Annotated in this window: 45 protein-coding genes (2 of these 45 running past the window's edge); 16 read left to right on the forward strand and 29 right to left on the reverse strand. The window is 69.2% G+C overall.

The features are described from left to right. On the reverse strand, positions 1 to 434 hold the 5' end (the start) of the coding sequence (locus tag ACWZHB_RS14650) for a LysR family transcriptional regulator (protein ID WP_427908491.1). Its footprint begins 469 nt before the window's first position; 434 of the gene's 903 nt are visible here — the first part of the coding sequence; its start codon is at positions 432 to 434; its stop codon lies off the left edge, out of view. 89 nt (positions 435 to 523) lie between these two features. Here ACWZHB_RS14650 and mqo point away from each other — a divergent pair, with 89 nt between their 5' ends. After that, positions 524 to 1,966: a malate dehydrogenase (quinone) gene (gene mqo, locus ACWZHB_RS14655; protein ID WP_427908492.1), complete on the forward strand. Its 1,443-nt coding sequence runs from the start codon at positions 524 to 526 to the stop codon at positions 1,964 to 1,966. A gap of 56 nt (positions 1,967 to 2,022) precedes the next feature. Here mqo and ACWZHB_RS14660 read toward each other — a convergent pair whose 3' ends face one another. Then, the gene (locus tag ACWZHB_RS14660; RefSeq protein ID WP_427908493.1) at positions 2,023 to 2,625 is read right to left on the reverse strand and encodes a TetR/AcrR family transcriptional regulator; all 603 of its coding nucleotides are present in this window, start codon (positions 2,623 to 2,625) and stop codon (positions 2,023 to 2,025) included. Positions 2,626 to 2,738: 113 nt separating this feature from the next. On the opposite strand from ACWZHB_RS14660, the gene ACWZHB_RS14665 reads away from it, so the two are divergent. Both ACWZHB_RS14665 and ACWZHB_RS14670 read left to right on the forward strand, forming a co-directional pair. Continuing rightward, positions 2,739 to 3,590 carry an SDR family oxidoreductase gene (locus ACWZHB_RS14665; protein ID WP_427908494.1) on the forward strand — a complete coding sequence of 284 codons (852 nt, stop codon included), beginning with the start codon at positions 2,739 to 2,741 and terminating at the stop codon, positions 3,588 to 3,590. 104 nt (positions 3,591 to 3,694) lie between these two features. Next, on the forward strand, positions 3,695 to 4,705 hold the full coding sequence (locus ACWZHB_RS14670; RefSeq protein ID WP_427908495.1) for a hypothetical protein: 1,011 nt from the start codon (positions 3,695 to 3,697) through the stop codon (positions 4,703 to 4,705). 15 nt (positions 4,706 to 4,720) lie between these two features. On the opposite strand, the gene ACWZHB_RS14675 is transcribed toward ACWZHB_RS14670, so the two are convergent. Then, positions 4,721 to 5,047 carry a hypothetical protein gene (locus ACWZHB_RS14675; RefSeq protein ID WP_266289836.1) on the reverse strand — a complete coding sequence of 109 codons (327 nt, stop codon included), beginning with the start codon at positions 5,045 to 5,047 and terminating at the stop codon, positions 4,721 to 4,723. Positions 5,048 to 5,253: 206 nt separating this feature from the next. Here ACWZHB_RS14675 and ACWZHB_RS14680 point away from each other — a divergent pair, with 206 nt between their 5' ends. Beyond that, a complete protein-coding gene (locus tag ACWZHB_RS14680; protein WP_067453486.1) occupies positions 5,254 to 5,589 on the forward strand; it encodes an RNA polymerase-binding protein RbpA in 336 nt (111 codons plus the stop codon). A gap of 182 nt (positions 5,590 to 5,771) precedes the next feature. On the opposite strand, the gene ACWZHB_RS14685 is transcribed toward ACWZHB_RS14680, so the two are convergent. The 9 genes from ACWZHB_RS14685 to ACWZHB_RS14725 all read right to left on the reverse strand — a co-directional run bounded on the left by ACWZHB_RS14685 (position 5,772) and on the right by ACWZHB_RS14725 (position 27,683). Next, positions 5,772 to 6,551 carry an ABC transporter permease gene (locus ACWZHB_RS14685; protein WP_427909168.1) on the reverse strand — a complete coding sequence of 260 codons (780 nt, stop codon included), beginning with the start codon at positions 6,549 to 6,551 and terminating at the stop codon, positions 5,772 to 5,774. A 107-nt stretch (positions 6,552 to 6,658) separates the two neighbouring features. Beyond that, a complete protein-coding gene (locus ACWZHB_RS14690; RefSeq protein WP_427908496.1) occupies positions 6,659 to 7,648 on the reverse strand; it encodes an ATP-binding cassette domain-containing protein in 990 nt (329 codons plus the stop codon). Beyond that, positions 7,645 to 21,312 (reverse strand): amino acid adenylation domain-containing protein, encoded by a 13,668-nt coding sequence (locus ACWZHB_RS14695; RefSeq protein WP_427908497.1) that lies wholly within the window; start codon positions 21,310 to 21,312, stop codon positions 7,645 to 7,647. Before ACWZHB_RS14695 ends, ACWZHB_RS14690 begins: the two co-directional genes overlap by 4 nt. Positions 21,313 to 21,515: 203 nt before the next feature. Beyond that, positions 21,516 to 23,084 (reverse strand): apolipoprotein N-acyltransferase, encoded by a 1,569-nt coding sequence (gene lnt / locus ACWZHB_RS14700; RefSeq protein ID WP_427909169.1) that lies wholly within the window; start codon positions 23,082 to 23,084, stop codon positions 21,516 to 21,518. A gap of 188 nt (positions 23,085 to 23,272) precedes the next feature. After that, positions 23,273 to 24,865 (reverse strand): amidohydrolase, encoded by a 1,593-nt coding sequence (locus tag ACWZHB_RS14705; RefSeq protein ID WP_427908498.1) that lies wholly within the window; start codon positions 24,863 to 24,865, stop codon positions 23,273 to 23,275. Between the two features lie 134 nt (positions 24,866 to 24,999). Continuing rightward, the gene (locus ACWZHB_RS14710) at positions 25,000 to 25,203 is read right to left on the reverse strand and encodes a hypothetical protein (protein ID WP_427908499.1); all 204 of its coding nucleotides are present in this window, start codon (positions 25,201 to 25,203) and stop codon (positions 25,000 to 25,002) included. A 59-nt stretch (positions 25,204 to 25,262) separates the two neighbouring features. Then, the gene (locus ACWZHB_RS14715) at positions 25,263 to 25,754 is read right to left on the reverse strand and encodes an FxsA family protein (RefSeq protein ID WP_427908500.1); all 492 of its coding nucleotides are present in this window, start codon (positions 25,752 to 25,754) and stop codon (positions 25,263 to 25,265) included. Positions 25,755 to 25,826: 72 nt separating this feature from the next. Continuing rightward, positions 25,827 to 26,486, reverse strand: coding sequence for a response regulator (locus tag ACWZHB_RS14720; RefSeq protein WP_427908501.1), 660 nt, complete (start codon positions 26,484 to 26,486; stop codon positions 25,827 to 25,829). 21 nt (positions 26,487 to 26,507) lie between these two features. After that, positions 26,508 to 27,683 carry a sensor histidine kinase gene (locus tag ACWZHB_RS14725; RefSeq protein ID WP_427908502.1) on the reverse strand — a complete coding sequence of 392 codons (1,176 nt, stop codon included), beginning with the start codon at positions 27,681 to 27,683 and terminating at the stop codon, positions 26,508 to 26,510. Between the two features lie 55 nt (positions 27,684 to 27,738). Here ACWZHB_RS14725 and ACWZHB_RS14730 point away from each other — a divergent pair, with 55 nt between their 5' ends. After that, complete coding sequence (locus ACWZHB_RS14730) at positions 27,739 to 28,506, forward strand: TSUP family transporter (protein ID WP_427908503.1); 768 nt, start codon at positions 27,739 to 27,741, stop codon at positions 28,504 to 28,506. Here the strand turns inward: ACWZHB_RS14730 and ACWZHB_RS14735 are convergent. Beyond that, entirely contained in the window at positions 28,503 to 29,096 is a 594-nt protein-coding gene (locus ACWZHB_RS14735) for a TetR/AcrR family transcriptional regulator (RefSeq protein ID WP_427908504.1), read from the reverse strand. The genes ACWZHB_RS14730 and ACWZHB_RS14735 overlap by 4 nt on opposite strands. Before the next feature lie 271 nt (positions 29,097 to 29,367). Between ACWZHB_RS14735 and ACWZHB_RS14740 the strand changes: the two genes are divergently transcribed. From ACWZHB_RS14740 to ACWZHB_RS14750, 3 genes are all read left to right on the forward strand, one after another. Continuing rightward, on the forward strand, positions 29,368 to 30,900 hold the full coding sequence (locus ACWZHB_RS14740; RefSeq protein WP_427908505.1) for a TldD/PmbA family protein: 1,533 nt from the start codon (positions 29,368 to 29,370) through the stop codon (positions 30,898 to 30,900). 8 nt (positions 30,901 to 30,908) lie between these two features. Continuing rightward, a complete protein-coding gene (locus ACWZHB_RS14745) occupies positions 30,909 to 32,288 on the forward strand; it encodes a metallopeptidase TldD-related protein (protein WP_427909170.1) in 1,380 nt (459 codons plus the stop codon). A 107-nt stretch (positions 32,289 to 32,395) separates the two neighbouring features. Beyond that, entirely contained in the window at positions 32,396 to 33,232 is an 837-nt protein-coding gene (locus ACWZHB_RS14750; protein WP_427908506.1) for an HAD family hydrolase, read from the forward strand. Here ACWZHB_RS14750 and ACWZHB_RS14755 read toward each other — a convergent pair. After that, positions 33,225 to 34,376 carry an erythromycin esterase family protein gene (locus tag ACWZHB_RS14755; RefSeq protein WP_427908507.1) on the reverse strand — a complete coding sequence of 384 codons (1,152 nt, stop codon included), beginning with the start codon at positions 34,374 to 34,376 and terminating at the stop codon, positions 33,225 to 33,227. The genes ACWZHB_RS14750 and ACWZHB_RS14755 overlap by 8 nt on opposite strands. A gap of 82 nt (positions 34,377 to 34,458) precedes the next feature. Here ACWZHB_RS14755 and ACWZHB_RS14760 point away from each other — a divergent pair, with 82 nt between their 5' ends. Together ACWZHB_RS14760 and ACWZHB_RS14765 are read left to right on the forward strand one after the other, a co-directional pair. After that, the gene (locus ACWZHB_RS14760; RefSeq protein WP_427908508.1) at positions 34,459 to 35,166 is read left to right on the forward strand and encodes a TioE family transcriptional regulator; all 708 of its coding nucleotides are present in this window, start codon (positions 34,459 to 34,461) and stop codon (positions 35,164 to 35,166) included. A 12-nt stretch (positions 35,167 to 35,178) separates the two neighbouring features. Then, positions 35,179 to 35,589, forward strand: coding sequence for a VOC family protein (locus ACWZHB_RS14765; RefSeq protein WP_427908509.1), 411 nt, complete (start codon positions 35,179 to 35,181; stop codon positions 35,587 to 35,589). 6 nt (positions 35,590 to 35,595) lie between these two features. Here the strand turns inward: ACWZHB_RS14765 and ACWZHB_RS14770 are convergent, their stop codons facing one another. Next, positions 35,596 to 36,885, reverse strand: coding sequence for an acetyl-CoA C-acyltransferase (locus ACWZHB_RS14770; protein ID WP_427908510.1), 1,290 nt, complete (start codon positions 36,883 to 36,885; stop codon positions 35,596 to 35,598). Positions 36,886 to 36,961: 76 nt separating this feature from the next. After that, on the reverse strand, positions 36,962 to 37,342 hold the full coding sequence (locus ACWZHB_RS14775; protein WP_427908511.1) for a PPOX class F420-dependent oxidoreductase: 381 nt from the start codon (positions 37,340 to 37,342) through the stop codon (positions 36,962 to 36,964). 116 nt (positions 37,343 to 37,458) lie between these two features. Between ACWZHB_RS14775 and ACWZHB_RS14780 the strand changes: the two genes are divergently transcribed. Beyond that, complete coding sequence (locus tag ACWZHB_RS14780) at positions 37,459 to 38,172, forward strand: VOC family protein (RefSeq protein WP_427908512.1); 714 nt, start codon at positions 37,459 to 37,461, stop codon at positions 38,170 to 38,172. A 218-nt stretch (positions 38,173 to 38,390) separates the two neighbouring features. Beyond that, positions 38,391 to 39,155, forward strand: a complete 765-nt coding sequence (locus ACWZHB_RS14785; protein ID WP_427908513.1) for a 2-phosphosulfolactate phosphatase — start codon at positions 38,391 to 38,393, stop codon at positions 39,153 to 39,155. 62 nt (positions 39,156 to 39,217) lie between these two features. Here the strand turns inward: ACWZHB_RS14785 and ACWZHB_RS14790 are convergent, their stop codons facing one another. The 3 genes from ACWZHB_RS14790 to ACWZHB_RS14800 all read right to left on the reverse strand — a co-directional run bounded on the left by ACWZHB_RS14790 (position 39,218) and on the right by ACWZHB_RS14800 (position 41,536). Further along, the gene (locus tag ACWZHB_RS14790; RefSeq protein ID WP_427908514.1) at positions 39,218 to 39,742 is read right to left on the reverse strand and encodes a hypothetical protein; all 525 of its coding nucleotides are present in this window, start codon (positions 39,740 to 39,742) and stop codon (positions 39,218 to 39,220) included. A gap of 150 nt (positions 39,743 to 39,892) precedes the next feature. Then, positions 39,893 to 40,660, reverse strand: a complete 768-nt coding sequence (gene map / locus ACWZHB_RS14795) for a type I methionyl aminopeptidase (protein WP_427908515.1) — start codon at positions 40,658 to 40,660, stop codon at positions 39,893 to 39,895. 60 nt (positions 40,661 to 40,720) lie between these two features. Next, positions 40,721 to 41,536, reverse strand: coding sequence for a mycofactocin-coupled SDR family oxidoreductase (locus ACWZHB_RS14800; protein WP_427908516.1), 816 nt, complete (start codon positions 41,534 to 41,536; stop codon positions 40,721 to 40,723). Positions 41,537 to 41,672: 136 nt separating this feature from the next. On the opposite strand from ACWZHB_RS14800, the gene ACWZHB_RS14805 reads away from it, so the two are divergent. Then, positions 41,673 to 41,936, forward strand: coding sequence for a helix-turn-helix domain-containing protein (locus ACWZHB_RS14805; protein ID WP_427908517.1), 264 nt, complete (start codon positions 41,673 to 41,675; stop codon positions 41,934 to 41,936). 43 nt (positions 41,937 to 41,979) lie between these two features. Here the strand turns inward: ACWZHB_RS14805 and ACWZHB_RS14810 are convergent, their stop codons facing one another. The 3 genes from ACWZHB_RS14810 to ACWZHB_RS14820 form a co-directional block, all read right to left on the reverse strand. Then, on the reverse strand, positions 41,980 to 42,912 hold the full coding sequence (locus tag ACWZHB_RS14810) for an SDR family NAD(P)-dependent oxidoreductase (protein WP_427908518.1): 933 nt from the start codon (positions 42,910 to 42,912) through the stop codon (positions 41,980 to 41,982). Between the two features lie 99 nt (positions 42,913 to 43,011). After that, on the reverse strand, positions 43,012 to 45,420 hold the full coding sequence (locus ACWZHB_RS14815) for an MFS transporter (protein WP_427908519.1): 2,409 nt from the start codon (positions 45,418 to 45,420) through the stop codon (positions 43,012 to 43,014). A 236-nt stretch (positions 45,421 to 45,656) separates the two neighbouring features. Further along, positions 45,657 to 46,499 carry an NAD-dependent protein deacetylase gene (locus ACWZHB_RS14820; protein WP_427908520.1) on the reverse strand — a complete coding sequence of 281 codons (843 nt, stop codon included), beginning with the start codon at positions 46,497 to 46,499 and terminating at the stop codon, positions 45,657 to 45,659. A 131-nt stretch (positions 46,500 to 46,630) separates the two neighbouring features. On the opposite strand from ACWZHB_RS14820, the gene ACWZHB_RS14825 reads away from it, so the two are divergent. After that, the gene (locus tag ACWZHB_RS14825; protein WP_427908521.1) at positions 46,631 to 47,086 is read left to right on the forward strand and encodes a hypothetical protein; all 456 of its coding nucleotides are present in this window, start codon (positions 46,631 to 46,633) and stop codon (positions 47,084 to 47,086) included. Between the two features lie 46 nt (positions 47,087 to 47,132). Here the strand turns inward: ACWZHB_RS14825 and ACWZHB_RS14830 are convergent, their stop codons facing one another. From ACWZHB_RS14830 to ACWZHB_RS14850, 5 genes are all read right to left on the reverse strand, one after another. Next, positions 47,133 to 47,978 carry an acyl-CoA thioesterase domain-containing protein gene (locus ACWZHB_RS14830; protein ID WP_427908522.1) on the reverse strand — a complete coding sequence of 282 codons (846 nt, stop codon included), beginning with the start codon at positions 47,976 to 47,978 and terminating at the stop codon, positions 47,133 to 47,135. A gap of 91 nt (positions 47,979 to 48,069) precedes the next feature. Continuing rightward, positions 48,070 to 51,780: a cobaltochelatase subunit CobN gene (cobN, locus tag ACWZHB_RS14835; RefSeq protein WP_427908523.1), complete on the reverse strand. Its 3,711-nt coding sequence runs from the start codon at positions 51,778 to 51,780 to the stop codon at positions 48,070 to 48,072. A gap of 307 nt (positions 51,781 to 52,087) precedes the next feature. Then, positions 52,088 to 52,570 carry a hypothetical protein gene (locus ACWZHB_RS14840; RefSeq protein WP_427908524.1) on the reverse strand — a complete coding sequence of 161 codons (483 nt, stop codon included), beginning with the start codon at positions 52,568 to 52,570 and terminating at the stop codon, positions 52,088 to 52,090. Continuing rightward, positions 52,567 to 53,706, reverse strand: a complete 1,140-nt coding sequence (locus ACWZHB_RS14845; RefSeq protein ID WP_427908525.1) for a DNA polymerase III subunit beta family protein — start codon at positions 53,704 to 53,706, stop codon at positions 52,567 to 52,569. Before ACWZHB_RS14845 ends, ACWZHB_RS14840 begins: the two co-directional genes overlap by 4 nt. A 33-nt stretch (positions 53,707 to 53,739) precedes the next feature. Continuing rightward, positions 53,740 to 54,414: a hypothetical protein gene (locus ACWZHB_RS14850; RefSeq protein ID WP_427908526.1), complete on the reverse strand. Its 675-nt coding sequence runs from the start codon at positions 54,412 to 54,414 to the stop codon at positions 53,740 to 53,742. A 234-nt stretch (positions 54,415 to 54,648) separates the two neighbouring features. Between ACWZHB_RS14850 and cobG the strand changes: the two genes are divergently transcribed. Both cobG and ACWZHB_RS14860 read left to right on the forward strand, forming a co-directional pair. Next, positions 54,649 to 55,953 carry a precorrin-3B synthase gene (gene cobG / locus ACWZHB_RS14855; RefSeq protein ID WP_427908527.1) on the forward strand — a complete coding sequence of 435 codons (1,305 nt, stop codon included), beginning with the start codon at positions 54,649 to 54,651 and terminating at the stop codon, positions 55,951 to 55,953. Positions 55,954 to 56,033: 80 nt separating this feature from the next. After that, positions 56,034 to 57,125 carry an RNA ligase (ATP) gene (locus ACWZHB_RS14860; RefSeq protein ID WP_427908528.1) on the forward strand — a complete coding sequence of 364 codons (1,092 nt, stop codon included), beginning with the start codon at positions 56,034 to 56,036 and terminating at the stop codon, positions 57,123 to 57,125. 1 nt (position 57,126) lies between these two features. Here ACWZHB_RS14860 and ACWZHB_RS14865 read toward each other — a convergent pair whose 3' ends face one another. Together ACWZHB_RS14865 and ddaH are read right to left on the reverse strand one after the other, a co-directional pair. Continuing rightward, positions 57,127 to 57,456, reverse strand: a complete 330-nt coding sequence (locus ACWZHB_RS14865; RefSeq protein WP_427908529.1) for a low temperature requirement protein A — start codon at positions 57,454 to 57,456, stop codon at positions 57,127 to 57,129. A gap of 35 nt (positions 57,457 to 57,491) precedes the next feature. Then, positions 57,492 to 57,671 carry the 3' portion of a dimethylargininase gene (ddaH, locus tag ACWZHB_RS14870; RefSeq protein ID WP_427908530.1) on the reverse strand. 726 nt of this gene lie beyond the right edge of the window, so 180 of the gene's 906 nt are visible here — the last part of the coding sequence; the start codon falls outside the window, past its right edge; it ends in the stop codon at positions 57,492 to 57,494.

A 57,671-nucleotide genomic window follows, 5' to 3' on the forward strand; every position in this document is an offset into this window, starting at 1 on the left:
TGTTCGGCCAGCGCCTCGCCATGTGCCTGCACCAGGTGCAGCCGGATCCGTGGCGCGCGGGTGTGGAACTGCGCGAGCAGCGTGGGGATGCTGACCGGGCCCAGCGTGAGCGGGAACCCGAAACGGACCAGCCCGCTCTCCGGATCGGCGTCGGCGCGAACCCGCGCGATGGCGTCGTCGAGGCCGCGCACCAGCTCGCGCGTGCGCGCGTAGAGATCGCGACCCTGCGGGGTGAGGGCGACCCCGCGTCCGACCGGCTGGAACAGGACCACCCCGAGTAGGTGCTCCATCGTCTTGATGCGGCGGCTGAGCGAGGACTGCGGCACCCCGAGCCGCTCCGCCGCCCGCGTGACGTGACCTTCTTCGGCGGCCGTGACGAAGGCTGCCAGCAGCGGAGCGACCGCCTGCGCTCCCACGTCGGCGGAATCATCCATATCCGGATCATATCTTCGGCGATTCCGTGTTGGACGGATGACTGCTCCCGGCGGGACGATAGCGGTACACAGCTCACGGGAGGTTCGACATGAACGACACCACACCCACCAGGCCCGAAACCGGCAGTGGCGAAGACATTCTCGACGCGGTGCTGATCGGCGGCGGCATCATGTCCGCCACCCTCGGCGCGCTGCTGAGCACGCTCGCGCCGGACTGGTCGATCGCGCTGTTCGAGCGGCTCGGCGAACCGGCGGCCGAGAGCAGCCATCCCTGGAACAACGCGGGCACCGGGCACTCGGGAATGTGCGAGCTCAACTACATGCCCGACCCCGGCGACGGCACCAAGGCCGCGGGTATCGCCGATCAGTTCGCGCTCTCGCGCGGGTTCTGGTCCGCGCTCGCACATCGTGGCGAACTGGAGCCCGCTGACTTCCTCACCCCGGCACCGCACGTCACCGTGGTGTTCGGCGAGCACGATATCGCCTACCTGCGGCAGCGGTACGCGACGCTGCGGGAACTGCCTGCCTTCGCCGAGATGGAATACACCGAGGACCGTGCGGTGATCGCACAGTGGGCGCCGCTGCTCGTGCGCGGCCGGGCCGACAGCGAGGCGATGGCGGCCACCCGGCACACCGCGGGCACCGATGTCGACTTCGGCGCGCTGACCAGGTCATTGCTGTCGACGATGCGGGGCGCGGGCAACGCGGTGCGGATGCATCGCGAGATCACCGGGCTCGCGCGTGGCAAGGACGGGCTCTGGACCGTGCGCGGACGCGATCTCGACAGCGGGCGGCGATTCGTCGTGCGCACGCGGTTCGTGTTCGTCGGCGCGGGCGGCTACGCGCTGCGGCTGCTCCAGCGGGCAGGCCTGCCCGAAGTGCGCGGGTACGCGGTGTTCCCACTGGGCGCGCAATTCCTGCGCACCGACAACCCCGATGTCGTCGCCGAGCACCACGCCAAGGTCTACAGCCAAGCCGCCCTCGGCGCCCCACCGATGTCGGTCCCCCATCTGGATCGGCGCGAGGTCGACGGCACGGGCGCCCTGCTGTTCGGCCCCTACGCCACCTTCAGCACCCGCCTGCTGCGCCACGGCAAACTCACCGACCTGTTCACCACCCTGCGCCCGCACAACATCATCCCGCTGGTTGCGGTCGGCCTCCAGAATCTCGGCTTGGTCCGCTACCTGATCACCGAACTCCTGGCCTCCCCGCGCCGCAAGTTCGCCCAACTCCAACGCTTCTACCCCACCGCCGACCCCGCCGACTGGACCCTGATCCAAGCCGGACAACGCGCCCAACTGGTCAAACCCGACCCCCAGCGCGGTGGCGTACTCGAATTCGGCACCGAATTGGTGACCGGCGCCGAGGGCACCATCGCCGGCCTGCTCGGCGCCTCCCCCGGCGCGTCCATCGCACCGTCGATCATGCGAGACCTGCTGGACCGCTGCTTCCCCGAACGCCGCCACGAGTGGGCCCCACTGCTCGCGCAATTGCTGCCGGCTGTCGGCTCGACCACCGAACCAGTCTCGTAAGCTATTGCCGGACAGGCGAATCCGCACCTCGACAGCAGTCGGGGTGCGGGTCTCGGTCAGCGTGGGGCGGCCAGGAGAGCGCCGACGAGGCGGTGGGTGCGGGCAGTCATCTGAGCGCCGCTCTGGTCGGGGTGACGCAACCACCACAGCACCAGGGAGGTCACCGCGCCCATCCAGACATCGGTCAGCGCGGAGACATCCGTCGGGTCGGTGAGTTCGACGGCGCTGATGGCGTCGGCGACACCGCGGGCGGCTTGCGCGGCGATGCGGCGGCGGGCCGCCCGGACAGCGTCGGCGGCGGGGCCGTCGTCGGGGTGGGAGCGGTCGAACAGCACGGTCCAGTCGTGGGGGCGAGGTTCCAGGGCGGCGAAGATCGCGTCGAGGGTGCGTGCTGCCTTGCCGAGACCATCCGCGCCGGCGATGGCGGATTCGATCGCGTCGAAGAGCAGGGCGGCCGCGCGGTCCACGCAGGCGATGTAGAGCCCGTCTTTGGACTGGAAGTAGGTGTAGACCAGCGGCTTGGACACCCCCGCGCGGTGCGCGACATCGGCGAGCGAGAGCCCCGCGTAACCGACGCGGCCGATCTCGGCGACGGCCGCGTCGAGGATCTGCTGTTCGCGCTCGGGACGCGGGACGCCCTTGGTACCGGCTGTGCTCACCGGTCCATCCAACCATCGACCCCCGTGCCCGTTGACACCCAATTGACTATTTTGTAATTTACTATTGAGTAAATTAGTGCTCGTCCCCGCTGTTCGACTCGACAGGAGTCCCCGTGTTCGCCCAGGTCGCACAATCGGTGCTGCTCAACCCGCCCACGCTGCCCCGCTTGCTCGCGCGATTGGTTCGTGACGAACAGCACGAGATCGCGGGAAAGACCGTGGTGTTGACGGGCGCCTCGTCGGGAGTCGGCAAGGCCGCGGCGCACGCACTCGCCCGGGAAGGCGCACGGGTGGTTCTCGTGGCCAGGAATGCCGAGCCGCTGGCCGCGGTGCGTGACGCGGTGCGCGCCGAAGGCGGGGACGCCGAGATGATCACCTGCGACCTGGCCGACGCCGAGCAGAACGACGCACTGTCGAAGGCCCTGCTCGAGCAGTTCGGGACCATCGACGTGCTGGTGAACAACGCGGGCCGGTCGATCCGCCGGGGTGCTGCCGACGCCACCGATCGGTTCCACGATTACGAGCGAACCATGGCGCTGAACTACTTCGGGGCGACGCGGCTCACGATGGGCCTGCTGCCATCGATGCTCGACGCCGGTACCGGACACATCGTGAATGTCGCGACGTGGGGTGTGGCCGCCGGGTCGATGCCGCTGTTCACCGCCTATCACGCGTCGAAGGCGGCGCTCGGCGCGTTCGGTCGCAGTCTCGGCGCGGAGACCAGGCGGCGCGGCGTGCACGTCACCACCGTCGGGTACCCGCTGGTGCGCACCGAGATGATCGCGCCCACCGGCAAATACGACGACGCGCCCGCGCTGTCGTCCGAGGGTGCCGCCGACTGGATCATCACCGCGATCCGGACCCGCCCGGTCGAGTTGTACCCGACCTACACCCGGGTGCTGCAGGCACTCGCGCTCGTCTCGCCCCGTGCGGTCGATGCCGCGATCTGGCGGATGGGGATCTGAGAAAACCCCTAGAACCAGGGTAGGCCGACCCGTACCCCGGTATCGGAGACGAACCGTTCCGCAGCGGGACGTGATGTGGCGCACCGGATTTCTACCTTCGATCCATGGCGACGATCGACCTCACCCACACCCTGTCCCGGATCGGGTTCCGCACCGCGAACGATGCCACCGACCGCACCCCCTGGCACGGCCCACTGCTGCTGAATTCGGCGCTCATGGCCGCACTGGTCCTGGTGTCTATGGTCGGGATGGTGGTCGACGATCGGCTGCTGCTCGGCGAGTCCGTGTGGCTCAAGCCGGCCAAGTTCGGCCTCGCCTTCGCCCTCTACGGCGTGACCCTGGCCTGGATTCTGCGGCTGCCCCATCGCGGGCGGCGAGCCACCTGGTGGCTCGGCACCGTCTTCGCGGTCACCGGTGTCGCCGATGTCGGGTTCATCGCGCTACAGGCGGCACGCGGGACGTTCAGCCATTTCAACGACTCCCCCGACCCGGTCAACGAGATCGGGCAGCTGGTGTTCACCTCCGGCGTGCCCGGTTTGTTCATCGCGAATCTCGTACTGGCGGTGATCATTTCGTGGCAGAAGCTGGCGGACCGGCCGACCAGGATCGCGTTGAAGGCCGGCCTGTGGCTGGCGGTGACCGGGATGGCGCTCGGCTATCTGATGGGGTTCACCGGGCCGCAACTCGTCCGCCAGTCCGACGGCACCGTGGTGGGGCTGGTCGCCGGGCACACGGTGCGGCCCGGTGATACAGCACGTGACAGTGCCGCGGGCATGCCGATCACCCACTGGAGCACCACCGGTGGCGACTTGCGCATCCCCCATTTCGTCGGCCTGCACGGTATCCAGGTGCTGCTGCTGCTCACCGTCGCCCTGGTCGCCCTCGCGCGGCGTTACTCCTGGCTGCGGACCGAAACCATCCGCACAGCCCTGCTCGTGGTCGCTGCCGCAGGCTACTTCGGCCTACTCACCCTCGTGGTCTGGCAGGCCCTCCGCGGCCAGGCACTGACCGACCCCGACCTCGCGACCGCCGGTGCCGCGACCGCGCTGGCGGTATTCGTCGCCGGGGGTGTGGCGGCCGTGTACCTGCGGGCCAGAGAGTCCGCGGCGATTTAGCGTCGACTCCCGCGTTCAGCGAAGACGTTCGGCTTCCCTGGCCAACTGCACCAAGGTGGCACTCAACTCCGCGAGCTCCCCTGGTGAGGCACCCTCGCCCACCGCTGTCGCCACGTCCTCGGCCGCACACCGCGCCGCGAACCACCGATCGGCAAGATCGGCGGCCTCCTGCGCGGTCAGCACGACAGCGTCCTCGGGAATCCCGGTCCCCTTGAGACTGCTGCGGTGCTCATAGGCACGTTGACGGCACGACTGTCGGCAATAACGGCGACGCCGCCCCGACTCCGAATCCACGATCTCCCGCCCGCACCACAGGCAGGACAGCAGGCGACTGCGCGACATGATCCGAAACCCTATCGGCCCGCGAAACAATTCGCCGGTTCAGGTCTCGCTGAGCGGGCATCCTCTCGATACCGAGCTACTGACGGCGCCGATTCGGGGGTCGCTCGGCTGATGTGGCCGGGCGACTACAATGGAACAGTTCAGACTTCCCGTGCGTTGAGGTAGTACGAGTTGCGGCACCAGCCGCCGAAATTACAGGAGCACACATGGCAGATCGCGTACTCCGGGGCAGCCGGCTCGGAGCGGTGAGCTACGAGACCGATCGCGACCACGACCTGGCCCCGCGCCGGATCGCCCGCTACCGCACCGACAACGGTGAGGAATTCGACGTCCCGTTCGCCGATGACGCGGAGATCCCGCCCACCTGGTTGTGCCGTAACGGCCAGGAGGGGCAGCTCATGGAGGGCACCTCCGTGGAGACCAAGAAGGTCAAGCCGCCGCGCACCCACTGGGACATGCTGCTGGAACGTCGCAGCAAGGAGGAGCTCGAAGAGCTGCTCAAGGAGCGACTCGACCTCCTGAAGACCCGCCGCCGCGGATAGGGAATGTGAACGCACGACGCCGAAGGCCGCCTACCCGATTCGGGAAGGCGGCCTTCGGCGTTCTCGTTGTTCTCGGCGCGCCTCCGCCGATGGACTGACCGGAGGGTGCGACGAAGGAGTACCCGTAGGGAGGGAAGAGGCGGAGTTCAGCGCCGAGAACCGCGGCACCAGCCGCCGACAATTCAGTGGCTGGCGACCTTGCGGTACTGCAGGAGGGCCGCCGGCATCGCGATGGCGAGGATGACCAGCGAGCAGATGATCGCGTAGAGGATGCAGTTCTCCGCGGCCCAGCCCGTCGCGGGGACGAAGCTGGGCGGTGAGTCGTTCTCGAAGAGCTTGCGGCCCGCTGCCGAGACAGCGGTGATCGGATTCCATTCGGCGATGGCGCGCAGGGGCCCTGGCAGGGTTTCGGCGGAGATGAACGCCGAGGAGATGAACGTCAGCGGGAACAGCCAGATCAGGCCCGCGCTCTGCGCCACTTCCACCGTCGGGGAGACCAGACCGGTCAGGGCGCCGACCCACGACATCGCGAACGCGAACAGCAAGATGATGGCGAAGGCGATCACGGCGTCGCCGAAGCTGCCGTGGATGCGCCAGCCGACGATGTATCCGCAGATCGACATCACGCCCAGGCTCACGATATTGACGACCAGGTCCGAGAGCGTGCGCCCCATCAGCACCGCCAGCCTCGACATCGGCAGCGTGCGCATTCGGTCGATGATGCCCTTCTGCAGGTCACCGGCCAGGCCGACGGTGGTGAACGCGGCGTTGAACGCCACGGTCTGGGTGAAGATGCCGGCGAGGAGGAACTCCCGGTACTGATCGCCGCCGAGTGAGGCACCGAAGATGTAGGCGAACAGGAACACGAACATCAGCGGCTGGATGGTGGCCGTGACCAGCAGCGTCGGCACCCGCAGGATGGTCAGCAGGTTGCGATAGGCGACGATCGCGCTGTCGCGCACGAATCGGGCCTTCGGTGCCGAATCCTCGGGGGCCGATGGCCGCGGGGTTGCCGGCTGGATGGGCAGGTCGCGGGTTTCGTACTCGTCCCTCGCGACGTCGGGGGCACTCACGACAGGATCTCCTCTTGCACATCGTCGGTTTCGGGTTCGGGCATCGGCTCGGCCGGGGTGCCGGTGAGGGACAGGAACACGTCGTCGAGGGTCGGGCGCACGACGTTCGCGTCCAGGACGCAGACTCCGGCGTCGTCGAGGCGGCGCAGCGCTTCGACCATCGTGCGCGACCCGTTGCCGACCACCACCGACACTTCGTCGCTGCCCGGCTCGTGGATCGGTTCGCCGACGCCGACCTGCTGCAGGACCGAGACCGCGGACATCGGGCTCTGCCCGGCGGCGAGGGTGACGGTGAGCCGGTCACCGCCGATGGAGGTCTTGAGTTCGTCGGCCGAACCACGGGCGATGACCGTGCCCTTGTCGATGACGGTGATCCGGTCGGCGAGCAGGTCGGCCTCTTCGAGGTACTGGGTGGTGAGCAGGACGGTGGTGCCGTCGTCGACGAGATCACCGATCACCCCCCACATGTCGAGGCGCCCGCGCGGGTCGAGGCCCGTGGTCGGCTCGTCGAGCACCACCACCGGCGGTCGCGCCACCAGCGCACCGGCCAGGTCGAGGCGACGTGCCATGCCACCGGAGTAGGTGCCCGCCCGCCTGCCCGCCGCGTGGTCGAGGCCGAACGCGGTGAGCAGTTCCTCCACGCGCGCCACCGACTGCTTGCGGCCCATGCCGTACAGGCGCGCCACCATGCGCAGGTTCTCGTAGCCGGTCAGGTTCGCGTCGACCGCTGCGTACTGACCGGACAACCCGATCCTGGTGCGCGCGGTGGCCGGGTCGGCCAGCACATCGATGCCGGCGACCCGCACCGAGCCCGCGTCGGGCCGCAACAGCGTGGTGACGATCCGCACGGTCGTGGTCTTGCCCGCGCCGTTGGGCCCGAGCAGGCCGAGCACGGTGCCTGCCGGTATCTCCAGGTCGATCTCTTTCAGCACGCGTACCTTGCCGTAACTCTTGGCAAGGCCGCGCACTTCTACCGCGAGACTCACGGACGCATCTCCTTCTGGCCGCTGCCGCACACGGTGATCTCCGGGACGGCATCGAGGTGGCGATGCAGCACAGGGCCGATCGCCGCCAGCGATTCCGGGGTGGTCATCGCCGCGTGCCTGCAGGGCAGGTCGTGGTTGTGGATGTTGCCGGTGACGAACGGCTGCCAGGCTTCGGCAGACCGGTTCGGATCGGCGGCATTGATCTCGTCCGCCGCGGCGGTGAAGAACACGAGATCGCCGTCGAAGGAGCGCGGCCGGAACCGGTTGGCCATGACGGTGCCGTCGGCGTAGCCGGTGTAGAGGCGTTGCAGGTGGTCCACCGACAGCGCGGCGAACGGGCCCGCCTTGGCCCGCAGCAGATCCGCCGCTTCGTTCAGGTCGAGGTCGGCGGGCAACGGTGCGCCGTCGACCAGGTCGGCGCCGAACTCGCCGAGGATGTCGGCGACGCTGGGCATCGAGGTGTCGAGCCAGCGGTCGCCGAGCTGATAGCTGTCCATCATCGCGAGTAACGCGACATCTTCGCCCGCGTCCTGCAGCTGGACCGCGATCTCCTGGGCGATCAGGCCGCCGAGCGACCAGCCGAGCAGGTGATAGGGGCCGTGCGGCTGGATCGACTTGATATGGGCCACATAGTGTCCGGCGGCTTCGGGGATCGAGGTGAAGCCGTCGTCGCCGGACACGTGCGGCGCCTGCAGGCCGTACACCGGTCGCTGGGGGGCCAGGTGCGCGAGCAGTCCCGCGTAGCACCAGGCCAGACCGATCGCCGGGTGCACGCAGAACAGCGGGGTGTCGTGCGGGCTGGTGGACGGGCGGATGGCCAGCACCGGGCTGGTGGCCGCCTCGATCACCGCGTCCGGGTCGATGTCGTCGAGCTTGGCCGCGATGGCCGCGGGCGTGGCATCGCCGAACATCATCTGCACGGGCATGTCGTAGCCCTGCTCGCGCAGTGCCGCAACGACTTTGGTGGCCAGCAGGGAGTTGCCGCCGAGTTCGAAGAACCCGTCGTCCACGCCGACCCGTTCGACCCCGAGCACCTCGGTGAACACCGCGCACAGCGCCATCTCGGCGGCGGTCACCGGCGCGCGGTAGCCACCGGACGCGGTGAACACCGGCTCGGGCAGCCGGGCCCGATCGAGCTTGCCGACCGGACTCAGCGGGACCTCGTCGAGCAGCATGATCGCCTGCGGGACCATGTAATTCGGCACGTGCCCGGCGACGTGCTCGAGCAGTTCGGGCACGCTCGGCGCGGTTCCGTTGCGCGCCTTCACGTACGAGACCAGGGCGGTGACGCCGGCCTGCGTGGTGTGGCCGATGGTGAGCGCGAGCTCGACCTCGGCGTGCCGGGCGAACGCGACGTCGATCTCGCCGAGTTCGATCCGGAAACCGCGGACCTTCACCTGATGGTCGGTACGGCCGACGTACTCCACGTCCAGCGCCGACTTCGCGCCGTCCCGCCAGCGCACCAGGTCGCCCGTGCGATACATCCGTTCGCCCGGCGCGCCGTAGGGATCGGCCACGAACCGCTGGGCGGTGAGCCCCGGCCGGTTGAGGTAGCCGCGGGCCAGCGCCGAGCCTGCCAGCTGCAGTTCACCGGTGACACCGATGGGTGTCGGATGCAGTCGCCGGTCGAGCACGCTGGCCGCGACTCCACGGATCGGCCCGCCGATGGTGATCGTGCCCTGCGGGCTCATCGGCTGTGGCATCAGCGTGACAATGGTCGTCTCGGTGGGGCCGTACACGTTGTAGAAATTGCGGCCCGGCGCCCAGCGGGCGAGCAGTTCCGGCGGTAGCGCTTCACCGCCGGTGAGCACGTGGGCGAGGGAGTGCACACCGGTCGGGTCGACGGTGCCGAGCGCGGCGGTGGTGATGAACGCGTGGGTGATCCGTTCCCGGATGAACAGCTGTCGCAGGTCCTCGCCGCCGACCACGCCGGCCGGAGCGATCACCAGCGTCGCCGCGCCACCGAGCGCGAAGAGGATGTCGAGCATGGCGGCGTCGAAGCTCGGGGTCGCGAAGTGCAGCACCCGGCTACCCGGCCGCACGTCGAAGCGGTCGGCGGTCTCGCCGGCGAAGTTCGACAGGCCACCATGGGTGACGACGACGCCCTTCGGGGTGCCGGTGGAGCCCGACGTGTAGATCACGTACGCCGGATTGTGCAGGCGCAGTGGGCGGATCCGGTCCGCGTCGGTGATCGGCGAATCGTCGGTGCCGAGCACGGTGGCCCTGGTCTGCGGGTCGTCCAGGACCAGCCAGCGGGTGTCGGCGGGCAGCCGATCGCGGTGCTCGAGCAGCGTCAGACCCAGTGCCGCGGCGGAGTCGGTGAGCATGTGACTGATCCGCTGCGGCGGGTAGTTCGGGTCGACGGGCACGAACGCGGCACCGGCCTTGGCGACGGCCAGCATGGTCGCCACCGATTCCACCGAGCGCGGAACACCGAGGGCCACCAGACTTTCGGGCCCGATGCCCTGACCGATGAGGACGCGAGCGAGGCGGTTCGTCCAGCGATCGAGGGCGTCGTAGGTGACCACTGTGTCCCCGGCGCACAACGCGACCCCGTCACGGGAGCGGGCGACGGCGGCGCCGAACACCGCGGCCAAGGTGACCGGCGGTTCGGCGCGGGTGCCGTGCACCGGCGCCAGCGCCGTCCACTCGACCGCGTCGAGCAGCGCCAGGTCGCCCACCGCGGTATTCGGGTCGGCGGCCACAGCGGTGAGCAGCCGAACCAGGCGATCGCCGAGCCTGCGCGCGGTGACCTCGTCGAACAGGTCGGCCGCGTAGTTCACCGACAGACTGATACCGTCGCCGACCCGGTCGGCGGTCTGGGTTTCGGTGAAGGTGAACTGCAGGTCGAACTTGGCGATTCCGGCGTCGGCGTCGACGGCCTCGATCCGCAGGCCGGGCAGTTCCAGCATCCGCACCGGGGTGTTGCGGACCGACAGCATCACCTGGAACAGCGGGTGATGGGACTGGGAGCGCGCCGGGTTGACCACCTCGACGAGCCGTTCGAAGGGCAGGTCGGCATTGGCGAAGGCGTCGAGGTCGCTGTCGCGGACGGTCCGCAGCAGGTCGATGAACGCGCGCTCGTCGGCTACTTCGGTGCGCAGCACCAGGGTGTTGACGAACATGCCGATCATCGCGTCGAGCGCCGGATGTCCGCGGCCCGCACTGGCCGTGCCCACGGCGATGTCCCCGGTCCCGGTGACCCGGTGCAGCAGCACCGCGAGCGCCGCGTGCAGCACCATGAACATGCTGACGTTGTTCGCGGTGGCGATGCCGCGCAGCGCCCGGTGGGTGGCCGCGTCGACCGCGCAGTCGACGGTGCCGCCCTGATAGGAGGGCACCGGCGGACGCGCCCGGTCGGCGGGCACAGTGAGCAATTCGGGCAGCCCGTCGAGCGCGGACTGCCAGTGCTCGAGCTGCTTGCTGATCAGCGAGTCCGGATCGTCCTCGGTGCCGAGCAGTTCCTGCTGCCACAGGGTGTAGTCGGCGTACTGGACCGCCGGGATCTGTTCGCCGAACGGCTCACCGGTCTGGATGCCACGGTAGGCGGCGGCCACTTCGGCGGCGAGCGGCTCGAGCGACCAGCCGTCCATCGCGATGTGGTGCACGACCAGCACCAGCACATGCTCGGTCGACCGCGCGACGGCGAACTTGGCCTTGGCCGGTGCCGACTGCCCGGTCTGGTCGACGCTGATCAGCGCCGCCCGCATCGGCACCGCGGCCGACAGGTCGAACCCCGGGGTGGCGAAACGGGTTACGGCGGTGTCGACCTCGTGTGCGGCGGCCGTCGCGTGGAACAGCGTCACGGCGGCGATCGCCGGGTCGAGCACCATCTGCTCGGGCTCCCCCGCGGTTTCCGGGAACACCGTCCGCAGCGTCTCGTGTCGACGTTGCACCGTATGCAAAGCCGCGATGAGCGCATCGAGATCGATGGTGCCGTGCAGTCGCAACACGACGGGGATGTTGTAGGCCCCCGCCGACTGACCGTCGCCGTCGGCGCCCGCGTTGAACCGGTTGAGGAACCACAGCCGGCGCTGCGCCGCGGACAACGGGATCCGCTCCGGTCGCCGCTGGGGCACCAGATCCGGCCGGTCCTCGTCGCCGGACGGTCCGGATTCGATGAGCGCGGCGAGTTCGGCGACCGTCGGTGTCGCGAAGACCGTGCGCACCTCGAGGCGCACATTGCTGGCCGCGGCCAGGCGGGCCACCAACTGGGTGGCCAGCAGCGAGTTGCCGCCGATGTCGAAGAAGCTGTCGGTGGCGCAGACCTCGCTCGCCCCGACCAGATCCTCGAACACCCGCGCGACGGTCCGCTCGGCTTCGGTCTCCGGCGCCCGGCCCGCGGTGGCGGTGAATTCCGGTTCCGGCAACGCGGTGCGGTCGAGCTTGCCGACCGGCGTGAGTGGCACTCGATCGATCACGTTCAGCGACGCGGGCACCATGTGCCCGGCCAGCCGGGCCATCGCGTGCCGTTTCACCGCCGCGACCTCCGCCGGGTCGGTGCCCTCGTCGAGCTGGATCCAGGCGACGATCCGATCGTCACCCGCGATCCGCCGGACCTCGGTGTGGGCGAAGCGAACCTCGGGATGACTGCCGAGGACGGCGCTGATCTCGCCGAGTTCGATCCGGAACCCGCGCACCTTGACCTGGTGGTCGCTGCGGCCGAGGTAGTCGATCTCCCCGCCAGCGGTCCAGCGCACGACGTCGCCGGTGCGATACATCCGGCTGCCCGCGGGGCCGAACGGGTCGGCGATGAATCGTCCCGCGGTCAGACCGTAGCGCTCGTGATAGCCCTGCGCGATGCCCGCGCCACCGATGTAGAGCTCGCCCGGTACGCCGGTGACGACCGGCCGCAGCCGCTCGTCGAGCACCAGCGCCCGTGAACCGCGAACCGGCGTTCCGATGGCCACCGGGGCACCCACGCGCAGCTCCGACATCGCGGCGATGACGGTGAACTCGGTGGGCCCGTAGGCGTTCACGAACCGCCGGCCCGGCGCCCAGTTCGCCACCAGGTCCGGTGGCACCGCCTCACCACCGGCCATCAGACCACGCAGCATCGGCAGCGGCCAGCGAGTGGCGTCGATCGAGCCGAGCACCGCGGGCGTCAGGAAGGTGTGGGTGATCTGCTCGTGTTCCAGCAGCGCGCCGAGTTCGTCGCCGCCGTAGATGTCGATCGGGCCGATCACCATCTCGGCGCCCGAGTAGACGGCCAGGAGCATGTCGAGGACGGAGACGTCGAAACTGGGCGTGGAGAAGAAGAACGTCCGGGAGAACCGGTCGAGACCCATGCGTTCGCGCAGGTCGAGCGCGAGGCTGGTGAGACCGCCGTGCGTGACCGTCACACCCTTGGGCAGACCGGTGGAGCCGGACGTGTAGATCTGATAGGCCAGGTCGGCGGTGCGCACCGGACGGATGCGCTCGGCGTCGGTGATCCGCGAGCCCTCGTAGTCTGCCAGCTCGACGTTCAGCTCGTCGCCGTCCATCAGCAACCACTGGGTGTCGATCGGCCCCGCGGCTTCGCGCAAAGCGTCTGCGTCCGCGCGGGCGGTGAGGACCGCGCGGGCGCCGGAGTCGGTGAGCATATGCCGCACCCGGTCGGCCGGATAGCGCGGGTCGACCGGCACGAACGCGGCACCGCTCGCCGCGACGCCGAAGATGGCGAGGGCGCAGTCCAGGGAACGGGTAAGGCCGACGGCCACCCGGTCACCGGTCCCGATGCCACGGGCGATCAGTGCCCGGCCGAGCCGGTGCGCCCGGGTGGCGACCTCGGCGTAGTCGAGCTCGCCCACCGCACCGGCGACGCTGCCGTCGGCGAACCAGCGCAGCGCCGGTCGGTGCGGATACTGCGCCGCGGCACCCTCGAGGATGTCGGCCAGGATGACCGGCGTGACCGCGGCAGGCCCCTGTGCGGGCACCCGGTCGCGATGTTCGAACACCGTGAGCGGATCGATATCGCACACCAGTCGCTGTGGGTCGGCGGTCACCTGGCTGAGAATCTGCACGAACCGGTAGGCGAGCGTGTCGATGGTGGCGGCGTCGAACAGCTCGGTGGCGTAGACGAAGTCGAACCGCAGCCCGTTCTCGTCGGCGGGCGCCACCCGCAGTTCCAGATCGAATTTGGCCAGCTCGATATCGAGCTCTTCGGCGGACAGCCGCAGCCCGGGCAGTTCCAGTTCGGGTGTGCGCTCGTCCTGCATGCTGAGCGCGACCTGGAACAGCGGGTGCCGGTTGCTCGCCCTGCTCTCCCGGCCGAGCGCGTCGACAACCCGCTCGAACGGCACATCGGCGTGGGCGAGAGCCGCCAGCTCGGCGTCGCGGTCGGCGTGCAGCAATTCGGTGAAGCTGCGACCTGGGTCGACATCGGAGCGCAGGACCAGGGTGTTGACGAACATGCCGACGAGATCGTCGAGCTGGATGTCGGTGCGTCCGGCGACCGGGGTCCCGATCGGGATATCGCGTCCGCCGGTCACGCTGCGCAGCAGCACCGACAGCGCCGAGCGCACGACCATGAACAGGCTGACACCGGTGGCGCTCGCGAGCTCGTCCAGCGCCTGCTGCAGCGGTGCCGAGACCTGGCAGGTCACGGTGCCCGCTGTGCCGGTGGGTTCGACGGGGCGGGGCCGGTCGAACGGCAGCGGCAGCTCATCGGGCAGTTCGGACAGGGTTTCGCGCCAGAACGCGAGCTGGGTGGCGGTGATGCTGTCCGGATCGTCCTCGGTGCCGAGGACCGCCCGCTGCCACAGGCTGAAGTCGGCGTACTGCACCGGCAACGGCGCGCGTTCGGCTGCCACGCCGCCGGTCCGGGCGACGTACGCCAGTGCCAGGTCACGCGTCAGTGGCCCGAGCGACCAGCCGTCGGCGGCGATGTGGTGCACCACGACACCGAGCAGGTGTTCGCCGGATGCGGTGCGCAGCAACGACACTCGCAACGGCGTCTGCCGGGTGAGGTCGAATCCCGTGCGGGCCAGTGCGGTCAGTGTCGCGTGTGCCCGGTCCGGTGCGGTGTCGACGACCTCGATCGCCGGCATCGCCTGCGCGAGTGGCAGGATCACCTGCTGGGCGCCGGAGAGATCTTCGGGGAAGACCGTGCGCAGGACCTCGTGACGCTCCACCAGGTCGGCGAGCGCGCCGCGCAGCGCGGCGATGTCCAGATCTCCGCCGATTCGCAAGACGAATGCGATGTTGTAGGCGCTCGATTCGGGAGACAATCGGTTCAGGAACCACAGCCGTTGCTGCGGCAACGACAGTGGTATGCGTCCCGGGCGCGGGGTGTGTACCGCCAGCGCCACCCGTTGCGTCCGGGGCGCTTCCGTGATCAGCCGGGCGATGCCCGCCACGGTCGGCGCCTCGAAGATCTGCCGGACGGGCAGGTCCACCTCGAAGTCCGCGTGCAGCGCGGCGGCGAGCCGGGTGGCCAGCAGCGAGTTGCCGCCGATGTCGAAGAAGCTGTCCTCCGCCCCCGGAATCGGGCGGCCGAGGATCTCGGTGAACACCGCGGCCACCCGCATCTCGAGGTGCGTGCGCGGCGCGCGCGAACCGCCGGTGACCACGAATTCCGGTGCGGGCAGGGCCTTTCGGTCCAGTTTGCCCGCCGGGGTGACCGGCATCGCGTCGAGCACCGCAAGCGCGGCGGGCACCATGTAGCCGGGCAGCGTGGCGCGGGCGGTGTCGAGCACGGCGGCCGGGTCGATCGGGGCGTCGGCGGTGACATAGGAGGCGAGCCGCTGCTGCCCCTGCTCGTCGACATGGACGACAGTCAGCGCGGACCGCACGCCCGGGTGCTCGCGCAGCACATGATCGATTTCGCGCAGTTCGATGCGGAAACCACGGATCTTGATCTGGTCGTCGGCGCGGCCGAGGAAACGCAGGCGGCCCGTCATCTCGGCGACCACGAGATCGCCTGTGCGGTACATCCTTTCGCCCACCCGGCCGTGCGGGTTGGCGACGAACCGCTGCGCGGTGAGGGCCAGCTTGCCGAGGTACCCGCGGGCCAGACCAGGCCCCGAGACGTACAGCTCGCCCGGTGTCCCCGGCGGCACCGGGTTCATCCGGCCGTCGAGGACGAACAGCCGCATGCCGCGCACGGGCCCGCCGAGCGGCACCGGCGCCCCCGGCACCATGGCCGCGCTCGCGGTGACCGCGACGGTGGCCTCCGACGGCCCGTACATGTTGTGCATCCGGTATCTGGTGGCCCAGGCGTCGACCAGTTCGTCCGAGCACGCCTCGCCCCCGACGATGACCGTGTTGAGCACCGGGAAGTCACCCGCGGGCACCGTGGCCAGCGCGGCCGGGGTGATGAACGCGTGGGTGATGCGTTCCGAGCGCAGGAAACCGGCCAGCTCCGCACCGCCGTAGAGATCGGCAGGGGCGACGACGATCGTGGCGCCCGCGGCGAACCCGAGCAGCAGTTCGAGCACCGAGGCGTCGAAGCTGGGCGAGGAGAAGTGCATGGTGCGCGCGTGGTCGGTCACCTTGAACAGCTGGGTCTGTTCGCTGGCCAGCGAGGCGATGCCCGCATGGGTCACCACGACGGCCTTGGGAGTGCCGGTCGAGCCGGAGGTGTAGATGAGATACGCGGGCTGACCGGCTCGCATGGGATTGCGCCGGTCGGCGTCGGAGAGCGGAGTGGCCGACCGGATCGCGCAGTCGGCTTCGAAATCGGCCGTGCCGAAGACCATCCACTCCGGTGCCGACCGGTGCTTCCCGGTGGCAGTGGGCAGCGCGGCGAGGTGTTCGGGCAGGGTGAGCCCGAGCATGGCGCGGGAGTCACCGATCATGTGCGCGATGCGCTCGGCCGGGTAGGCGGGGTCGATGGGCACGTACGCGGCGCCGGTCTTGGCGACCGCCCAGATGGCGATGATCGACTCGAGACTGCGCGGCAGCGCGACCGCGACGACCGTTTCGGGCGCGGCACCGTGCGCGATGAGGCTGCGCGCCAACCGGTTCGAGCGTTCGTCGAGTTCCCGGTAGGTGGTGTCGAAGCCGAGGTAGCGCACCGCCACCGAGTCGGGCAGGTGCTGCGCGGTGTCGCTGAGCAGCCGGGCCAGGGTGCCCGCCGGTTCGGCCGGCGCACCGGCCACGGGTACCAGCCGGGCGATCTCGCGCCTGTCGAGCACCTCGAGGTCGCCGATCGCGGTGGCGGGTGCGGCGACGGCGGCGGCCAGCAGGGTGGTGAACCGCCGGGCCATGGCCTCCACCGTGGCGCGATCGAAAACGTCGGTGGCGAAACCGAATTCGGCGTGCAACGGTCCGTCGTCGTGGTTGTCGCGGACCTCGAGCTGCAGGTCGAACTTGGCGACGCCGATCTCGATCGGCACCAGTTCGGCGGTGACACCGGGCAATTCGACGCGCAGTTCGGGAGTGCGGTCGTAGGACAGCATCACCTGGAACAGCGGGTGCCGACTGGTCGAGCGATCGGGGTTGACCAGTTCCACGAGCCGTTCGAACGGCACATCGGGGTTGGCGAAAGCGTCGAGGTCGGTCTCCCGCACCAGATCGAGCATGCGGTCGAACCCGGCGGCGAGGTCGACGTCGGTGCGCAACACCAGGGTGTTGACGAACATGCCGACCAGCTCGTCGAGGGCCGGATCGGAGCGGCCCGCGATGGGCGTGCCGATGGTGACGTCGGTACTCGCGCACACCCGGGCCAGCAGGGTGGCCAGCGCCGCGTGCAGCACCATGAACATGCTCACCCCGCGACCGGTCGCGAGTTCGGCTGCCGCACGCCGGGTTTCGGCGTCGATGACGAATTCGACGGTGTCCCCACCGGTGCCACGCTGCGATGGCCGTGGTCGGTCGAGCGGCAGGTCGAGCTGATCGGGTAGCCCGGCCAGAGTGCCGCGCCAGTGCCCGAGCTGGCGCGCGATGGGCGCCTCGGGGTCGGTTTCCTCACCGAGCAGTTCTCGCTGCCACATCGCGAAATCGGCGTACTGCACCGGCAGGGCCGCCCACTGCGGTGCGGCACCGCCCGCGCGCGCCGACACCGCGACCATCAGGTCCCTGGCCAGCGGGGCGACCGACCAGCCGTCACCGCTGATGTGGTGCAGCACCACGAGCAGCAGGTGCTCGTCGGCGCCGACCCGGTACAGCGCGACCCGCAGTGGTGTCTCGGTCCTCAGATCGAAACCGCGCCCCGCCACCTGCGCGGCCAGCGCGGTGATCTCGGCGGCGGCCACGTCGATCGGCGCGAGTTCGGGTTCGATCCCGGCCGCCGGGTGGATGAGCTGGTACGGGCCGTCGGGGCCTTCCGGGAAACTGGTGCGCAGGCTCTCGTGGCGCTCGAGGACGTCGCGCAGGCCCGCGCGCAGCGCGTCGAGGTCGAGGTGCCCGGTGAGCCGCAGGGCCAGGGGCATGTTGTAGGCCGCGGCGTGTTCGGCGAACCGGTTGAGGATCCACAGCCGCTGCTGGGCCAGCGACAACGGCACCCGTTCGGGCCTGCGCGCGGGAACCAGTTTCGGCGTCGACGTTTCGGACCGGTGGGTGCTGATGTATCCGGCCAGCGCGGCGATCGTGGGCGACTCGAACATCTCCCTGATGGTCACGTTCGCGTCGAGGGTGGTGTTGATCCGTGCCACCGCGCGCGCGGCGATCAGGGAGTTGCCCCCGAGGTCGAAGAAGCTGTCCTCGACACCGATCGCGGTGCCGTCCAGGGCGAGCACCTCGGTGAAGATCTCCGCGAGCGCGCATTCCAGTTCGGTCTGCGGCGCGGCGGCGCCGGTGGTGACCCGCACGCCCACCTCCGGCGCGGGCAGCGCTTTACGGTCGACCTTGCCGTTGGCGCTCAACGGCAGTTCGTCGAGCACGACCAGCGCCGAGGGCACCATGTAGGACGGCAGGCCGCGGCGTAGCGCCGCGAGCAGGGCGGCGGGGTCGGGGGCCGAGGTGCCCGGCGCGGCGACCACGTAGGCGACGAGTTCGTCGTCGCCGGTGCGGCCGGTGCGGGCCACACAGACCGCGCGCGCGATGTCGTCCTGGGCGAGCAGCGCGGATTCGATCTCGCCCAGCTCGATGCGCAGCCCGCGGATCTTGACCTGGAAGTCGGTGCGGCCCAGGTACTCCAGCACACCACCGGCGATCTGCCAGCGCGCCAGGTCGCCGGTGCGGTACATCCGCTGCCCCGGGGTGAAGGGGCTGGCGACGAACCGGTCGGCGCTCAGGTCGGGGCGACCCAGGTAGCCGCGGGCCAGCTGGGCGCCTGCCAGGTACAGCTCGCCGACGACGCCGGGCGGCACCGGTCGCAGATGCGGGTCGAGCACGTAGGTCTGGGTGTTCCACACCGGCGAACCGATCGGCACCGTGGTGGCGTCGGCCGGGCACGGCCAGTAGGTGACGTCGACCGCGGCCTCGGTGGGCCCGTACAAATTGTGCAGTTCCGGTCCGCCGTCGGGCCCGTGCAGCGCGGCATGGAAATCGGCGACGGTGGCGCCGGGCAGCGCCTCACCACTGCAGAACACCCGGCGCAGTCCCGCCCCGCCGCGCACCCGCGGGTCGGTGACGAACAGCGACAGCATCGAGGGCACGAAATGCGCTGCGGTGATAGCCCTTTCGGTGATGATCCGGGCAAGGTACGCCGGGTCACGATGCCCTTCGGGAGCGGCGACCACCAGGCGCGCACCGACCTGCAACGCCCAGAAGAACTCCCACACCGACACGTCGAAGGTGGCCGGGGTCTTCTGCAGGACCGCGTCGGTGTGGTCAAGGGGGTATTCGGCCTGCATCCAGCGCAGCCGGTTCACGATCGCGGCATGGGTGACGCCGACGCCCTTGGGCTTACCGGTGGAGCCGGAGGTGAAGATGACGTAGGCGAGGTGATCGGGCCGCAGCGGCGCGCGCCGGTCGGCATCGGTGATCGGCGCGACGTCGTTCCCGCTGACGTCGAGGGTGTCCAGATCGATCCGGGCCGTGCCCACGGGCAGCCGGACGCCGTCGCGGTCCGCGGTGAGCACACACACCGGATGTGCCTGTGTCACTACCGCTTCCATGCGGTCGACGGGGTGTTCGGGGTCGATCGGCAGGTAGGCGGCACCGGTCGCGAGCACCGCGTAGATCCCGACGACCAGGTCGATGCTGCGGTGCAGGCACACGCCGACGGTGGTCTCCGGGCCCGCGCCGCGCGCGATGAGCTCGCGCGCGAGCTGGTTCACCCGGTCACCGAGTTCGGTGTAACCGAGTGTGTGGTCACCGAATTCGAGACCGATGGCGTGCGGGCTGCGGTGCACCTGATCCTCGAACAGCGAGACCAGTGTCGCGGCCTGCATCGGCATCTCGGTGGCGTTCCACTCCCGCAACACCCGCTCGTTCTCGGCCTCGGTGATCGCGGTGAGCGCGTAGGTGGGGGTGGTCGGCTCGGCGGCCAGGAAGCGCGCGAGGAAGTCGAGGTAGCGGGAGTGATGGGCGGCGTTCTCGGTCTCGCCGTAGAGCTTCGGGTTGGCTTCGAAGTCGAGCTGGATGCGGCCGCCGTCGCTGTTGTAGATGTTGATCGAGAGGTCTTCGACGGGTCCGGTGGCGAGAACGTGCAGCTGACCGGCGATGTCGTCGAACTTCAGCTCGTCGTGGAACAGCATGATGTTGACCATCGGCCCGAAGAAGCCGCGCGCGTCACGGGAGTACCCGCAGTCGCGACGGATGTCGTCGGAGCGGTAGCGCTGGTGCCGCAGGGCGCCGGTGATCTGCAGTTCGGTCTGGCGCACGACGTCGGCGACGGTGGTGTGCTCGTCGAAACGGACGCGCAGCGGCACGACGTTCGACACCACGCCCGCCGACCGGCGCAGCGCGACGGTGGTACGGGCCGAAACCGGCAGGCTCAGTACGACATCCGGGTCGCCGGTGACCGAACGGACGTAGGCGGCGAGCGCGGCGACGATCAGCGCGGAATTGGCCGAGCCGTGCGTGGCGATCGCGTCGGTGAGCAGGGTGTCGAGGTCGGTGTCGAGCACCGCGGTGGCGCGGTGGCGGCCCGCGTCGTGGCTGTCGCCCGCGGCGGTGACCGACGACAGGGTCATCGGTTCGCCCACTCCGGCGAGCTGTTCCGTCCAGTACTCGCGGTCGGCGCGGAACCGGCTGGACTCACGGTAGCGGGACTCGTCGGCGTAGAGGTCGACGAGCGCGGCGGCCCGGGAGACGGACGGTTCGCGCTGCTCGCCGACGGCGGTGTAGATCTCGGCGGTGCGGGCGAGGGCGTTCATCGCACCGTAACCGTCGATAACGATGTGGTGTCCGCGTTCGTACCAGAACCATTCCAGGTCACCGATCCGCAACACGACGTTGATGGTGAGCGGCTCGTGCTCCATGTCGATCGGAGTGCTGGCGTGCGTGTTCATCCAGGCCAGCGCGGCGGCCCGCGGGTCGGCTTCGCCGCGGAGGTCGATCCGGGCCCAGCCGGGCCGCCAGGTGGGGTCGACCCGCTGGTGGGGGACGCCGTCGATCTCGAGTAGGCGGACGTGTCCCACCTGGGATTCCGCGCCGTACCGCTCCACCGCGTAGAGCAACCGGCCGACGTCGAGATCGCCGTGCAGTTCGACGTAATGAGCGATGGTGAGTGGAATGTCGGGCCGAATCCGTTGCGCGTACCACAGTGCTGTCTGACCGGGCGAGAGGGCGAACGGTTGGCCCGGATCCTCGTCGGTGACGCTAGAGCTGACGTGGTCGGTGGCCAAAGAACTCATCAAGCACTCCGTTTCTGCCTTGTGTCACAACTCCCCGAGCAGCGCCCGGGCACACGACGGCCCAGGGCGTGGCTTTTCCACGCCCATGATTCGGAGTACTACGGCGGCCGGATGGCTACCGATGTGAATTTATTTCGAGCTCAACGAATTACACCCCTGAAGCAGCAACTTCGTGCCGCTTCCCCCCGGTTGAAACAAACCGCTTATTCAGAATTGTCCGAACTTCGCACCGGCTGCGTCGGATTCGCGCGGCGGCGTCGAAGTAATAGCAATCCGACACCGATCGCGGTCAGGATAACGGACGCGAGTTCGGGCCACCCACCGATTCGAGTTGCGATTGTCGTCGTGTCGCGCAACGGTAGCTGGGCCACCAACGCGGCGGGGACAACCTGCTCGGTACTCTGTCTGAGCACGCCGTCTGCGGTGATGATCCCGCTGACGCCCGTGGTTGCTGCGACCACCAGCGCGCGCCCGTGCTCGACCGCCCGCACCCGCGACATAGCGAGTTGCTGATATGTCATCTCGCTCTCGCCGAACGTGGCGTTGTTGGTCGGCACCGTCAGCAATTGGGCGCCGGCGGCGAGAGAGTCCCGAAATGCCCGATCGAAAGCGACCTCGTAACAGGTCGCCACACCGATCGGCACGCCGGCGGCCGTGACCGTTCCGTCACCATTTCCCGGCACGAAATACCCCGCGCGGTCGGCATAGGAAGAGAACAGGCGGAAGAAACCGCGCATCGGCAGGTATTCGCCGAACGGCTGGATGATCTTCTTGTCATGTCGCTCCCCCGGGCCCGCTGCGCCGTTCCACACGATCACCGAGTTGGTGGTCGTGCGGTCACCGTTCACCAGGACTGCGCCGACCAGGATCGGGGCGCCGATCTTCACCGAGGCTTCGGTGATCTCGGCGGCGGCGTCGGCATTGCGCAGTGGGTCGATATCGGAGGAGTTCTCGGGCCAGATCACGATGTCGGGCCGCGCGGCCTGGCCGCGGGTGACGGCGTCGGCCAACTCCTCGGTGCGCCGGACGTGGTTGTCCAGCACGGCGCGGCGCTGGGCGTTGAAGTCGAGCCCGAGCCGCGGCACACTGCCCTGGATGGCGGCCACCGTGATCGTCCGGGTGCCTGCATCCGGGGCGGGCAGCGTCGGCCGCAGGATCACTCCGGCCAGTAGCATGATAGCCACGGCCACTACGGCGGTGGCAAATCCGGTGCGCACGGCGCGGGTGTTCGCGCGCGGCGCTGGGGTGCGCGCCCAGGCGACGACGCGCAGTGCGAGCGCGGCGAGACCGGTGCCGGTGAGGGCTACCGCGAAACCGACCAGCGGCGCCCCACCATAGGCCGCCAGCGGCAGGTACCAGCCATCGGCCTGACCGAAAGCGACACGCCCCCAAGGGAATCCACCGAACGGGAAGCTCGATCTGAGCCATTCGGTGGCGGTCCACGCCAGCGCGAGCCACACCGGCCAACCCGGCAGCGCGCTCAACCATCGAGCGAGCACACCCCAGAGCCCGAAGTACACCGCGCAGACCGTCGAGAGCGCCAGCCACGGCACCGGTCCCACATAGATCCCCGTCCACGGCAGCAGCGGCACGAAAAACGCCAGCCCGCCGAGCATTCCGTACCCGAACCCACCGCGCGGCTTGCCCGGTCCGCGCACCGCGACGGTGAGCAGCGCGACAGCCACCGGCGCGAGGAACCAGAACGGGCGCGGCGGGAAGCTGCCGAAGAGCAGTAGCCCACCCGCGGTAGCGGCGAGCATCCGCAGCATCATCAGCTTGGTCCCGATGGAGTCCGGATCGGCGGGCACCGGACGTGATCCGGCGGCGAGTGCAGGCGCACCGGCGGCAGGTGCCGGGTCGTCCGCGTCGGCGGCTGCGGAGTCGGGACGGTCGCCCGTCGCGGGGTCGATCATGGTGTGTTGCTCCGTGATTCGTTGCTTGCGCGGTGCGGCCGGTGAGGTCAGGCGGTGTAGATCGTGGTGCCGTTGTGCACGGTGCGCAGACAGGTCGGGAGGGTCGCTCCAGGGTCGAGGCGCGGGAGGCCGGGGACCCGCGAGCGGGGGTCGGTGGACCAGCGCTGCACGGTGTCGGCGGCCGCGGCGACGACGAGATCGCCCGCGTCCCAGACGGCGTAGGAAGCGGGGGCGCCGGGGACCAGTGTGCCCGCCATCCCGTCACGGACCCCGCCCGCGCGCCAGGCGCCCCGGGTGGCGGCGGCGAACGCGGCGCGCGGGGACAGGCCGTGGCCGGGAGTGCGGTGATGCACGGCCGCGCGCACCTGTTCCCACGGGTTCATGACGGTCACCGGCGCGTCGGAGCCGATGGCGAGCGAGATGCCCGCCGCCGCCATCGCCGCGAACGGGTTGAGGCCCGCGGCGCGCTCGGCGCCGAGTCGGGTCGCGTACATCCCGTCGGGCCCGCCCCAGGCGGCGTCGAAGCCGGGCTGCACGGACACGATCACGCCGAGCGCGGCGAGCTGCGCGATCGCGGCGGCGTCGGTCATCTCCGCGTGTTCGACCCGGTGCCCGCGTGCGGCGATCGCCGGTCCACCGAGTTCGCTTGCGACACGGGCGAATCCGGCGACCACGGTATCCATCGCGGCGTCGCCGATGGCGTGGAAGCCCGCCTGGATCCCCGCCTCGGTGCAGGCGCGGATGTGCGCGGTGACGGTGTCTTCGTCGAGGAAGCTCTTGCCGCAGCCCGCCGCGTCGGCGTAGGGCTCGCGCAGCAGCGCGGTGTGCGAGCCGAGTGAGCCGTCGACGAACAGATCGCCACCGAGCGCATGGACGCCGAGCTCGTCGATCAGCGCGCGCGCTTCGTCAGCGGTGCGCACAGCCTGACCCCAGTACGCGCGCACGGCAACGCCGTGTTCGAAAGCGAGTAGTTCGCGGATGTCGTCGCGACCGGAGATATCGGGACCGGCACATTCGTGCACGGCGACGATGCCGTGTGCGGCCGCCGCGTCCAGTGCGGCCGCGCGGGCCGAATCACGTTGGGCGCGAGTGAGTTCCGCGAGCGCGACCGTGCGCACCCGGTGATGGGCGTCGGCGCGCAACAGTTCGCCACGCCGATATCCGTCCCCGAGTTCACCGGCCACGTCGAGCAGCGCCGAGGAGGCGACGGCCGAATGCGCGTCGACGCGCGCCAGGTAGACGAGCCTGCCCGCACCGGCGGCCTCGTCGAGTTCGGCGACCGTCGGCGGCCGCTGTTCGGGCCAGGCGGTGTCGTCCCAGCCCTCGCCGATGATCACCCCGTCCGGCTGGTTCGCGGCGTGCGCGCGCACGGTGGCGAGCAGGTCGGACAGGGATCCGGCACCGCTCACGTCGAGCCCGGTCAGTTGGAGTCCCAGCGCGGTGACGTGCACGTGTGGGTCGACGAACGCGGGCGCTACGAACGCGCCGTCGAGGTCGATGATCTCCGCGTCGGGATGCATCGCGCGCCCGGGCGCCTCGGCACCCAGCCACACCACGGTGCCGTCGGTGACCGCCATCGCGGTCGCGTCCGGGGAGCTGGAACTGTAGAAACGGCCACCGATCAGCAACTGGGTACTCACGGTGTCCCAGTCTGCCGTATCGACGGATCGTCACCTCGGCAGGGACAGTGTCAGCTCGGCGGTGACGACGCGGATCCGGCCGCCGGCACCGCGCGGGAGGCCGATGAGCTCGCGTCAGCTCGGCCGCGAGGGTGTCAGGTCGGCAGGCACAGCGCGGCGCGCACTTCGGCGTCGCCGAACCCGGCGGGGCAATGCCCGCCCGCCTCCACGGCGATCAATTCCAATCGCCATGCGGCGGTGGTGAAGTCCGACATCGACTGTCCGGCAGCGGCGCTCGCTCTGCGCACCGCGTCGGCCAGTTCCTCGCTCACCGTAATGGTGATCTGCTCGGTGGCCATGCGGGTACTGTAGACCCTCCCCGCCGAACGGGGGGCGTGTCGGTTCAGGCCGTCTCGAATCAGGCGGGGCCGAGTGCGCGCGGACCGCTGGTGTGACCGTCGTCGTACCACTGACCGACCACGGTGCCGTCGACCACGTCACCGTCGGCGTCGACGACCATCCCGCGATACGGCGAGGGCGCGAACGAGGGCAGCGGACCGAACCGCCGGGTGCCCAGCTTCTCCAGCGCCGGTCGCAGCAACGCCCTGGTCGGCGGGAACAGCGCGAGCAGGCCGACGACTCCGGTCACCAGGCCGGGCACGAACAGCAGCACCGATCCGGTGGCCACGATCACCCCGTCGGCGACCGCGCTCTCGGCGGTCACCTCACCGCGCGAGGCCCGCCGGAATCGGTCGAACACCCGCCTGCCCTGCCGTCCGAGCAGCACCAATCCCACGCCCGACACCGCGACGAGCACGAGCAGCGCCCAGCCGACGCCGATCAACTGAGCGAGACCGACGAGGGCGGCGATCTCGACGACGAGGTAGAGGACGAACAGCAGGGCGGTCATGGCGATCCTTTCGGACGATCTATCCCCTCAACGCACGAGCGCCCGATTTTTCTCCCGAGCGGGCAGGCAGGTTCAGGCACCGGGCCGCACGAGCCCGGTTTCGTAGGCCAGCACCACCGCCTGTACCCGGTCGCGCAAGCCGAGTTTGGTGAGTACCCGGCCGACGTGTGTTTTCACGGTCGCCTCCGACAGGAACAGCGCCGTGGCGATCTCGGCGTTGGAGCGACCGACCGCGATCTGTTCGAGCACTTCGCGTTCGCGCGCGGTGAGGACATCGAGAATCTTCGGGTCGCGCAGGCTGGTCGGGTCCTCGGCGACGAGCCGGTCGAGCAGGCGCTTGGTGACCTTGGGCGAGACCACCGCGTCACCGGCGGCCACGCTGCGGATGGCCGAGATGAGATCCTCGGGCGGGGTGTCCTTGAGCAGGAATCCGCTCGCACCGGCACGCAGCGCACCGAGGGCGTGCTCGTCGAGGTCGAAGGTGGTCATCACGAGCACCCGCACGCCCTCGCCCGCGGCGACGATCCGCGAGGTGGCGGTGACCCCGTCGACGACCGGCATCCGCACGTCCATCAGCACCACATCGGGACGCAGTTCACTCGCGCGCCGCACCGCCTCGTCACCGTTGCCCGCTTCGCCGATCACATCGATGTCGGGGTGCGCGCCGAGCACCATCTTCAGGCCCATTCGCATGAGTTCCTGATCGTCCACCACGAGCACGCTGATCGGCATTGCCCCACCATAGTGGGCGGATCAATCCGTTTCGGTGCGCAGCGGAAGGTCGGCCCGCACCTGCCAGCGCCCGTCGTCGAGCCTGCCCGCGTGCAGTGTGCCGCCGAGAACCGCGACCCGTTCGCGCATCCCGACCAGGCCCATTCCCGTGCCGGGGATCTCGGCACCCGCGCTCACCTTGGCCGGAACGCCACCGCTGTCGGTGACTTCGACGAGGATGTCTTCCTCGCGCCGGTGCACCCGGACCACCGCCTTCGGCTCCGCCCCCGCGTGGCGCAGGGTATTGGTGAGCGACTCCTGCACGATGCGATGCACGCCGAGGCTCACCTCGGGGGCGATGTCGTCGAGCTCACCGGTCAACTCGAGATCAACGGCCAGACCGGCCTCACGCATCATCTGAGCCAGCTTCGCGATACCCGCGCTCCCGTGTTGCGGCAGCAGTTCCGGTGCGTGCTCGGTGCGCAGCAGGGCGACGGTGCGGCGCAGTTCACGCAGGGCGTCGCGCCCGGTCCCGGCGATGGTGGCGAGCGCGCGTTCAGCGGTTTCCGGGTCCTCGCGCAGGGCGTATTTGGCCCCGTCGGCCTGCACGATGATGACGCTCACCGCATGTGCGACCACGTCGTGGAGTTCGCGGGCGATGCGGGTGCGTTCGGCGGCGACCGCGTCGTGCGCGCGGCGTTCCTTGTCGTAGTCGGCGACCGCGAGCCGGGCCGCGACCTCGGAGTCGTAGGCATGCCTGGCACCGTTGAACTCGGCCAGCGTCCAGCACAGCGCGTAGATGAGTCCCGCCATCGCCAGGTCGCCGCCCCGCGGCAGGTCGAGCAGCACGACCGACGCCGCCATGTCGACCGCGAGGAAGGCCAGGAAGATGAGCCCCTCACGTCGGCCGACATAGGCGACAAGCGTGTAGAGCATCACCCCGAGCCCGATCAGCGCGACGTGGTCGGCCGTCAGATCGTCGACCAGGTAGCCGATCAGGGTGTTCAGCAAGGACAACACCAGCAGCGCCGCCGCCACCGTCCGCGGGTACACCCGCCGCAGGATCAGCGGCAACGGCAGAATCACCGAGAAGATCAGGTACACGACCTTGTTGCGCTCGTCGCCCACGCCGAGGGCATCGAGGAACAGGAGCAATCCCGCGAGAATCGAGTCGGCGACGATGGGTCGTCCGCGTAGCCACAGGCTGAACCGGCGCACCGGCCCAGCGTAGCCCCGGCTGGCTTTCCGGCCGTGATCTTGATTGCCTGGTCGTGTGCAAATCGGAGACTGGACGGTCCTGCTGGTGGCCGCGGCGGCAGCGGGCTGGGTCGACGCCGTGGTCGGCGGCGGCGGACTGATCATTCTGCCGACGCTGTTCCTCGTCGTCCCCGGCATCGCGCCGCAGACCGCCCTCGGTACCAACAAACTCGCCGCGCTGGCAGGCACCGCGACCGCGGTGGCGACCTTCGCGCGCAGGGTGCCGATGCAGTGGAAGGTGCTGCTGCCCGGTGCGGTGATCGCCGCGATCACGGCCGCCTGCGGTGCGGCAGCGGTCTCGCTGATCGACCGCGACCTGTTCATTCCTCTGGTCATGGTGGTGCTTGTCGGGGTGGCGGTGTTCGTGACCTTGCGGCCCTCGGTCGGCCTCACGATGGCCACCCATCCCCCGACGCGACGCAAGGTGATCCTGGTGATCGGCCTCGCCTCCGGCCTGATCGGCCTCTACGACGGACTGCTCGGCCCGGGCACCGGTACCTTCCTGATCATCACCTTCGCGACGCTGCTCGGGACCGAGTTCGTCCGGGCGGCGGCGATGGCGAAGGTGATCAACTGCGGCTCGAATGTGGGCGCGTTGCTGTTTCTCGGCTCGACCGGTCACATCCTGTGGGGCCTCGGCGCCGGCATGGCGGTGGCCAATGTGCTCGGCGCACTGGTCGGTTCACGGATGGCGCTGGCCAAGGGCGCCGGTTTCGTGCGGATCGTGTTGCTGGTCGTGGTGGTCGTGATGGTGATCCGGTTGGGCTGGCAGCAGTTCGGTTAGCGCACCGGTTCGGCGGGCGCGGAGGCGGCGAGCCACGGCTGCAGGACCCGCGAGGTGGTCTCGTGGATCTTGCGATGCAGGCGCTCACCGTCGTCGATGCCGTGCTGGGGCTGCTGGAACAGCACCGTCAGCGCGCCCGATACCGCGCCGACCACGGCACCGACCAGCGCGGCGGCGCCGACCTCGTCGAGTTCGTGCGGGAACGCGATGTGCAACTGGTGCGCGATCTCGCGCTGCGCGACCAATTGCGCGTGCGCGGCGCGACCGCTCACCGAGGGGACCGTCCGCGAGACCCGCGCCCGCAATGCCGCCACCCGCGAGCCCACATCGTCGACGAGGCGTTCGCCGGGGTTGTCACCCGCGGCGCGTAAGGCGCGCAGCAACACCTCCACCGGGCGCTCGCCGGGCCGACGCGTGGCGATGGCGGCGACGGCCGCGCGCACCCGTTCGTCGGGCTCGGGGAAGAGCAGTTCCTCTTTGCTCGCGAAGTAGTTGAAGAAGGTCCGGGTGCCGACCTCGGCCGCGGCCGCGATGTCGGCAACGGTCGTTTCCTCGTACCCTCTGGCCTCGAACAATTCGACGGCGGCCACGAGGATCGCACGTCGGGTTCGTTCCCTTTTTCGATCGCGCAGGGCAGATGGCGGCACGGCGGGCACCCTACGGCATTTCCGGCACCGCTCGCGGGAGGAGGCGGAGTCCGCGCGTCACGGTAACGACTGTCGCAACCGGCTTTTCGCGCGCGATCGCACCCGGTGTCATGACACGAGCTGCAGGTCGGCAGCCGGTGCATCGATCCGACATGACGCCGGTCGATGCGGTTCCGGCGCACAGGTGTCGGTGGCACCGGTTAGCGTAGGTCCGGTGAGGGATACCACGACTTCCAGAGATGTGGACGAGGAGTTCCGCGGGCTCGGGCTCGGCGCACTGGCCGAGGCCGCGCTGTCGGCGGCCCGCGCGGCCGGCGCCGACCATGCCGATCTGCGCGTGCAACGTCTGGTGACCCAGTCGATCCGGTTGCGCGACGGGCGCGTCGAAGCGGTCACCGATGCGACCGAGCTGGGGCTGGCGGTGCGGGTGATCGTCGACGGCACCTGGGGTTTCGCCTCGCACGCCGCGCTCACGCCCGCGACCGCCGCCGAGGTGGCGCGGCGCGCGGTGAAGGTGGCCCGCGCATTGCGCTCGCTGAATCGGGAGCGCGTCGAACTCGCCGATGAGCCACGCTACGACAACGTCTCGTGGGTCTCGGCCTACGATCTCGACCCGTTCGCGGTGCCGACCGCCGACAAAGTGGCGCTGCTGCAGGACTATTCGGAACGCCTTACGGCGGCCGATGGTGTCGACCACGTGACCGCCTCGGTCTTGCAGGTCAAGGAACAGTCCTTCTACGCCGACACCGCGGGTTCGTCGATCACCCAGCAGCGGGTGCGTCTGCATCCCCAGTTGGAGGCCGTCACCGTCGACTCCGCGTCGGGCGTCTTCGAGACGATGCGCACCCTCGCCGCACCCGCGGGCCGGGGCTGGGAGTACGTCACCGGTGCCGACGGAACATGGGACTGGACCGGCGAACTCGCGCGAATCCCCGGCTGGCTGGCCGAGAAGGTGAAGGCGCCCAGCGTCGTCGCCGGCCCCACCGACCTGGTGATCGACCCGACGAACCTGTGGCTCACGATCCACGAATCCATCGGTCACGCCACCGAATACGACCGGGCGATCGGCTACGAATCCGCTTACGCCGGTACCTCGTTCGCGACGCCCGATCAGCTCGGGACCTTGCGGTACGGCACGCCGATCATGCACGTCACCGGTGACCGCACCCAGGTCAACGGCTTGAGCACCGTCGGTTACGACGACGAGGGTGTGGCGGGCCAGCAGTGGGATCTGGTGCGCGACGGCGTGCTCGTCGGCTACCAGCTCGACCGCGTGTTCGCCCCACGTCTCGGGCTCGACCGCTCCAACGGTTGCTCGTATGCCGATTCGCCACACCACGTTCCGATCCAGCGGATGGCGAACGTGTCGTTGCAGCCCGACCCTGAACGAGACACCAGCACCGCCGACCTGATCTCCCGGGTGCAGGACGGCATCTACATCGTCGGCGACAAGTCCTGGTCGATCGACATGCAGCGCTACAACTTCCAGTTCACCGGACAGCGGTTCTTCCGAATTCGCGACGGCGAGCTGGACGGGCAACTGCGCGACGTCGCCTACCAGGCCACGACCACCGATTTCTGGGGGTCGATGGAAGCGGTCGGCGGACCGAGCACCTGGCAGCTCGGCGGCGCGTTCAACTGCGGCAAAGCGCAGCCCGGTCAGGTGGCGGCGGTGAGCCACGGCTGCCCGTCGGTCCTGGTGCGCGGGGTCAACATTCTCAATACCCGGACGGAGGGCGGTCAGTGAGCGAGGGTCTGTTCCCGGCGGGCGCGGTGGTCGAGCGTGCGCTGGCGGCGTCGAAAGCCGACGAGGCGATCGTGATCGTCACCGACGCGCACGACGCGTCGCTGCGGTGGGCCGGTAATTCGATGACCACCAATGGTTCGTCTGTTTCGCGGGAGTGGGCGGTGATCTCGGTGTTCCGCGACGGCCCCACCACCGCACGGGTGGGCTCCATCAGCTCCACCAGTGTGGACCCCACCGAGATCGATGCCGTGGTGCGGGCCAGCGAGGAAGCCGCTCGCACGGCCGCCCCGGCGCGCGACGCGATGCCGCTCCTGGAGCCCACCGACGACGACACCGCCACCTGGGACCAGGCGCCCGGTGCCACCGAGATCGAGGTCTTCGCCGGATTGGCGCGTGACCTCTCGACCGGCTTCGACGGCACCGACCGCCTCTACGGATTCGCCCACCACCAGGTGCACACCACCTGGCTCGGCACCTCGACCGGTATCCGTCGCCGGTTCAGCCAGCCGACCGGTTCGGTGGAAATCAACGGTAAACGCGGCGAGGGCAAGGATCTGGCCAGCGCGTGGGTGGGGGTCGGCACCGCCGACTTCACCGACGTCGACACCCCGGGCCTGCTCGCCGAGCTGTCACGGCGCCTCGACTGGTCCAAGCGCCGCGTCGATCTCCCCGCGGGCCGCTACGAAACCCTCCTGCCGCCGTCGTCGGTCGCCGATCTGATGATCTACCTGGCCTGGAGCATGGAAGGCCGTGGCGCCCACGAAGGCCACACCGCCTTCTCCCGCGCCGGTGGCACGCGAATCGGTGAGCGGCTCAGCGACATTCCGCTCACCCTGTACTCCGACCCGAACGCGAGCGGTCTCGAATACCGGCCGTTCGTCGCGACTGCGTCGTCATCGGAATCACTGTCGGTGTTCGACAACGGCTTGTCCGCGCGACGCGTCGACTGGATCGGCAACGGCGTCATCGAATCGCTGGTCTACCCGCGCGCGACGGCCGCCGAATTCTGCGCACCCGCCACCATTCCCGGCGAGAACCTGCTACTCACCGGCGGCGGCGACGCCACCCTCGACGACATGATCGCCCGCACCGAACGCGGCCTGCTCCTCACCTGCCTCTGGTACATCCGCGAGGTCGACCCCGCCACCCTCCTGCTCACCGGCCTCACCCGCGACGGCGTCTACCTCGTCGAAAACGGCCAGGTCACCGGCGCGGTCAACAACTTCCGCTTCAACGAAAGCCCCCTCGACCTGCTACGCCGAGTATCGGAAGCGGGAGCCACCGAGATCACCCTGCCCCGCGAATGGAAGGACTGGTTCACCCGCACCGCCATGCCCCCACTCCGCATCCCGGATTTCCACATGTCCTCGGTCAGCCAGGCGACCTAGCGGGGGTTGGCCCACAACGGTCGACCGTCTGGGTAGACGCCGATTAGTCCCGTCGGCCCGCCTCATCCCGACGTGGTCGTCGACGTGGCGCGTGACAGCATGATCGGGTGACTCGAATCCGGATGTTCGCCACCGACCTCGACGGCACCTTGCTGCGTTCCGATCGCACCGTCTCGCCGCGGACCGCCGAAGCCATGGCCGGCGCGCAGGCGGCGGGGATCGAGGTGGTGTGGGCGACGGCGCGTGCTCGGCATTCGGTGCACGAGTTGGCGCAGTCGTGCGGTTTCCGGGGTAAGGCGGTGTGCGCCAATGGTGCTGTGCTGCTCGACCTCGCCGACGGGACGCCTGAGATCATCGACACCGTGTCGATCGACGAGGATGCGGCGGGTGTGGTGATGTCACAGATCCGCGCGCTGATTCCCGGCGTTGTGTTCGCCAATGTCGGCGCTACCCGGTTCGTCGCCGAGCCTGCCTATGCCGCGCTGTGCAAGTTCAGCGATCATCATCGCCATCCACATGAGATGGCGTTGTCGGAGACCTTGCCGACCGGACTCGAAGCGATGGTGAAGATCGTTGCCCGTCATCCCGAGTTGCCCGGCGCGGAGCTGTACCGGACGGCGGTGGCGGTCGGGATCACCGGGGTGGAGCTGACGCATTCCGGTGCGGCCTATATGGAGATGGCCGCCGAAGGTGTGTCGAAAGCCAGTGCGCTGGAACGGTTGTGCGCGCTCGACGGCATCGACCTGTCGGAGGTCGCGGCCGCGGGGGACGCGCTCAACGATGTCGCGATGCTGACGTGGGCGGGTACCGCGCTGGTGCCTGCCAACGCGGTCCCCGAGGTCATCGCCCTCGCCGACCAGGTCCTACCGACCAACGACGAGGACGGTGTGGCTGCCTACCTGGAGGAATTGGTGCGCTCGGCACAGCGCGACTCGGCTACCTGACCGATGCCCGCGCGCGACCAACGTCGAGGTGCAGGATCGTGTCCGCCGTGGCCACGGTGTCCGCATCCAGCGGGAAGTACCCCTGTTCCTGGGTCACATCGGTGCGGGTATGTCCTGGTCCGAGTTCTGCCGCCGGGATCAAACCCCACGTGTCGATGCGCTTGTGCAGCGTGTGCTCGTAGGTGCCCGGCTGGGGTTCGGCGAGTTCGAGGCCGTCGCTGCGGCCCAAACTGCCGAGGATCACCCCGTACTGCTCCCCCAGCAGCGATCCCACGATCGCTCCCGCGCCGGACCAGACGAGTTCCATCGGCCCCATCTGCATGATGCTGGTGTTGCGGCGCAGATGCAGGTTGTGCGAGTACACCAGCGTCGGCCCACGGCGCGCCTCGACCGACCGGATATCAAGGAGGTTCTGGGCCATGAGCGCGTCACGGGCGGCGGCCAGGCTGTTCCATCGCACGCCGTCCTCGGTCGGAGCCGCGGCCTGCCGGTGATAGCGCAGCAGGCCGATGCCGGCAGTGAGATGGATTGCCGTCCTTCGCCACTCGGCGAGTGAGGTGGCCGCGATCCGCTCCGGCGCGCGGGTATAGAGGAGGGTGAGCATGTCGTCGGCCATCACCCGCAACTGCTCGGCCTCGGCGGTGGCACCGGGCGACACCTTCGCGTCCAGGACTGCTTCGCTGCGGCTCCATCGCTCGTCGCCGCCGGCCGGACCGGCGATGTCGAAGTCGAGTTCCAGGTAGTCGCGGGCGAATTCGAGGTAGGTGCGCGGGCTGGGAGCGCTCATCGTTTCCATCGCGGCGTCGAATCCGTAGAAGCCGACCTGATCCTCGGTCGCCCGACCTGCGTTGTGGTCGCGCAGCCACGCGACCAGTTCCCGGTTGCCGGTGAGTTCGCCGAAATCGTGGGAGAAGCCTGTCCGCAGCACCTCGTCGAGGTCGCCGTTGCCGCCTCGAACGAACTCGTCCACGGCGAGCGCGGCCACTCGATCCGTTTCGAGAGCGATCGACCGGAACCCACTCGCCACCAACTCGACGAACAGTTCATTGCGGATCGACGCGAAACCGGGTTCTTTGTGCGTCGGCTCCCCGAGCGCAAGCAGCTCACAGGACGAAGGGACGAAGTCGCTGATTTTCTGACTCATGTCTATCAATCGTATCGTTGACAGAACGGTGGAGACTTGATCAGGAGCTATTCGGCTGAAAGTGTCGTAAAGTCTCAAACCAGTGAGAACCCTTCGACCATCGGACCTGGCCCGCGAGCACGCGATCTCGACCCAGGCAGTCCGCAACTACGAACAGGACGGCTGCCTGCCACCGGCCGAGCGCACTCCCACCGGCTACCGGATCTACACCGACCTGCACGCGAGCGCGCTGCGCACCTACCTCACCCTGATCACCGCCTACGGCCACGCCACCGCGGGTCAGATCATGCGCGCCCTCCACGAGGACGATCTCGACAAGGCCCTCACGATCATCGACCGTGGGCACAGCCAACTCCTGCGAGACCGTGAAACCCTGACCTCGGTGCGCCGGGCCGTCGACCACCTGATCACCGAATCACCTTCTGACACCACCTTTTCAGCGGAGACCAGAACCATCGGCGAGCTCGCCCACCACCTCCGAGTCACCCCCGCCACCTTGCGTGCCTGGGAAGCAGCGGGCATCCTCACCCCCACCCGCGACCCCGCCACCGGCTACCGCCACTACGGCCCCGCCGACCTCCGCGACGCCGAACTGACCCACATCCTGCGCCGAGGCCACTACCGTCTCGACCACATCGCCACCGTCATCGGCCAGATCCGCGCCGCAGGCAGCACCGAGGCGCTGGCGCGCGCCCTCGCCGACTGGCAGGCGAGAATCACCACCCAGGGCCGCGCGATGCTCGACGCCGCCGCAGCGCTGAGCCGATATTCCGCCGCGCTACACCGCTAGGCTGGAACGACCATGCCAGACCTTCTCGGAATCAACCACCTGACGTTGAGCACCACAGATCTCGATCAGCTCGTGCGGTATTACACCGAATTCCTCGGCGCGACACTGGCTTTCGAGCGGGCTGCCACCCCAGCCGATCCACGGATCGCGGTTGTCGACGTCGGCGGCGCCGATCACCTGATGCTCGTGGAGACCACCACCCCGCCGCTCACCGATCGCGATCCCCTCGCACGCGCGGGATGGGGTCTGCGCGTCGGCACGCTGGAGCAACTGCGTGCGGTTCGCGAGCACCTCGCGGACGCGGGCTTGCCGGTCGGCCCGATCGAGACCCTGCCCACGCAGTGGACGATGACGGCCGTCGACCCCGACGGACGCCCCGTGGACCTCCGGGCGCACCGTCCCCGCCGCGGTGCGCCCGGCTGAGCTGTGCTAGACGCGTTCGAGTACCGCAGACGCGCCGATACCGCCTGCCGCGCAGATCCCCAGCAGCGCCGTCTCTTTCCCGGTACGGGCCAGTTCAGCGGCCATGGTGGTGACCATGCGGGCACCGGTGGCGCCGAACGGGTGGCCCAGCGAGATCGAGCCGCCGTGCACGTTCAGCTTGTCGATGTCGACGGTGCCGACCGGCTCGTCGCGGTCGAGGCGCGCCTTGGCCCAGTCGGTACTCTCCAGCATCCGCAGCACCGAGAGAGTCTGGGCGGCGAAGGCTTCGTGGATATCGACGAGGTCGATGTCGGCCAGCGTCATGCCCGCCTTGTCGAGGGCGCGCGGCATCGAGATCGCCGGGCCGATGAGGACCTGGTCGGCGGGGTCGACGCTGACGAAACTCCACGAGCGGAAGGCAGCCTGCGGGGTGAATCCGAGGGCGCGCGCCTTCTCCTCGCTCATCAGCAACACCGCCGACGCGCCGTCGGTGAGCGGGCTGGCATTGCCCGCGGTGACGGTGCCGTTCTTCTCGAACACCGGCTTCAGGGTGGCGAGTTTCTCGATGCTCGTGTTCGCCCGGACGAGCCCGTCGACGTCGATCAGCTTGCCCGACGGCGTCGTGACCGGCACGACCTCGTCGTCGAAGCGTCCCGAGGCGATCGCGGCCGCGGCGCGCTGATGCGAGCGGGCGGCGAAAGCATCCTGATCAGCGCGGGAGATGCCGTTGATCCGCGCCATCTTCTCCGCGGACTCCCCCATCACCTCGCCGGTGGTGCGCTCGGCGATCTTGGGCTGGCGCGGCAAGATGTCGGTGAACGGCGCGAGCTGGCGGACGACGTCGAGGTAGTCCATCGCCTTCGGCTTGCCGAGGGCGACCGGCGCGACCGCGTGCACGACCTTCTGCGGCAGCTTGATCTCGGCATTGCTGGTGGAATCGCTGCCACCGGCGATCATGATGTCGTACTCGCCGCGTTCGATCGCCGCGGCCGCCGAGGTCACCGCCTGCAGACCGGACGCGCACGCGCGGGTGACGGTGTACCCCTCGCACCCGAAGTCCAGGTTCAGATCGAGGGCGATCTCCCGCGCGATATTGGGCGCGTGACTCGGCAGGACCACCCCGCCCCAGACAATGGACTGGATCTCGCCGGGTGCGATCCCGGTCCGCTCGATCAGCCCGCGGACGGCCGCGCCGGCCAGGGCGATGCTGTCGAGGCGGGTGAAGTCGGTGAACGCGCGCACGAACGGTGTCCGTGCGCCCGCGACGACGACGGCTCGGTTGCGTTTCACGGCCATGTGAGTCCCTTCGGAAGTGCTGCCGAAGACTCACAGTATCCGATACCAGCGGTTCTGCATATCGGATCGGCACACATCAGGCAGGCGTGATCTCGATACCGATCGTGCCGGCCTTGCCCCGGCGCAGATTGCTGCCGAGGATCACAAGTGGCCCGGTCAGCCAGTACTTCTTGCGCAGCGCCGACCGGAGTTCGTCGGTCTCGGCCGCGTCGAGCAGCCGTGCGGTGCCGGTCACGATGGCACCGTGTGCATCCCCGCGCACGGTGCAGGGTTGCACCGTCACCTCGGGGTTGCGCCGGACCCGCTTGACCTTCCAGCTGTCGGTGACCGTCCAGACGAACAGCTTGTCCTCGCGCGCCACCGCCCAGACGGGCGTACCCACGGGAGTGCCGTCCTTGCGGAATGTGGTGAGCAGTACGTAATTCGCGGTCGCCAGTTCGCCGAGGCGGTTCGTCATGCGCACAGCCTAGTGGGCGCGGCGAACCTTGGCCGAGTGGCCGAAAGAGGTATGGGCGCTTTCTCGAAACTCTTCGTAACCTCGAGGCGAATCGACTCTCCGACGAAAGGCCGACTGTGACCGATACCGCGGTGCCCCTGCTGTGGAGCGGCGACCTGCCGAGCACGCTCGAGTTCTACCGAGCGCTCGGCTACACCGTCACCCATGAGCAAACCCGCCCCTACGTGTACGGCGCGATCGAGCACCATGGCTGTGCGCTGCATTTCGCACCCGCGCCGCCGGGCGTCGAACTTCCGGCGGAACACGCGGGCGCGCTGGTGATGGTCGACGACGTCGCCGCACGCCACGCCGAGTACACCGCCGCCCTGCGCGCCCACTACGGCAAGATTCCGAGCAAGGGCCGTCCACGGATCACCCGATTCCGCCCCGGCCAGTCCCGTTTCTCGCTCGTCGATCCGGTCGGCAACACCGTCCTCGTGATCCAGCGCGACGAGCCGATGGAACTCGAGTACGGCGGCTCCCGCGAACTGGAAGGCCTGGCCCGCGTCCTCGACAACGCTCGCATCCTGCGTGATTTCAAGAACGACGACCGCGCGGCGACCCGCGCCCTGGAAGCCGGGCTGCACCGCTTCGGCGCCACCGCGACCACTCTCGACCGAGCCCGCGCCTACGCCGCCCTCGCCGAACTCGCCCTCGCCGCCGAGAACCCCGACCGCCTCGCCCACTGGAAATCCGAACTCGCCACCGTCGAACTGACCCCCGAGGAGCGCACAGCGCTCGCCGCCGACGCCTCCGACCAACTCACCGCCCTGCTCACCACGACCGACTGAATCGGCCACGCAACCTCTCGGCCGCCAGGCCCCGGCCATGCCCGAACGCACCACCCGACGGCGCCTGACCCGTTGCCTGGCAACAGCACTCACGGTTGCCGCCCCCTCGGAACCGGCTCGGCGGGGACGACTGGTGCACCTGCTGGAGGCGACCGGAGAGGTGGCGTGCGGTGGATCCCTGTGGTGGACTGACGGATTCGGCTATTGGGGAGGTCGGTGTGCGATCGAGACCGCAGTGGGCGCGGCAGGACGGGTTCGGGATCCGGGTGGAGTGGGGGCGAGCCGGGGCGGCGGCGCTCGGGCCTGGCGCTGGATGTCTGGTGGTGATCGATGTGTTGTCGTTCACGACGTCAGTGTCGGTGGCTACCGCTGCGGGTACCGCGGTGTTTCCGTATCGGTGGCGGGATGATTCGGCGCGGGCCTTCGCCGCGGCGAAGGCCGCCGAGTTGGCTGTCGGACGACGCGAGGGCGGGCCGTGGTCGTTGTCGCCGGCGGCGATCCGGCGCGCGCCGTTCACCGAACGCCTCGTGCTGCCATCACCCAACGGATCCACGATCGCGGCAGCTGTCGAGGGAACGCCGGTTGTCGCTGCCTGTCTGCGCAATGTCAGCGCCGTTGCCGATTGGCTTCTCGCCCAGCGCTGGGGCACTCCCGATCGCCCGATCGCGATCATTGCCGCGGGCGAGCACTGGCCGGGCACCGATATCGTGCGGCCGGCGCTCGAGGACTGGCTCGGTGCCGGTGCGCTCGCCGCCGCGCTGATCGATCGCGGTCTCGCTACGCCGTCGCCCGAAGCAGCAATTGCGGCAACAGCGTTCGATGGAACAGCCGACGTGGGAGCGCTGGTCGCGGACTGCGCGTCCGGGCGTGAACTCGCCGCGATCGGTTTCGCCGAGGATGTGGCCATCGCGATCGAACTCGATTCGGATTCCACCGTGCCGGTCCTTGCCAACGGCGCGTTCGCCGATCGCCGGCCCGGATAACGCGAGAACCGGAAGCCACCGTGGTGGTGGGCGCTTTTCAGCGCCGACCACCACGGATCGGACTACTGGTTCGAGCCGATGATGCCGCCGATCACCGCCCCGATGACACAACCGGGGATGGCGCTGACGAACAGGAAGATCAGGCCGATGAGGGCGCCGATCACACAACCGATGGCGATGCCGGCGACGATATTGCCCGTCTGGTCGATGTGCTGCAACGCCGCGGGGTTCGCGATCGGGGCGCCGACGGGAGTGAGAGTGAGGGTGGTGGCCGCGGCGTCCAGTCGCGGGACCACGGTGATGGCGGGGCCGGCTACCGTCTGCACGGTTGTCGGGATGAGGCCGATGCGCTGACCGTTGGGTGCGAGAACGGCGACGCCCTCCTCGGGCGTGAGCTCGAACATGCCCGCCGTGAGTTCGACGGACGCCTGCGAACCGTCGCGCGCGACCGCGGCCGTATAAGCCACGGCGCCGTCGACACCCGCCACCGAGGGCCCGGTGAGCGGGGCGCCGTTGGCGGTGGCGGCGGTGATGCCGGTCGCCGCGACAGTGAGCACGCAGGCAGCCAGCAACTGCTTGAACATCATGGGTTGTCCCTCCGACTTGCTGATCCGACCTACCCCGAAATCAGCCCGTACCTCCCATGATGCGGCATGGCTATGTCACATTACCCACGATCGGCGGAATACGAATCGGCGTGCGGCAACACAGAATTCGCAAGCACCGCAAAGTACCGATCAGTCTCGCGAGGTGAGGATGCTCGGTCCGTCCGCGGTAATCGCGATCGTGTGCTCGCTGTGCGCGCAGCGGGAGCCGTCGGCGGAGCGGATGGTCCAGCCGTCGGCATCGGTGTAGACCTTCGCGGTGGTCGCCGCGAACCAGGGTTCGATCGCCACCGTGAGACCGGGCCGCAACCGGAACCCGCGACCGGCACGGCCGTCGTTGGCGATGTGCGGATCCTCGTGCATGGTCCGCCCGAGCCCGTGCCCACCGAACTCGGTATTGACCGGATACCCGTATCCGCGTGCGACATTCGCGATCGCCGCGGAGATGTCACCGATGCGGTTGTCCGGCTGCGCGGCCGCGATCCCGGCGGCCAGCGCCTCCTCGGTGGCCCGCACCAGTCGCGCATCCGCGGGCGCCGCGGTGCCGACGACGAACGAGATCGCCGAGTCGGCGACCCAGCCGTCGATCGACACGGCCAGGTCCGCCGTCAGCAGATCCCCATCACACAGCACATAGTCATGCGGAAGCCCGTGCAGCACAGCATCGTTCACCGCCAAACACACCGTATTGCGGAACGGGCCGCGCCCGAACGACGGCGAGTAGTCCCAATAACACGACACCGCGCCACGCTCGCGAATCCGTTCCCGCACATACGCTTCCAGCTTGAGCAGGTTCACCCCGACCGCCGCGCGGTCGCGCACCCCGGCCAGCACGTCGGCGACGAACCGGCCGGTCACCCGCATGCGCTCGATCTCCGCGGGTGATTTCAACTCCACCATCACGCCTCCAATTGGTATTTTCATACCGACACTAGCCGCGCCGGTATAAAAATACCAATGTCAGCGGTTCAGGTTGCCCATGTCCACGGGGATCTGCGCGCCGGTGATCTGGCCCGCCTCGTCCGAGCACAGCCACGCCACGGTCGCCGCGATCTCCTCCGGCTGGCAGATGTGGCTGGGCAGCGCGTTCATGAAGATGGGCGCGAGGGTGGCCCCGTACTCCTCGAACAGCGGACCCATCTCGTTGATCTGCATGCCGGTCGCCACGCCCGCCGGATGGACGGTGTTCACCCTGATCCGGTGGGCGCCGAGCTCGTTGGCCATCGTCTTGGCCAGGCCCGTGATCGCGTGTTTGGTCGCGACATAGTGGCCGGTGAACGGAATACCCTTGAGCCCCGCCACCGAACTGGTGAACACCATCGCACCGCCGTCACCCTGCGCGATCAGATGCGGCACAGCGGCTTTCGCGGTGTGCCACACACCGGTGAGATTCACGTCGATGGTCTCGCGCCACTGCTCGGCGGTGATCTCCCACGACATCGCCGCCGAACAGATTCCCGCGTTGGCCACGACCACATCGAGCCTGCCGAGCTGTTCGATCCCCGCTGCCAGCGCCGCCGAGAGCGCCTCGAAATCGCGCACGTCGGCCTTGCTCGCGACGATCTTGCCGCCCGCCGCCTCGACCAGCTGCACGGTCTCGGCCAGATCCGCCTCCGTCGCACCCGCGTAGCTCGTGCTGGCGAACTCCGCGCAGGCGTCGATCGCGATCACGTTCGCGCCCTCTTCGGCGAAACGCACCGCCTCCGCCCTGCCCTGCCCGCGCGCCGCTCCCGTGACGAAAACAACCTTGCCCTCGAACCGTCGTGTCATACCCATACCTTTCGAACCTCGATGTTCTTCCCCTGACACCTACCACCGCCATCGCCCCGGTGCGGCGAAAACGGAGATCCGATCTCAGCTTGACGGCGCCGCACCTTGGCCAACAGGTTCGCGACGGCATACCATCGGTCGCATGGTCCGTCTCCCGCTCAGTCCCGCGCAGGTCGAAGCAGGCCGCCGCCTCGGCCGCCGCCTGCGCACGGCACGCGGCGATCGCGACCTCACCGAGGTCGCCCTGCGCGCAGGCATCTCCCCCGAGACGCTGCGCAAGATCGAGTCGGGCCGGCTGCCCTCACCGGCCTTCGGCACGGTCGTCGGCCTCGCCGAGGCCCTCGCGATCCCCCTGGCCGAGCTGGCCGAGACCTACCGCGACGAGCAGGTCGCCGAGTCCGCCTGATCGCCCGCGCCGATCACCAGCGCGATCTGTTCGTCCACCGTCCTCACCGCCCGATGTCGTCCGCCGTCGCACCGTCCAGGCCGACCAGCCGTGCGCTGTCGTTCCAGAGTCGCCACCGGAGGTCGTCTCGCCGGGCGAGTTCCGACAGCTCTGGATCGGTGAGGCGGCCGCGGCGCAGTGCGACGAGAACGGGTGCCGCGGCTCCCCCGCCGGGTGCCGCGGCGTCACAGGCCAAGCGCGCCAGGGCAGTTCCCGCGGCGTCCGGTGTGTTCATCGTCGGCTGGAACCAGCGCAGCGGGGCACCGGCCGGTGTCCCGAAGACCGACCAGGCCAGCCGCAACGGTGCGGCCAGCTCGCGTGCCAAGCCGGTACCGAACACCTGTCCCGGGTCGTAGGCGATGGCGATGATGCCGCGTTCGCGCGCGACCACCAGCTCGCGCAACGCGCATGCCGTCGAGACGGCACACAACTTCGACGCCGTGTACGCGTGCTGACCCGCCCGTGCCGGATTCGACTCGCGACCGGGATCGCGGTCCGGGTGGGCGAGCAGGTCGGCATCGGCATGTCGGGGTGTCGCCAGCCCGGCACCGGTCGCCGGGTCGTAGGTGCCACTGGTGGTGAGCACGACCCGCGCGCCGTCGGCCAGCGCGGGCAGCAGCAGCCGGATCAACAGATAGTGCGCGAGATGATTCACCGCGAAGGTCGTCTCGTAGCCGTCGGTGGTGCGACCGTCGGCATCGGGCCGGATCACGCCGGCGTTCAGCACGAGGGCGTCGATTCGCTGATCCCCGAGGGATTCGCGCACAGTTGTGGCGAAATCGCGCACCGAATCCAGTCGACCGAGGTCGAGCGCGAGCGTGTCAGCAGCAGCTGCGCGGGTGCCGATGAGCAGCCGCGTACTGTCCCGTCCGGCTAGTCGCCGGGCGGCGATCGCACCGAATCCCGAACTGCCGCCGGTCATTACAACGGTGGTCATGACGGGCCCTTCCGTCGATATTCCCGTGGCGGGCCTTCCAGCGTGGCACCCCCGCGAAGCGGCTCGGCCGCCTACTCACTGTACTGCGGGGCGGCGGGGTCAGCGACGGTTCATCGACTCCTCGTTCTCGTATCCCAGTGTGACATCGTGGGTGATCTCGCCGCGAGTCACCGAAACCTGACTCGCGACAGGCGGATAGCCACGCGCGACCACCGTGTACTCCCCTTCCGGCAGGTCGGGAACCAGGTATTTGCCCTGCTCGTCGGTGCGTGCCGTCGCCGCCGGATCGCCGCCCGAGTCCAGGACGGTGATCTGCACGTCGGCGACGGGACGGTCGCCGTCCACCCAGGCCGAGCCGAGGAGAATAGCCATCGGTTCGAGGTCGAGATCGCGATTCAGCGAGCCCGTCTCCGGCACGGTCAGCGTGACCGCCGACGGGCGCATGTGGTCGGCCACCGCGACCAGCGTGTAGGTACCGCTCACGACATCGCGACACACATACGTGCCGTCCTCGCCGGTGATCGCCGCGCCCACCACCTCGCCCTCGGGATCGGTCAGCGTGACGGTGGCACCCCACAGCGGTTCGCCGCGCCGCGCCGAGCGCACGATGCCGGTGAGTTCGCCCGCGCCGGTCAGCATCAGGTCGACGTGCTGGGCGCGCTCGCCGATCGACACGCTCACCGCCTCGGGCTGATGGCCGGCCGCGGCGGCGATGAGCACATAGTTGCCGGGCCGCGGCGCCTCGATCACATACGCGCCGTCGGCATCGCCGTTGCCGCGGGCCACCTGATGCCCGTGCTGGTCGATCAGGGTCAGCGTGGCGGCGGGCACCGGACGCTCGTCGTCGCGTCGCAACAGCCCCGCGATCACCCGCCCGGTCGCGGCGGGCCGCAACTTGCCCGCCATCTCGTGCGCGTCGTGCAGGCTCACATCGCGCAGCAGCGTGGCATCCTCGGATTCCTCGGGGGCCGGATCCTCCTGCAGCGGAACCTCTTTCATGAACACCAGCACCAGGCAGGCCACCACGGCGAGGTCGGCGGCGAGCAGGAACACGGTGTGCATCGAGTCGGTGAAGCCCTCGAGGATCGGGATCCGCAACTCGTCGGGCAGGGTGGCGATGCCGCTGGTATCGCTCAGCATGCCCTCGAGTCGCGCGCCGTCGAAACCGGGCGGCAGGCTTCCACCGAAGGCTTGCAGAATCGAACCGGGCAGCCGGTCGAACAGCACGGTGAGGAACACCGCGACACCGAGCGTCCCGCCGAGCTGACGGAAGAACGTCGCCGCCGCGGTCGACACCCCCATCTCGGTGCGCCCGACCGCGTTCTGCGCGGCGATGATCAGGGTCTGCATGCAGCCACCGAGGCCGAATCCCATGATCGCGCTGTAGGCCAGCGGCTGCCAGAGCGGACCGTTGTAGCTGATCCGCGCGAACAGCGCGCACCCGATCGCGAGGATCAGCGCACCGAGCACCGGTAGCACTTTGTAGCGTCCGGTGGCTTTCGTGATCAGCCCGGAGATCTGCGCGCCCACCATGATCCCGAGGACGAGCGGCAACATCAGCAGCCCCGCCTCGGTCGGCGAGAAACCACGCACGACCTGCAGATACTGCGGCACCATCGTGATCGCCCCGAACATCGCGACACCGACAAGGAACCCGCCGAGGATCGCGATGCTGAAGGTGGAGCTGCGGAACAGCCGCAGCGGGATCAGCGCCGAGTCCTTCATCAGGAACTCGACCAGCACGAACAGCAGCAGACCACCCGCGCCGATCCCGTAGCAGAGCAGCGATTTCGGTTCGGTCCAGCCCCAGATCCGCCCCTGCTCGGCCACGATCAGCAGCGGCACCACACCGACGATCAGCGTGACCGCGCCGAACCAGTCGATCCGGCTGCGTTGACGCGTGTGCGCCACGTTCAGCACCTTCGCGACCACCAGGAACGCCAGGATGCCCACCGGCACGTTCACCAGGAACACCCAGCGCCAGCCCTCGATGCCGCCGAGGCTCTCGTAATCGGACAGGAAACCGCCGACCACCGGCCCGAGCACCGTCGCGATGCCGAACACCATGAGGAAATACCCCTGGTAGCGGACCCGTTCGCGCGCGGGCACGATGTCACCGACGATGGTGAACGCCAGCGACATCAACCCACCCGCGCCCAAACCCTGGAACGCGCGGAACCCGGCCAGCTGGTACATGGTGGTCGCGAAGCAGCAGGCCGCCGAGCCGATCACGAACAGGGCGATCGCCAGCAGATAGAACGGCTTGCGCCCGTAGATGTCGGCGAGTTTGCCGTACAGCGGCGTGGTGACGGTGGCGGTGATCAGGTATGCCGTTGTCGCCCATGCCTGTTCGTCGAAGCCGTCGAGACTGTTCGCGATCCGGACGATCGCGACGCTGACGATGTTCTGGTCGAGCGCGGCGAGGAACACCCCGAGTAGCAGGCCGGACAGGATGGTGAGTGTCTGGCGGTGCGTGAGGCGTGATTCGGCAGCGACGGTATCGGTCATGGAAAAGCCCTGGTTCTGATCGGCTGGCAAGTGGGGGTCGATCATTCGGCCCACACGAGGGCCGACAACCCCGCTGCGAGGAAAACTTTGCGCCGCGGGTGGAACTCTTCATGCACTGAGCGCAGAGCTTACCCACGTCGGATTCGCCCCCGTCATCGAGGGATCAAGTTACCGATCATTTCATTGGGAAACGATAGGCGGCGGCACTCGGAACTGTCAGTTCGGCAGCGGTGAATTCAGCTGGCGAGTTCGGCCAGCGCGCACAGAGTTTCCGAGCAGCCCGCCTCGATTCGGAGCGTGGCGAGTTCGTCGCCGCGGGTGCGTCCGCGATTCACGATCACCACTGGCACACCGTTTTTCGCGGCTCTGCGCACGAAGCGCAGGCCCGACATCACCGTCACCGAGGAACCCGCCACCAGCAGCGCCTGCGCATTGTCGACCAGGTCGAAAGCGGCTTCGACCCGGTCGGGCGGCACATTCTCGCCGAAATACACGATGTCGGGTTTGAGCATTCCGCCGCACGCCATGCAGTCGACCATCCGGAATCGGTCGGTATCGGTCACCACCGCGTCCGCGTCCGGCGCCACTTCGATACCGGTGGCGCTCGCTGAGAGACTTTCCGCGAACCCGGGATTGGCGGCTTCGAGATGGTGGGCGAGTGTCATTCGGGAGATGAGATTCGCGCAGTGCAGACACCGCACGCGCGCGTAAGTTCCGTGCAGATCGATCACCCGGCGCGCACCCGCCTTCATGTGCAGCAGATCCACATTCTGGGTGATCACTCCCGACACCACCCCCGCTCGCTCTAGCCGCGCGACGGCGCGATGACCGGGGTTGGGCCGAGCGGCATCCATTCGCCGCCAGCCGATGTGATTGCGTGCCCAATACCGCTGCCGGAACACCGGGTCGCCGACGAATTGCTGGTAGGTCATCGGCGTGCGTGACGGCGAATCGGGACCACGATAGTCGGGAATGCCACTGTCGGTGCTCAGTCCCGCGCCGGAGATCACCACCGTGCGGCGCCCGCTCAACAGCTCGGCCGCGCGTGCCACCGCGTCGGTGGTGTCGTCGTCCACCATGGGCTCCACTCTACGAGCGGCAGGCGCCGGGGTGCGCGCGGGACGAACACGCCGGGCGGAGTTGCGTGCGGTGGGCCCGCGACGACATGATGTTTCATCCGCCCGGCATCGACCGCTGCAGAGGAAAACCTATGTCCGACACCGATGAGCACAGCCGCACCGCGCTCAATGCCGCGGTCGACGGGACCATCGTCGCCGTCCGCCGGATGTTCTATGTCCTCGGCGACGAGATCGACCGCACCGAGGGCCCGATCGAATTCACCTTCCGCGATGGTTCGACCCTGCTTTTCGACGCCGGTGTCGACGGCGCGGAACTGCGCATCGGCGGATCGCCGTGGCGTGATCCCTTCGAACCGCTGGTCGACCCCGTGAACATCGAATACGTCGCCAACTCCGGCAAGTACACCGCCTTCGACGTCACCGACGAGGCGCCCTACGACGAGCTCGCGGGCCGCCGCGTCGACGCGGTCTCGGTGGTGCCGCTGGCCGACGGCCGCCCCCGCGCGGCAACCCTCTACCTGGGCACGGGCATGGTGAAGGCGGAGTCGATCGCGGACGAACTCATCGTGACCCTGATCTCCACATAACGACTCGTTCCCTGCTCATCCGGCACACCAGGAGTCGCGATGGCATTCACCGGGTTTGCGGCTGCCTGACCACGAACGACTCCGACAGTTCGTCGATGACGTCGCCGCGGATCTGCCTGCGTTCGTTGGCCAGCGCGGTGGTCGTGCAGATGCCGAACGCGCCCTGCTCGTCGTAGAGCACCGCGGCGCCCGCCGCGATCCCGTCGTCGCTGAGATGGCTTTCCGCCTCGAGACCCATCTCGACGCCGACGGGCATGCGCGAGAACGTGATCGACACATCGGTGTTGATGAAACCGATGCCCTCGGTGCCCCAGTTGGTGACCAGGCTGGTCTGCTCGCCGGTCATCGCGGCGTAGCAGAACGGGGACGACTCCTCCCCCGCGACGACCGGGATATTGCGTACCCACTTGCGTTTGCGGGCGTCGTTCTGGTGTTCGGTCATATTCATCGACCACCCCTGCCCGTCACTGCTGAACAGATGCATCGTCTCGTCGATGGTGGCCAGCACGCTCGGGGGCGGCAGCGGGCGGTCCCGGTCGAGGCGCCACACCTCGCCCGGGGGCTGGGTCGAGCGCTTCAGCAGCAGCGCGCTGCCCCGGGCGACGATCTCACCGTCGGCACGCACGACGATCGCCACCGACCGCACCCGGTTGCCGTCGCGCACCAGTTCGCTGGCGATCGTCAGCGGCACGGCGGGCACGGACCGGTGCAGGTCGACGGTCAATCGCGCCGGGGCGAACCCGTCCGTGCAGTAGCTCGCCTGCACCTCGCGCGCCATTAATCCACATACCGGCGGACCGGACAGCGTGTTGGGCGACCACAGGCTCTGCGAGTACCGCGTCGGCGTGTAGACGCCGTCCGCGTGCGTGAAATAGCCAGGGGAGGTGCTCATCGTGACCCTTTCCGCTGCGCGCGCCGGGCGGGATCGCCGCGGCACACTATGCCTCAGACTAGAACGTGTTGCAGTTTTGCGGCAAGCGGGGTCATTCCAGCTCACCCTCGGTTTCCAGATAGACCTGGCGCAGCTTGTCCAGCGTTTCCTGCTCGGGGTGCTCCCACAGCTTGCGCTCGGCGGCTTCCAGGAGGCGTTCGGCGATGCCGTGCAGCGCCCACGGGTTGGACTGCTCCATGAACTTGCGGTTCACATCGTCGAAAACGTAGCTCTCGGAGAGCTTTTCGTACATCCAGTCCGCGACGACATTGGTGGTGGCGTCGTAGCCGAACAGGTAGTCGACGGTGGCGGCCATCTCGAAGGCGCCCTTGTACCCGTGGCGGCGCATCGCCTCGAGCCAGCGCGGGTTCACCACCCTGGCACGGAAGACGCGGGCGGTCTCCTCCGAGAGCGTGCGGGTGCGCACAGCATCGGGACGGGTGGAGTCGCCGATGTAGGCCTCGGGGTTCTTGCCGGTCAGCGCGCGGACGGTGGCCACCATGCCGCCGTGGTACTGGAAGTAGTCGTCGGAGTCGGCGATGTCGTGTTCGCGGGTGTCGGTGTTCTTGGCGGCGACCGCGATGCGTTTGTAGGCGGTGCGCATGTCGTCGGCGGCGGGGGCGCCGTCGAGGTCACGGCCGTAGGCGTAGCCACCCCAGGTGGTGTAGACCTGCGCGAGGTCGTCGTCGGTGCGCCAGCTCTTGGAGTCGATGAGCTGCAGCAAGCCCGCGCCGTAGGTGCCGGGCTTGGAACCGAAGATGCGGGTGGTGGCGCGGCGGGTGTCGCCGTGGTCGGCGAGATCCGACTGTGCGTGTGCGCGAACGTAATTCGATTCGGCGGGTTCGTCGAGGTCGGCGACGAGCCGGACCGCGTCGTCCAGGAGTGCCAGCACGTGCGGGAAGGCGTCGCGGAAGAAGCCCGAGATGCGGACCGTGACGTCGATGCGCGGCCGGGCGAGTTCGTCGAGGGAGATCACCTCGAGGTCGGTGACGCGGCGGCTCGCTTCGTCCCAGACCGGCCGAACACCCAGCAGGGCGAAGACTTCCGCGATGTCGTCGCCGGAGGTACGCATGGCCGAGGTGCCCCACACCGAAAGGCCGACCGACTTCGGGTACGCGCCGTGGTCGGCCAGGTAGCGGGCGAGCAGCGATTCCGCCATCGCCTGGCCGGTCTCCCAGGCCAGTCGCGAGGGCACGGCCTTGGGGTCGACGGAGTAGAAGTTACGGCCGGTGGGCAGCACGTTGATCAGGCCGCGCAGGGGTGAGCCGCTGGGACCGGCGGGGATGAAGCCACCGTTGAGGGCGTGCAGGACGCGGGCGATCTCGATGCTGGTTTCGCGCAGGCGCGGCACGACTTCGGTGGCGGCGAACCGCAAGACGGTCCGCACCGCTTCCAGACGCCCACTCACCGCGACACTGCCCGCCGCGGACGTGGCGGCCCTGGGCGCCGCGGCGGCGTCCGGCACCTCCGCGATCCCGGGCGTGGACGAATCATCCACTCCCCCAGCGAGAATCGCGGTGGCGTAGTCGTCGACCAGCGCGTCGACCGCCGCCACCGACCAGTCCGTCGCCTGCAAGGCGCCGAGCAGTTCGCGGGCACGGCTTTCCACCACGTCCACACGTTCGCGGGATTCGTCGCCGGCCTCGCTGAGCCCCAATGCTTCTCGCAGGCCCACCACGTTCTGTTCGCCGCCCCACAGCTGGCGGGCGCGCAGCATGGCCAGCACCAGGTCGAGTTCGGTGTCGCCCTCGGGTGCCTGGCCGAGGATGTGCAGACCGTCGCGGATCTGGACGTCCTTGATCTCGCACAGCCAGCCGTCGACGTGCAGGAGCATGTCGTCGAAGACGTCCTCTTCGGGGCGTTCGGCGAGACCGAGGTCGTGGTCCATCTTGGCCGCGCGCATCAGGGTCCAGATCTGCTGGCGGATGGCGGGTAGTTTGGCCGGGTCCAAGGCGGAGATGTTGGCATGCTCGTCGAGCAACTGCTCCAAACGGGAGATGTCGCCGTAGGTTTCGGCGCGCGCCATCGGCGGGATCAGGTGATCGACCAGGGTGGCGTGGGCGCGGCGTTTGGCCTGGGTGCCCTCGCCGGGATCGTTGACCAGGAACGGGTAGATCAGCGGCAGATCGCCCAGTGCCGCGTCGGTACCGCAGGACGCGGACATGCCGAGGGTCTTGCCGGGCAGCCATTCGAGGTTGCCGTGCTTACCCAGGTGCACCATCGCGTCGGCACCGAAACCGTCCGGCGAGGACAACCAGCGGTACGCGGCGAGGTAGTGGTGACTCGGCGGCAGATCCGGATCGTGGTAGATCGCGACGGGGTTCTCGCCGAACCCGCGAGGCGGCTGCACCATCAGCACCACATTGCCGAAACGCAGTGCCGCGATGACGATTTCACCCTTGGGGTCGGCCGACCGGTCGACATACAGTTCGCCCGGCGGCGGACCCCACGACTCCACGACGGCCTCGCGCAGGTCCGCGGGCAAGGACTCGAACCAGCGGGTGTAGGTGGTGGCGCCGATCCGAATCGGGTTGCCCTCCAGCTGTTCCGCGCTCAACCACTCCGGATCCTGACCGCCCGCGGCGATCAGCGCGTGGATCAGCGCGTCACCGTCGCGTTCCACCAGGCCGGGGATCTCGTCGATGTCGCCGAGATCGTAACCGGCGGCGCGCAATTCGGTGAGCAGGCGGATCGCGCTGGCGGGGGTGTCGAGGCCGACGGCGTTGCCGATGCGGGCGTGCTTGGTCGGATACGCCGAGAGCATGATCGCGATCCGCTTGTCCCCAGCCGGAATGTGGCGCAGGCGGGCGTGTCGCACGGCGATCCCCGCCACGCGGGCACAGCGTTCGGAATCGGGGACATACGCGGACAGGCCGTCGGCGTCGAACTCCTTGAAGGAGAACGGCACCGTGATGATGCGACCGTCGAACTCGGGCACCGCGACCTGTGTCGCGACATCAAGGGGTGACAGGCCGTCGTCGTTGGCCTCCCACTGCGCGCGACCGCTGGTCAGGCACAGTCCCTGCAGGATCGGCACGTCCAGCGCGGCGAGCGCGGCCACGTCCCAGGCTTCGTCGTCACCACCGGCCGAGGCGGTGGCGGGCTTGCTGCCGCCGGCCGCCAGCACGGTCACCACGAGGGCGTCGGCGCGGCCGAGCAGGGTGAGAAGTTCGGGTTCGGCGGTGCGCAGCGAGGCCGCGTAGACCGGAAGCGGTCGCGCGCCCTTGGCCTCGATCGCCTTGCACAGCGCCTCGATGTAGGCGGTGTTGCCCGCGAGGTGCTGGGCGCGGTAGTAGACGACCGCGACGGTCGGAGCGTGCGGCTCCAGGATTCGCGGAGACCGATCGAGCTCGCCCCAGGTCGGCAGCTGGGCGGGCGGTTCGAAACCGTGACCGGTCAGCAACACCGTGTCGGACAGGAAGTTGTGCAGCTGCAGCAGGTTCTCCGCGCCGCCGGCGGCGAGGTAGTTGTGCGCGTCGGCCGCGACACCGACCGGCACCGTCGAGCACTCCATCAGCTCGGCGTCGGGCGCGATCTCGCCACCCAGCGCCACCATCGGCACCCCGCTCGCCCGAATGGCGTCGAGGCCCTCCTCCCAGGCGCGCTTGCCGCCGAGGATCCGCACGATCACCAGATCAGCGCCGTCGAGCAGGCCCGGCAGATCCTCCACGAGCAGCCGCGCGGGATTGCCCCAGCGGTACTCGGCGCCGCTCGCGCGGGCGCTCAGGAGATCGGTGTCGGAGGTGGACAGCAGCAGGATCACAGGGTGAGACCTTCCTCGGGTTACGCGCCCATCGGGGGTTGCGGTGCTCGCCGGAGAGGGTCTGGCTGTTCACAGTGGCGCGACCGCACCGGATTTCCACCGGTTTCCTCGACGCCCGCCGAGCAAGACGATGCTACTGGGCCCGTCCGGCCCGCAACTTTCCAGCCCGTGCCCGACGCTGGACAATTGATCAGCAGACAACGGTGCGGGCCTGGTCCGAGGGGCCGTCCTGCAGCGTTGCCTGGTGATCTTGATCTGCGCCGCGGTGCTCAGCGATCGGGCGGCTCGATGTGAACAGCTGCTGTCGTCAATGGGTGGGTCGCGCGGTGGTGTCCTCGGTCGTGACGGCGGTGGCGACTTCGGTGAGGGCGCGGCGGATGGTGTCGCCGTAGTCGTCGTCGCCGAGGGTGTGGAGGCATTCCCGGGCGGCATCGAGGTGGCGGGTGGCGGCCGGGAACGCGCCGAGGCGGCGGAAGTTGTCAGCGAGGTTCAGGTGCAGGGAGGGGTAGAAGCCGGCTACCTGGATGCCCGCGTGGTAATCGTGCAAACGGGTGTCGGTGAGGGCGTCGGCGGCATCGAGAGCGCGGACGTCCCAGACGAGGGCCTCGGCGGGGTCGTCGCAGGTGTCGGCCACGTAGTGGGCAAGGGCGCAGCGGTGTAGCGGGTCACCGGCGGGGCCGATGTCGCGCCAGACCTCGAGCAGGGCGCTGCGGGCGCGATCGGGGTCGCCGGTGCGGAAGTCGGTGACGCCCTGGGTGATTCGGGTCATGATCGGATCGGCGGTGGTCATCGGACGGTCTCCTCGGTGGGGTCGGGTTTGCACGGCATTGCCAGGGTCGACAGGTCGCCGTCGTCGGCGGAGCGGATCAGGGCGGGCTGATCGGGGGCGATGAGATCGAGCATCACGTCGGGACCGACGGCAGTGGCGATGGCGGGGTAGAGCGTGGTGACGGCGAAATGGATCGTGACGGCCGGACCGGTGATGCGTGCCGGGATCGTCGTGGCGCGTCCGTCGGACGCGGTGACGGACACCGTGTCATCGGGGTTCGCGTGCAGCGTCACCGTCGCCGAACCGAGGGTTTCCACCGCGTCGAGCAGGGTGGCCCGGGCGAGGACGACTCTGGTGCGAACCGCGGGTAGCGCCGCCAGCATTGCCCGGTAATCGGGGAAGTCATCGGCCGAACGTCGGCAGAAGACGGATTCACCGTTCGCGGCGGTCGGCCCGTCGACACCGGAACCCGCAGTGGCCGTGGTGAACTCGATGCCCGATGGTGCCGGTCGGAGGGCCACCGAATATCGGCGGCGCAGCCAGGACACCGCCGAGCGGAGGTCGTCGGCGTCGACCGTGGCAACCCAGTCCGCGATGCAGGTGAGCATCGGGCGCACCGTGCGGGTGGCCAGCCGGTAGCGGTCCGTCGCGGTGAGGATCAGCTGCTGCCCGTCGACCTCGAACAGGACGGTATCGAGCACCCGTAGTTCGGGATGGGCGACGGTAGCGGTCGCGATCTGGTCGACGGCAGCCGCGAGCGCCGGGCCGCTGACCCACAATTCGCCGGGTAACGCGGCCGGCGTCTCCTGCGGTCCGTGCGTGGCGAGAACCGCGCGTGCGGCCGCGGCGGCGGCGCGAACCTCCTCCTGATGGCGGTCGAGGTCGGCGAGGTGGTGGTCGAGCAGGGTGATCGCGCGGGTGGGGTCGGGTTCGGCGAGGACGGTGGCAACCGCGGGCAGCGGCATGCCGACGGCGCGCAGGTGGCGCAGCAGGCGGGCCGGGGTGGATTGTTCGGGGGCGTAGTAGCGGTAGCCGGTGTCCTCGTCGATGAGGGCCGGGGTCAGGACGCCCGCGTCGGCGTAGAAGCGCAGGGCGCTGGCGCTCAGGCCGCAGGCGCGGGCGAACGCTCCGATGGTGATCAGCTCGGTGTCGGGCACCGGTTCATCATCGGGGTTCGAGCTGGTCGAAGGTCAAGTCGTCGATCGCTCGGTGCCCGCCGCGACCATCTCCGGGGAACCGGTGCCGAGATTGCGGTACACGTTGGCGATCACCAGTTGGCCGAGGGCGTTGTTGCCGACGCCACCGATCACCGCGCCGATCCCCGCGGGGATGAGGGTGCCGAACAGCAGCAGACCGCGTTTGACCAGGTAGTTCACAATGAAGCGCTTGGCCGGGGAGTCGGGCATGCTCGCCAGACCGGGGATGCGGTCGGTGACGACCGAGAGCCACTGGCCCGTCTTGTGGCCCGCGGTCTCGTCGAGCACCTTCGTGCCCGCATCGCCGAGCACGACCTTCGACACCAGATGCGCTTGCCGGGAATCGTCGGGCTCGAGACCGTACGCCGCGGCGGCACCGACGGACAGCACCGACGACGCCTCGAGGAACACGAGGGTGTCCACCCCGGTCGCGGCCAGCCCGATCAGCGTGCCCACCCCCGGCACCGCGGCGGTGAGCCCCACCGTGACGCCGCTGGCGGTGACAACCACCAGGTACTGGCGCGAGAGCCGCTGCACGATCTCCACCGGCGCGTCCTCCGGGTGCCTGCGGCCCAACCAGTCGACGTAGCGATTCACCACCGGCGCCTGCGCCTGCGCGACCCTGTCGAGTGCGGGAACAACACGCTTGTCCACGAATTCACGCAACATGCGGCGACTCTCCTGTCAGTACTCGGCTGGCGAAGGAACCGCCACTCACCCTAAGCGACTACCCGCGAACCGCCCCGTCACGCGAGTCGGCCTCGTCACATCGGCCGGGCCTCGCGGCTGATCGACCGAGCACGGTGGACGAGCACCGAACACCGCACTCGCCACTGCGCGCGGCGGACCGGCCGATCACGCTGCGGTTCGGGGCGGTGCGGGTGGGTCGTAGGCTGGAGCATCATGACCAGGAGTGCTCCCGATTCTTGCCCAGGGGTGCTGCGGCTGCATCAGGCTGCTGATGGGCCGTTGGCACGGATTCGCGTGCCCGGCGGGCGGCTGGAGTCGGCACAGTTGCAGACGCTGGCCGATGCGGCGCGTGATCTGGGCAACGGCAACCTCGAACTGACCTCGCGCGGAAATATACAGCTCAGGCAGATACGTGACGCCTCCGAACTCGCGCTGCGATTGGGTGCGGCCGGGCTGTTGCCCAGCGAGACCCATGAACGGGTCCGCAATATCGTGGCCTCGCCGCTGTCCGGGCGGGTCGGCGGGTTCGCCGACGTGCACGGGCTCGCGGTGGACCTCGATGCCGGATTGCGCGACGATCCGCTGCTGGCGGATCTGCCGGGACGTGTGCTGTTCACCCTCGACGACGGACGCGGCGATGTGAGCACCCTGCACGGTGACATCGGCATTCACGCGGTGGGCGGCGACGAGTTCGCGCTCCTGCTCGCGGGCGCCGACACCGGGATTCGGGTCACCGCGAGCGAAGCGGTCGACGTGATGCTCGACGCGGCGCGCGGCTTTCTCGATCTGCGGGGAACCGGCGAGTCGGGGCAGTGGCGGCTGCACGAGATCCCCGGCGGGGTCGAATCGGTGGTCGAGACACTGGACCGCTCGCCGGCCGGCGAACCTCTCGAACTCGGTGCGACACACGCTGTTCCGATCGGCTGGCTCGACCAGGAGAACGGACTCGTCACGCTCGGCGCCGGCGTGCCGCTGGGCACCCTGTCGGCCAGGACGGCCGAATTCCTGGCCGCAGTCGAGCGGCCCGTCTTCGTCACCCCGTGGCGCAGCCTGGTGATCACCGATCTCGCCGAGGGACCCGCCGAAACCGTGGTGCGCGTGCTCGCGCCGATGGGTCTGATCTTCGACGTGAGTTCCCCGTGGCTGCAGGTCAGCGCCTGCGCCGGCCGCCCTGGCTGCGCGAAATCGCACACCGACGTCCGCGCCGACCTGGCTGCCGCCATCGAATCCGATCGCGTTCTTCCCGCGGCGACCGGCGCCGCGGGAGAGCTCAAGCAGCCGACCGAGAACGCCACGCCACCAGCCGATCCCGAGAACGCCACCGTGACCGAGGCCTTCGCACCTCAGGTGCCCGCGGAGGTCGAACTCGTCGCGGCCGACGCCGTCACCGTGGCGGGTCGCCAGCACTGGTCGGGGTGCGATCGCCGCTGCGGTCGCCCGCGCGGACCTGTGGCCGATGTCGTCGCCACCGATCACGGCTATCGCGTCGAGACCGACCACGCGACGATCACGCCCTGACCGCGGGCGGCCGGGCGAAACTCGATCGACGATTCCGGGTTCGTTTCGTACCCTTGCCTTCTCATCACGAGGGGGTTCCCATGTCCACACTGCAGGTGACGGCCGAGCGGCTCGTCGTTGTCGCGCATCCGAATGCCGATCGGCTCGAGCTGGCCCAGGTCGGGCTGTATCGAGCGGTGGTCGCCAAAGGTCAGTTCACGACCGGGGATCACGCGGTCTACATTCCGGAACAGTCGGTGCTGCCCGAGGAGCTGATCGCCGAGCTGGGGCTGACCGGGAAACTGGCGGGCTCGCTGCGTAATCGGGTGAAGGCGGTGCGACTGCGCGGCGAGGTGTCGCAGGGCATCGTGTGCACTCCGGCCGCGCTGGGCGGGGTGGATCTCGCGGTGGCCGCGGTCGAGCGTACCGACTTCGCCGAGTCGCTCGGGGTCGTGAAATGGGTTCCGCCGGTGCCGGTTTCGATGTCGGGGCAGGTCGAGTCGGCGCCGGAGCTGCTGCGGTGGGTCGATGTCGAGAACATCAAGCGATTTCCCGGCATCTTCGTCGACGGGGAGCCGGTGGTGGCCACGGAGAAGATCCACGGCACCGCCTGCCTGCTCACCCACGTGCGTGCCGATGACCGAATCCTGGTGTCGTCCAAAGGTGTTGGTGGTCGGTCGCTGGCTTTGACCGCGACCGACGGAAACCTGTACTGGCGTGCCATTCGCGCCAACGGGCTCGACGAGGCCGCTCGCACGCTCGCCACCGCGCTTCACGCGGACCGGGTCGGCATGTTCGGTGAGGTGTACGGCGCCGGCGTGCAGGACCTGCACTACGGCGCGTCGGCCGCGCACGACGAGTCGCTCGGCTTCGGCCTGTTCGATGTCGCGATCGAGCGGACCGGCGAAGCGGTTCGCTGGCTCGACCATCACGAGATCGGTGCACTGTTCGCCGAACTCGGCATCGCGGTGCCCCGGGTGCCGGTGCTCTACGAGGGCCCCTACGACGCGGAGTTGCTGCTGAAGCTGGCCGAAGGCACCGAAACCGTCACCGGCGCAGGCACCAATATCCGGGAGGGCCTCGTCGTGCGCGCGGCCGCCGAACGACACTCGCCGGTCCTCGGTGGTCGTGCCATCGGCAAGATCGTCTCCGACGCGTACCTGCTGCGCGACGGCGGCACCGAGTACGAGTGATTCACGCGGCGGGTCGCGGCGGGCGCGTTGTCTCCGCGACCACCGCCGCCGCGAGGGTGACCATCACCCCGAGCACCAACCACACCCGGCCGATATGCGGTGCCGCCCAGCCGAGCCCGAGCGCGACAACCAGGCACGGTAGCGGCCACCGCAACAACCAACGCGCCCCCTCGCCGCGCACCCCGCCGAGCCCACACACCAGGAAGAACGCGGCGGCACCACCACCGAGCACCCAGCCGAGCCCGGCAGGCAGATAACCCGACGGGTGGGCGGCGACCAGGCCCAACCCGCCTGCGACGGTCGCGATCGCACCACTGACCGGGTGTGCCATCGGCCCAGTATGTGGGCGGTGGCGATCCGGTTCGGCTAGCTCGCGGTCGTGTCGCGACGGGTGTGCAGCTCGAGCACACAGCACTTCACGCCGCCGCCGCCCGTGCGCAGTTCGGACAGGTCGACCGGAACCGGGACGAATCCGCGCTCGCGCAGGCGCCCGATGAGCTCGGTGGCGCCGGGGTCGAGGAAGACGTGCGCGCCGTCGCTGAGCCC

The organism is Nocardia sp. FBN12 (genome assembly GCF_054031145.1).

Excerpts from the sequence above, each read along its gene's own strand:
- ACWZHB_RS14865 (WP_427908529.1), bottom strand. The coding sequence starts at position 57,456 with ATGGCACACCCGGTCAGTGGTGCGATCGCGACCGTCGCAGGCGGGTTG.
- ACWZHB_RS14850 (WP_427908526.1), bottom strand. The coding sequence starts at position 54,414 with ATGTTGCGTGAATTCGTGGACAAGCGTGTTGTTCCCGCACTCGACAGG.
- ACWZHB_RS14755 (WP_427908507.1), bottom strand. The coding sequence starts at position 34,376 with ATGAGTCAGAAAATCAGCGACTTCGTCCCTTCGTCCTGTGAGCTGCTT.
- ACWZHB_RS14680 (WP_067453486.1), top strand. The coding sequence starts at position 5,254 with ATGGCAGATCGCGTACTCCGGGGCAGCCGGCTCGGAGCGGTGAGCTAC.
- cobG (WP_427908527.1), top strand. The coding sequence starts at position 54,649 with ATGACCAGGAGTGCTCCCGATTCTTGCCCAGGGGTGCTGCGGCTGCAT.
- ACWZHB_RS14770 (WP_427908510.1), bottom strand. The coding sequence starts at position 36,885 with ATGGCCGTGAAACGCAACCGAGCCGTCGTCGTCGCGGGCGCACGGACA.
- map (WP_427908515.1), bottom strand. The coding sequence starts at position 40,660 with ATGGTGGAGTTGAAATCACCCGCGGAGATCGAGCGCATGCGGGTGACC.
- ACWZHB_RS14710 (WP_427908499.1), bottom strand. The coding sequence starts at position 25,203 with ATGGCCACCGAGCAGATCACCATTACGGTGAGCGAGGAACTGGCCGAC.
- ACWZHB_RS14820 (WP_427908520.1), bottom strand. The coding sequence starts at position 46,499 with ATGGTGGACGACGACACCACCGACGCGGTGGCACGCGCGGCCGAGCTG.
- ACWZHB_RS14695 (WP_427908497.1), bottom strand. The coding sequence starts at position 21,312 with ATGAGTTCTTTGGCCACCGACCACGTCAGCTCTAGCGTCACCGACGAG.
- ACWZHB_RS14720 (WP_427908501.1), bottom strand. The coding sequence starts at position 26,486 with ATGCCGATCAGCGTGCTCGTGGTGGACGATCAGGAACTCATGCGAATG.
- ACWZHB_RS14800 (WP_427908516.1), bottom strand. The coding sequence starts at position 41,536 with ATGGGTATGACACGACGGTTCGAGGGCAAGGTTGTTTTCGTCACGGGA.
- ACWZHB_RS14670 (WP_427908495.1), top strand. The coding sequence starts at position 3,695 with ATGGCGACGATCGACCTCACCCACACCCTGTCCCGGATCGGGTTCCGC.
- ACWZHB_RS14675 (WP_266289836.1), bottom strand. The coding sequence starts at position 5,047 with ATGTCGCGCAGTCGCCTGCTGTCCTGCCTGTGGTGCGGGCGGGAGATC.
- ACWZHB_RS14765 (WP_427908509.1), top strand. The coding sequence starts at position 35,179 with ATGCCAGACCTTCTCGGAATCAACCACCTGACGTTGAGCACCACAGAT.
- ACWZHB_RS14790 (WP_427908514.1), bottom strand. The coding sequence starts at position 39,742 with ATGATGTTCAAGCAGTTGCTGGCTGCCTGCGTGCTCACTGTCGCGGCG.
- mqo (WP_427908492.1), top strand. The coding sequence starts at position 524 with ATGAACGACACCACACCCACCAGGCCCGAAACCGGCAGTGGCGAAGAC.
- ACWZHB_RS14830 (WP_427908522.1), bottom strand. The coding sequence starts at position 47,978 with ATGAGCACCTCCCCTGGCTATTTCACGCACGCGGACGGCGTCTACACG.
- ACWZHB_RS14775 (WP_427908511.1), bottom strand. The coding sequence starts at position 37,342 with ATGACGAACCGCCTCGGCGAACTGGCGACCGCGAATTACGTACTGCTC.
- ACWZHB_RS14815 (WP_427908519.1), bottom strand. The coding sequence starts at position 45,420 with ATGACCGATACCGTCGCTGCCGAATCACGCCTCACGCACCGCCAGACA.
- ACWZHB_RS14825 (WP_427908521.1), top strand. The coding sequence starts at position 46,631 with ATGTCCGACACCGATGAGCACAGCCGCACCGCGCTCAATGCCGCGGTC.
- lnt (WP_427909169.1), bottom strand. The coding sequence starts at position 23,084 with ATGATGCTGCGGATGCTCGCCGCTACCGCGGGTGGGCTACTGCTCTTC.
- ACWZHB_RS14840 (WP_427908524.1), bottom strand. The coding sequence starts at position 52,570 with ATGACCACCGCCGATCCGATCATGACCCGAATCACCCAGGGCGTCACC.
- ACWZHB_RS14805 (WP_427908517.1), top strand. The coding sequence starts at position 41,673 with ATGGTCCGTCTCCCGCTCAGTCCCGCGCAGGTCGAAGCAGGCCGCCGC.
- ACWZHB_RS14860 (WP_427908528.1), top strand. The coding sequence starts at position 56,034 with ATGTCCACACTGCAGGTGACGGCCGAGCGGCTCGTCGTTGTCGCGCAT.
- ACWZHB_RS14715 (WP_427908500.1), bottom strand. The coding sequence starts at position 25,754 with ATGACCGCCCTGCTGTTCGTCCTCTACCTCGTCGTCGAGATCGCCGCC.
- ACWZHB_RS14810 (WP_427908518.1), bottom strand. The coding sequence starts at position 42,912 with ATGACCACCGTTGTAATGACCGGCGGCAGTTCGGGATTCGGTGCGATC.